This window comes from Bartonella sp. AA2SXKL (genome assembly GCF_042197205.1).
In the GTDB taxonomy this organism is placed as follows: Bacteria; Pseudomonadota; Alphaproteobacteria; order Rhizobiales; family Rhizobiaceae; genus Bartonella.
This window is the reverse complement of record NZ_JBHIRN010000001.1, coordinates 281,238-332,221: the sequence shown is the minus strand read 5'-3', so window position 1 is coordinate 332,221 and position 50,984 is coordinate 281,238. Positions and strand designations below refer to the sequence as shown.

Genomic DNA, 50,984 nt, shown 5'->3' with positions numbered 1-50,984 from the left:
AACAATCCCTGCCGAAATTAAGCGAGGAGACAGATGAAAAAGCGATTTATTATAACAGGAATGATTACCCTTTTGGGGATGATAAATTTAACTCTAACGTCTAACTTTAGTTGGGGTTCTGGGACTCAAGGTTCAACTGTTAAAAGTCCTTTTTCAAAAGCAGAATATCTGGAAATTATTAAGTTGTTAGAACAACAAATTAAAACAAACGAAAACCAGATCGAAAACGCGAAAAAAATTCATCAGTCTATAACAGGAAATAGGATACAAAAACCAACAATAGGAGAAAACAAGAATTCTTTCATACAAGATTTGCCTTCTATCTACCCAAAAACACAGACAAACTACCAAGCCATAGCTACTGGGGAATTTAAAAAAAGATTTAATGAGATTATTCTCGAAGAGAAAAGGTACGGCTTCCAGAAGTTGCCGTATTATAAAATGCGCGAAATAATTAATACGCGTCTTAAATATAGTGGAATTGTCGAAAAAGCTGTAAGTTTTCAAACTTTTCAAGACGCAGAGAACCGCTTTAAACAAATGGACGATTTCTTAGATAAGATAAATAAAACAAAAGATCTCAAAGAAGTTTTCGAACTGCAAACACGCATCAAGACCATGTCAGCCATGATCCAAAATGAATATACAAAGCTACAAATGGTCAGAAATTTAAGCGATGACGAAGAGACTCTTATCGAAATACAAAAACGTAAATTGTACAGAAAAATTGTAGCCTCTAACTACAAAAATATGCCTATAATAAGGTCTAACCAATAAAGCTTTTTACAACATTTGCTTTTTTCATGAAAACAAAAACCAATGTAGAAGGTTCAGTACTCTCTGAACAATTAAGAGAAGCACAAAGATTTTATCAAAGCCAAGATATCATGCTGAAAACACTTAGGTAATGTATAAATGAAAATGAGGCGTTTAGCATGTATCTATGTTCCAAAGTGATAAAAAATTGAAAATTCGTTAAAGAGGAATTCCATGAACTTTACAGTTTTCACGCAACTTTTCAATAAAATTGATCAGATAACAAAAACATATGTCACGGATGTTTCCTCAAAAGCAATTGTTACAATTACACCCTTCGTTTCAATTGGAATCACTATCGCTTTCATCATCTACGGATGGCTTATCATCCGTGGCGCTATCGATATGCCACTTTCCGGATTCGTAAACCGTTTCCTGCGGATAAGTATTATTACTTCAATAGCTCTTACCACAGGACTTTATCAACCAGAAATCACAAATTTAATAACACAAATGCCCTATGAGTTATCAAAAGCGCTCATCGCAAACCCACTCGATGATAAACAATTAATGAATTTACTTGACAAAACAGCAGGCGGAGGATTCCAATATGCAGGCCGTCTTTTCCAAGAAACCGTCTTCTTCGAAGCCAATGGACTGCTTTACAGTCTCTTAGGAATCCTCATCTTGCTAGCAACAAGCCTCGTCGTAGCAATCGGTGGGGGTCTCGTCCTTCTGACAAAAATCGCACTTGCACTTCTCGTAGGATGGGGGCCAATCTTCATTATTGCTCTACTCTGGCAACCAACTTATCGCTTTTTTGAGCAATGGATTGTACAAGTCGCCAATTATATAATCCTCTTTCTACTCTTAGCAACTGTATTTAATCTGATGATGAATATCTTTGCAAACTATTTGAGCGATATGAAACTCGACTACGACCAGAATGTAAGCTTCATGTTTGGAGGAGCTCTCATCTTGTCCATTATATCCATCATGCTGTTACTCAAACTATCAAGCATGGCCAATTCTCTCGCAAAAGGCATTACATTCGGACATCTATGGAGACATAAAAACTAGCTGAGATAAAAAGCAATGGTTCCCGTAACAGATGCCCTTAATATCCATATGACAAAATAACAAGAATATCCAATCCTAAAGTAAAAAATATTCGCACTGAAATTGAGCTATTTTCATAAATTAAAAAATGAAATTAAGAAAAGATAAATTATCGTAAACTATACACTTTACTTTGGTGTCGAAATTATAATAATGACAACAAATATCAGAATGTGTATAACAGTAAAAAAGAGTCATATTAAAATGAAGTCGATCATTCTTATAATTTTGATTGCAAACCTTTTATCGGCTTGTGCATTAGCACCAAAGCTAAAACAGCCCAATGACAGGAACCGCGTGCCTATTAATAAAACAATCCCTGCCGAAATCAAGCGAGGAGACAGATGAAAACAAAACAAGCAAAACCAGTGAAAGCCGAACAACTTAGAAGTTATTATGAAGAAAGCCGTGGCTTAGAACGTGATCTTATCAATGAATTTATAAGGTCGCGCAGAACGGCATGGCGTGTTGCGAGTACTGTGGGTCTTTTTGGCTTATTCGGTATGATATGTGGAGTTGTTGGATTTTCTCAACCAGCTCCAACTCCCTTAGTATTGCGCGTTGATAATACGACGGGTGCAGTTGATGTTATCTCAATCATGCGTGAACACGAAGAAAGCTATGGTGAAGTTGTAGATAGATATTGGCTAAACCAATATGTACTTAACCGCGAAACTTACGACTACGATACTATTCAACTGAACTATGACACAACAGCACTTTTAAGTGCGGCATCTGTTCAACAAGAATATTATAAAATCTATGATGGAGAAAATGCACGGGACAAAGTGCTTTCCAACAAAGCACGTATTACAGTTAAAGTACGATCAATCCAGCCTAATGGACTAGGTCAAGCAACTGTACGTTTTACGACTCAGCAACTTGACAGCAACGGTGCTGCTACTGGACCAAAACAGCACCAAATTGCAACAATTGGTTACACCTATGTTGGTGCACCCATGAAATCATCTGATCGATTGCTTAACCCCCTTGGTTTTCAAGTAACAAGTTACCGTTCTGACCCAGAAATACTGTTGAATGATTAAGGAATTGATTGTTATGAAAAAACTTGCGTTCGTTGTTCTATTGTCTTCGTTTTCTTCTCTTTATACGGTACCTGTGCAGGCGCTCAAAAGTCCATCAAATTCACAATATGATCACCGCATTCGCTATATAACATATAACGAAGCGGATGTGGTTCAAATTGAAACAGTTCTTGGTGTGGCAACACATATTATTCTTGAAGAAGGTGAACAGTACATAACTCATGCCTTTGGTGATTCTGAAGCCTATGCCTTTGCTCATAAAGGGCGGCATATTTTTATTAAACCAAAAGCAGAACTTGCCAATACCAATCTCATCGTTGTAACCGACAAACGGAGTTATAAATTCCGACTACAATTTCGGAATGACCGTGCGGGATCAACATATGAATTGGCTTTCCATTATCCCGATTCAAACGATGAAAAGTCAGAAGAAAACAATCGACGCCTTGCGATTGAACGTGGTTTTCACCAAAGCGTCAACGGCTATAATCTCAGTTATACCATGAGTGGTCACCAAGATATTGCTCCGATAAATGCTTGGGACAATGGGCGTATTACTTACTTTAAATTTCCCGCTAACATGGATATGCCATCGATTTATGTCGTAGATGCTGAAGGTAATGAAAGCTTAATACCACGCACCGTTATCGGCAGTTCTAATGATATTATCGCCGTTCATAAGGTCAATCCTAAATGGCTTATACGGCTTGGTAAACGCGCTCTAGCTGTTTTTAATGAAGCCTATGACCCCAATGGCGTACCAAACACAACAGGGACAGTATCTTCGGTGGTTTATCGTATCAATAAAGGAGGAAAATGATGTTTGACAATAAGGAAGGAGAGGGAAAAGGTACAAAACTGGACAACGTCGAACAAAAACATATTGAAGGTACCTATGGAGGGTCCGAACTAGGTTCTGAACGTCGTCCAACAATTCCAGGTACCCGTGCATTGTTAATGGTAGGACTTATTGTCATAGTAGCGATACCGATTGCCTTGACTTGGAAAGCTTTTAAAATGCGTAATACCGTGGAGGTTGAGGAAGAAAAACCACAACAAATAGTACAGCAAATTATACCAAACTATGTCCCTCGGATTATAGAAGAGCCAAAGATTGTAGAAGAAGCAGAAAAATCAACACAAACAGAAGATTCAAACTTGGATATTCCACCGGCATTGAGTAAACTTCTTCAAACAGCCATTCCTCCACATATGCTCCAAGATTCTGAAGAATTAGCACGCAAACGTATGCTCAGTTCTAGCCTTAACAACGGTGGTAGCGAAGGATCTACAGATACAAATAATAAAGCATCGAATAATGATAGAGGTAATGGCGTATTATTTGATAACCTTCAGCCCGTGCGTTTAGGTCAATCACATGCGATGCAACTTCGTAACCGTGACTTTTTGATTACACAAGGAACGCAAATAGATTGTACGTTAGAAACAAAAATCATTACATCACAACCCGGAATGACGACGTGTCATTTAACACGCGATATTTATTCCACGAGTGGACGTGTTGTTTTGCTTGACCGTGGTTCTAAAGTTGTTGGTTTTTACCAAAGTGGCATACAACAAGGACAAACGCGCGTGTTTGTGCAATGGTTACGCATTGAAACGCCTTCTGGTGTTGTTGTCAATCTTGACTCACCAGGCACAGGTCCTCTGGGTGAAGCGGGTATTGGTGGCTGGGTTGACAGACATTTTTGGGAACGATTTGGTAGTGCAATTATGGTAAGCATTATCGGTGATTTAGGAGAATGGGTAAGAGGAAAAGTTGGTAAAAGCAGCAAAGAAAATAAAGATAACTCACAAAATAAAGGAGCTCAGAATGCTGAATCTATAGCAATCGATGTTCTTCAAAATTCCATCAATATCACACCAACACTTTACAAAAACCAAGGCGAACGAGTAAATATTTTTGTTGCTCGTGATCTGGATTTCAGCGATGTCTACAGTCTCGTCACACGTTAACCCGATACAAAAAGATCAAGCAGTTTTTCAGCTTCTGCAACCGCTTGATTGTTTTTTAGAAGATCCCACGATCACTGAATTATCGATTTGCCGCCCCTGTGAAGTATGGACGAAAAGCTTTAAGGGTTGGCAACTACACAGCGTACCAGAGTTAACAACCACTTTTTTGCAAACGCTTATTACAGCTATTATCGTTTATAACGGTATGGCTCCCAGAAGTATTAATTATGTGCTCTTGCCTGGTGGACAACGTGGTACAATTATACAAACACCAGCTGTTGTTGATGGTGCTCTTTCCTTTGTAATTCGTAAACATTCTCTCATAGTTAAAACGTTAGAAGAACTCAAAGAAGAAGGGGCATTTGACGATTTTTCTGATGTAAGTTTTAATAAGCCTTCAGCAAAAGAAGCCAATAACTTGTTATCGAGGCAGGACTTCACACGGTTGGAACCATTTGAAGTTCAACTCTTACAAAGTAAACGTGAGGGAAAAATTCTTGAATTTTTGGAAGAATGCGTCCTTCACAAACGCAACATTATTATTGCAGGCAAAACAGGATCTGGTAAAACAACATTTGCTCGCTCTTTAATTGAAAAGGTCCCTGTAGAGGAGCGTATTATCACAATTGAAGATGTTCATGAGCTTTTTCTACCCAATCATCCCAATCATGTACATATGATTTATGGTAACAATGTAGGCCGTGTTTCAGCTGAAGAATGCCTAGATGCGTGTATGCGTCAGTCGCCTGACAGAATTTTTCTCGCTGAATTGCGAGGCAATGAAGCATGGGAATATCTCAATTCGCTCAACACTGGTCATCCCGGATCGATTACAACAACGCATGCTAACAGCGCTTTGCAGACATTTGAGCGATGTGCCACCTTGATTAAAAGATCAGAAATTGGCCGGCAACTCGAGTTAGAAATGATAAAAATCGTTCTCTATACAACAGTTGACGTAGTGTTGTTCTTTAAAGATAGAAAACTCTCTGAAGTCTTTTACGACCCGATTTTTGCTAAATCAAAAATCGCTTAAGGGGAGCTTCCTCTCTCGGTAATATGAAGCAAACAAAAATAGCCGTAACTAATTGTTACGGCTATTTATTTAACTTTTCCTATTCTCTTTGCTTCTCCAATGGATTTTCTACACTCTTCATGAAGAAAAAAAGAAAAAAGTTAATAGACAACAACTCTACGAGAAAACCAAATTATACATAAGGCTCTCTTTATTCTCTTGCCTTTGATCATTCTTTCCATTTACCTTTTGAAAAAGTATCTTTGATGCAAAAAAGAAAAAATAGCTGCAAAATAAATATTTAAACAAAAGAAAAGAATAAATTTTGATTCGCCTATCAATGAAAGCTTCGTAAAATAGGTACTTTCGATCATCACAAATAATTATCGTCATCAAGACCAAAACTTATCGTTTAAAAATTCTAAGCGCTATTTTCAAGTGATTAATAAATATGTTTTTTAACCAAACAATCTCCAAATACGGAAAACCTCATACGAAATAAATTATCATTTCGATTTAGCATCCATAAACCACGTTCTATTTGGTAATAAAAAGTATAGTGGTATATAGACGTCTTCTTCGGACGAAGAAAGATTCTTAACCTCCAGTTGTTCGTAAACAACCAAATTTCTCTTAGGCAAGCTTTGCTAACCATATCACGTGGCTTATGTCCCTCTCCTAAAGACGATATCCATAGATTCCATAAGGTAAGCTCTACTCTGAATATTCCTGCTCTCTTCTCTGCACCACAAAAAGCAAAAATTCCTAAAAGAACAGATCTACAATCACTCTTCTTAAGATGCATCACATTGTCTTATAAAGAGTGTTCATTATTTTGCGTGTTGGATAAAAGATCTTAGTACCGTAGGATTCTCTCATTTCAAAGCTGTTTATTAACCAAAACCATGTCTCTTGCACATTATAAGTAAATAAAGCCGTATAGAATGAAACTGTACAAAAAAGCACTAAAAATGCCTTTTATAAACCATCCAAAATGCCAAAAATTGTCACAACATTGGGAGTTTGCAAAGTGTCTAATGGCGCCCAACTTGTTCTTTTATGAAGTGTAAAAATGGAGATGCTCTATAAATTTTATATTATTCATCGGGGCTTTACCATTATACCATCCACGAACTCTGTAGTGAAATAAGCTTAGGCACCTTAAAGAAAGGTTTCTTAAAAACAAGCGTGCAAATTGACAAGCAAAGTGTATTTGGTTCGGGGCGTTCTGTTTTACATAAGGGTTTTGATCTTATTAAAGAACGAGAGAAACAAAAGCGTGAAGCAATGCGTAATCTCTATTATTTAAAAGACATTACTCTAGATGCTTTTGAAAGTCGTAAAGCAGAATTAAAAAATGATGCTAAAAATGGAAACTGGTTTGCACCTTTACAGCTTCATATTCCCCTCAAATTAGGCGGCTGTATAGCAACTTTCAAAGATTACGTCAACAGAGATACATAATACTCTTAACTCCCATTTGATAAGTAAAAGCTGCAACAGCAAAAGCTCTTTTAGAAAAACAACGCCATAAAGTCATTAATAAACCGGCAATGAATTGGAGAAATGTTCCAGATTTTTATCAAACACTCTGCAAAGCAACAATAATGATACAACTGGCTTTGCATCTGCTTATTCTTACAGGTGTTCGTACCCATCTCTTGCATCAATTCGTGAAGATCAGATTGAAGAGGATATATGAACAATTCTTGGCTCGAGAATACGAACGGTCTGCGTGATACTACAGGAGATTTCACATGCCATTATGATCACAAATATTAAAAATTTTAAAATAAGCACGCTTGTTTTTTCGCAATGATTTCTGTTTTCTGTAACCGGTCGTAGTCCTTATTAATGTGAATTTCCTATCACAATATATAAGAGAGATTAGACTAAAAACCTGTCCACGTAGATTTCGCTCTAGTTTACGTAATTGGCTAACAGACTCCACCTATCACACCTCAAAGGACGAAGCCTCTTAACACGCCACTGATCTGCAAACAATCCGCCCCCTCACCTAGCAGATTTCACCTTCTAACCACTCTAATTACCACATCCTAAATAAGATAGTGTTTTACAGCACAACAGAATAAATACCAAAACAATGGCTGATTATACCGTTAATACTTGGACACCTCTCTTTCATGTTAAGAAATATCTTTTATGCTAAAAAATAAAATAAAAAACACTTTTACTGCTTAAATAACTTTCTTCAGCATATATACAAGAAAAAATGAAATCCCCTAACATAATAAATAAGACCTAAATCTAGAAATCTCTATTTTTTATAGATAAAAACATATAAAATAAAAACCCACGAAACTCATAAAAATACAACATGTTTTCTTTGATGATTGAATTCATTCAACTCAAACGAACCTATAAACATCCCTTGTACCACATTCGCAACACGTGTTCTTAGAATTCTCACTAGCCTTTTCTAAATTTTTAGAAAAAACTATAAATTTGATATTTTTTAAAAACGTCTTATTTGCTCTTTAGTGAATTTAAATCTATGATGTTACAATATTTTTAAATTACTACCCCCTTAACTATATAATCTATCTCTACAATAGAGAAGGATTTTACGTTCTCCATTTTTTGAGAACTATAAATTTTGTTTTTTAATGCGATTAACAATCCAATCTTTAAAATAAAAAATATGACCTTTAAATATATAGTGATATTATCAAAAATTCCTAATCCTTGAATATTAGCAATGTTTTCGATATTACAATAAATGTGTCGTAAAATGACGAATTGTCATAATGATCACTCCTTTGTATTTCATTTAGATAATTTACATGCGTTTAATATTTGTATCAGCATTTATTTTTTGTTCTATATTTATACAGAGTAATCATTTTTTATAAAAAATGATTACTTGAATCTGCATCAAAGTATAAATTATGATGCGAATTTAATAAAAATAAAAACACATGGCATATTGATTTTATTGTTTTTACATAGAACGCTATTTAAAGTATAGTTTACTCGAAAGACTAATGCCTTTTTAAAGGCAATAATAACTATACTAACCACCTCATAGAAGCCAATAAATTTTTAGAGATTAAGCCTCAAAGAGGCACAAAAACACGCACAATTTTCTATTTTTCTTTTTACTGTTCGTTAATCGGTCAAATTTCAAAGATAATATTCAACTATGAGTTTTCTGCTCAGTCATTGCAAGTATTGCTTCTACAAGGATTGCTTAATTTTTAGGGATTACTTCACTTTTAGAATGATTATAGCTACTGCGCTCCCATAAGCAGCCGATCTTCTTTTAGAGATTTAATTGCTAAAAGGAGATACAATTTTCCACCTTGCGCTTTATTTTGATCAATCAGTAAATTTTCAGAGGCGGCGTTCAACCATGAGTTTTTTAATTTCAGCAATTGCTTTCGCTGGATTTAATCCCTTTGGACAAGTTTGCGCACAATTCATAATCGTATGGCAACGATAAAGGCGGAAAGGATCTTCTAAATTATCAAGACGTTCACCACACATCTCATCACGTGAATCCGCAATCCAGCGATAAGCTTGAAGCAAAACAGCGGGCCCCAAATAACGATCACCGTTCCACCAATAACTTGGACATGAAGTCTGACAACACGCACACAAAATACATTCATAAAGGCCATCGATTTTTTGGCGATCGGAGTGACTTTGTAACCATTCTTTTGCAGGTTCAGGAGAAACTGTTTGCAACCAAGGCTCAATGACTCGGTGTTGTGCATAAAAACGCTTTAAATCAGGAACCAAATCTTTAACAACCGGCATGGAAGGCAACGGATAGACCTTAATGGGATGTTTTACATCATCCATCCCTTTGGTACAAGCTAATGTATTGGTTCCATCAATATTCATCGCACATGAACCACAGATGCCTTCACGGCATGATCGACGAAGTGTCAAAGTTGGATCAATATGGTTTTTAATAAACAAAAGCCCATCAAGAATCATAGGACCACAAGCAGAACGATCCACATAATAAGTATCTAAATGAGGATTTTCCTCATCATCAGGCGACCAACGATACACGTGAAATTCCGTCAGCTTTGTAGCACCTTCAGGTTTAGGCCAAACCTTTCCCGGTTTTACTTGAGAATTTTTGGGAAGCTTAATTTGTACCATATTTCATTCTCCCCTTAATAAACCCGTTTTTTAGGTGCAATGCGCTTTAAATCGATCCCACCATCAGCTTCAGATGTTAACGGGTCCACATGGACAGGTCGATATGATAATGTCACCTTACCCTCTTTTGACAAATGTGAAATCGTATGTTTACGCCAGTTTTTATCATCACGCTCTGGATAATCTTCACGAGCGTGAGCGCCACGGCTTTCTGAACGTGCTTCGGCAGAATGAACAGTCATGATTGCATTCGCCATAAGATTTTCAAGCTCTAATGTTTCAACCAAATCAGAATTCCATATCAGAGAACGATCTGTGACTTTGAGATCCGACAATTCCCCCCAGATTTTATTCATCCGTTGACATCCCTGTTTCAAAGAATCTTCTGTACGGAAGACTGCTGCGTCTTCTTGCATCGTGCGTTGCATTTTTTCACGCAATACAGCTGTTGGTATTGCCCCTTGTGCAAAACGTAAACGATCAAAACGCGCTATAATTTCGTCAACAGCTTCTTCATTGATGGGTGGAATTTCTGCATTCCGATCAATAACTTCACCCGCGCGAATGGCAGCAGCACGACCAAACACCACAAGATCAATTAATGAATTTGACCCCAAGCGGTTAGCACCATGAACAGAAGCACATCCTGCTTCTCCTACCGCCATCAGCCCTGGTTGAATACGATCAGGCGAATCAGCCGTTGGATTGAGAACTTCCCCGTAGTAATTGGTAGGAATCCCACCCATATTATAATGAACCGTTGGCAAGATGGGGATAGGCTCTTTTGTTACATCCACCCCTGCAAATATCCGTGCTGATTCTGAAATCCCTGGTAACCGCTCATGCAAGATTGCAGGATCAATATGATTGAGAACCAAATGAATATGATCCTTCTTAGGTCCAACGCCACGCCCTTCACGAATTTCAAGTGTGATACAACGCGAAACCAAGTCACGTGAAGCCAAATCCTTAAAGGAAGGTGCATAACGCTCCATAAAGCGTTCACCTTCAGAATTGATTAAATAGCCTCCTTCACCACGAGCTCCTTCTGTAATTAAGCAGCCAGAACCGTAAATCCCTGTCGGATGGAATTGCACAAACTCCATATCCTGAAGTGGCAATCCAGCACGTGCGATCATTCCACCACCATCACCCGTACAGGTATGCGCCGATGTCGCAGAAAAATAAGCGCGTCCATAACCACCGGTTGCAAGAACAACCATTTTGGCAGAAAAACGATGTATTGTACCATCATCGAGATTCCATGCCACAACCCCCGTACAAACCCCATCCGTCATGATGAGATCGAGTGCAAAATATTCAATAAAAAATTGCGCATTATGCTTTAAGCTTTGTCCATAAAGCGTATGCAAAATGGCATGGCCTGTACGGTCAGCTGCTGCGCAAGTACGCTGAACAGGCGGACCTTCACCAAATTGTGTCGTATGTCCACCAAAAGGACGCTGATAAATTTTGCCTTCTTGCGTTCGCGAAAAAGGAACGCCATAATGTTCTAATTCATACACAGCAGCAGGAGCATTACGCACCAAATATTCCATTGCATCGGTATCGCCCAACCAATCAGAACCTTTCACGGTATCATATAAATGCCACTGCCAATTGTCAGGTCCCATATTTGAAAGCGATGCAGCAATTCCCCCTTGTGCTGCAACCGTATGTGAGCGCGTTGGAAAAACCTTCGTAATACAAGCTGTCTTTAATCCTTGTTCTGCCATACCCAGTGTCGCACGTAATCCTGCACCACCTGCCCCAACAACAACAACATCAAATTTATGATCTACAGTGCGATAAGGGGCGTTACCTGCTTTAGCACCCAGAGATGATCCTGTACCCGCCATACTTGTTTAACCCCCTAATGCAATTTTCAAAAGAGAAAAAATAATGATACCACCTATGAGAAAACAAAATAAAATATTTAACGTCAAAAAGAATATCCGAAAACCTTCACGTGGAATATAATCTTCAATCACTACCTGCATACCAAGTTTCATATGATAAAGGACCGAAAAAGTCATCAATCCCATCAAAATAGCAACAATAGGATGTGCAAGTCTTGCACGCACAATACTATAATCCTTTCCCACAAGCGAAAGAATAAGAACAATAAAAAATATCAAAAGTGGTAGATTGATAAACCCCGTCAAACGTTCTAGCCAAAAATGCTCTGTTCCTTCATGAGCACTGCCACGCCCCCGTACTTTTCCAAGTTCCGTTCGAAAATCTTTTTTCATGTCTCTTTTCACCCCCAGCTAAACAACGGTATATCCAATAATCCAAATCGCAAAAGTAACAATAAGAGAAATAAACACTGTCGCCCAAGCAGTGACTGTTGCCTTTTCTTTTGCCAAAAGGCAAGGCTTCAGATCCCAAACAATGTGGCGAACACCACCAACCATGTGATGAACCCCTGCCAAAGTATAAAGAAACAAAATACACAATCCAAACCAAGAACTATAAATTTCGTAAACTGTTCTAAATGTCTCCTCGCCACACGCAATAGCAATTAACCAAACAGCAAGAAAAACCGTTCCAACATAAAGTGCCATACCCGTAATGCGGTGTGCAATGGACATGGCCATAGTAATTGTCCAACGATAAATACTTATATGAGGGGAACGAGGGCGCTCTTTTATCCTAGTTGTCTCTATCATAAAATATCCTGACCTGGTTTATCATAAAATATCCTGACCTGGTTTTTGCAACCGCAATGAACGAGAAAGTTCGCGCAAAACGACTAAACATACTCTCTCGTTTTTACTTGTTTGGCATCTCAAGATACCGATATTACAGGTCGGTTGTCTCAAATAACGGATTAAAGGTCACGCATAAAAAAACCGATTACTCCCTGGATATGATCCGCAAAACTCGCCTTAATCTAATACACTTTTATCTTCACGTCAAAGGTCTAAAATCTTTTCCAAATATAAACAGACATTTTTTCAGATTAAACTTATCCTTTTGAGTATTCACGATATACGCAATAGTCTCTTAAACTGCACCCATAATTAAGAATAAAAAGAGGAAAAATTGATAGATTGAACATTTTTATGTCCACTCCAAGCCTTTTAAAAGGCAAAACGAATCAAGAAAGACACAAATAAGCGGCATAAAAGCCGCTTTTGCATAAAGTTTAACCGATATAATCTTTACTCAGAAACTTGCTTTTCAACATCTGTGCTGACAGATGCTGCTTCTACTTTCTCAACAACCTTTTCAGCTTTTTTCCGATAATCTCTCTTTTCAGCTATACGTGCAGCTTTACCTCTCAAGCCACGTAGATAATAGAGTTTTGCACGGCGCACTTTACCACGGCGCACCAGCTGAACACCTTCAATCAAAGGAGAATAAACAGGAAATACCCTCTCCACCCCTTCACCATAAGAAATCTTGCGTACTGTAAAGGTCTCATTCAACCCACCGCCTGAACGCGCAATACAGACACCTTCATAAGCCTGAACACGCGTCCGTGTACCTTCTGTCACACGCACCATAACACGGACTGTATCTCCTGGCTGAAATGCTGGAAATTGGCGCTTTTCTTCAATTTTTGCACATTGTTCAGCTTCAAGCTGTGCGATAATATTCATTTCTTTTATCCTTCATGTTCTTTATCGAACAGTCAGAGCGCTCAACTCTTACCAAAAAAGCCTTTATTAAGAATAAGGAGCTCTTTAGGCTATGTCTTACACAGGAGCGAATACACCATTCCTTCATTTTAATTTTGGAACTACAGAAAACCTTTTATAAAAAACTCTCTAAAAAGAGAGCCATGCAATACACCACCTTATCATATGAATCAAGTTTTCTGATGATTTTTATTATAACGCGCATAAAGATCAGGGCGACGTTGACGTGTTAACAATTCGGCTTGGCTTTGACGCCAATCTGCGATCGCTTTGTGATGACCTGAGAGCAATACAGGCGGAATACCCCGCCCTTCGAAAAGAGAAGGGCGGGTATATTGCGGATGTTCCAGCAAGTCATTTTCAAAACTTTCACACCTTGCAGAAGCTGCATTCCCCATCACTCCAGGCAGAAGACGTATAATAGCATCTAAGATAACCAATGCAGCTGTTTCACCCCCTGAAAGAATATAATCACCAATAGAGACTTCTTCTAGTTCTCGTGCCTCTATGACTCGCTCATCAACCCCTTCAAAACGTCCACAAACTAACGTTACACCCGTATCACGAGCCAAGCTATGCGCGTAAGCTTGGTCAAAAGGACGCCCACGTGGACTCATCAACAATCTTGGCGAATCCTGTGGACAGCAGTCAAGAGCAGCCGCCAATACATCCGCCCGCATTACCATACCAGCTCCCCCACCAGCAGGTTTATCATCAACGCTATGGTGTTTGTCTAAAGCAAAATCCCTAATCTGTACCGTCTCCAGTGACCAAATTCCACGCTCTAAAGCTTGCCCTGCTAAAGAATACCCTAAAAAACCAGGAAACATTTCAGGATAAAGGGTTAAAACGCGCGCCTGAAATTTCATTTTATTTCTTATCCTTATTTTCTTAAACAGACTCTTAATAGCAAAAATAGCACAAACAAGACTTTTAACGCTATAGCGTTAATCTGAGTCTTCTTGATCTGCGCCATATTCAATACGATCCTTCTAAATACTTGCACTAAAAAAGACTCTAAAAATTCAGGACTATTTCGAGATAAAGTGCTTACAATATCTGCTCAAAAGAGCATTTTTAATATTTTCACACATTCCACTTTTTATTGACGAAATTCATCTGTTGTTTTTTACCTTCATCTTTATTTTTAGATTCAAGCTATTTCCTTTTTATCATTGTCTCCCCCATCAATTAAACCAGCGGCCATGGGATCAACAACAAGAAAACCAGAATCCATACAAATTTCTGGTACCGCCGCCTTACTAAAGGGAATAAGAACTCTTTTACCTGTATTCAAACGTATTTCAAGCAAATCACCAGCCCCGAAATTAAAAAAACCACACACTTCACCTAAGATTTTCCCCCCACAATCTTGGACACACAAGCCTATTAAATCGACTTGATAAAACTCATCCTCCATCAAATCATCAATTAATTGATCACGCGTCACATAAAGGCGAATCCCTTTTAAAGACTCAGCCGCATTACGATTTTCTACCCCTTTAAAACGTACAATCGCCTTATTTTTTTGTATGCGAAGAGTTACAATTTCATAAGAACGCCCCATATCATCATAAAGAGTGCTGTAAAACTTGAAACGCTGTGGCTCAGCACTTAGAATTTTAACAAAAACATCTCCTTTTATACCATGAGGCATACCAATAATGGCAAGATAGACTTTATTTTTAAGCTTTTCTTTATTATACTTCATGCAAAAATATTATCTCTCAAAAATGAACCCTTCAATCTTATAGTTTTCTATTCAATCTTGTTGCCATATGAGACAATCTTCTAAAAGACCTTTCTTGGTAACAAAAAACAAATTAATAAAGGAGAAAGTCTTATGGCAAATATTATGCTATTTTACAAAGATATCACACCAATCAACAAAATTTCCCATAAAAATCTAAAATTTGCTCCTCCAACTGATATGTCTTTTGCCAAGGATACTCATTGGGTTCCTTTAGCAAGTACTGAATATTTTCAAGCAGCGCTAGACTATCCTATTTTATTTATGTGCGCCGAAGATGAACAAAAAAAACGGCACTACACATCCGCAGCTCTTGTCGGTCTTTCTAATGATGAAAATGACTATATCGCTTCTGATAAAAGTTGGAAAAACAATACTTATGTTCCAGCTTTTGTCCGTCGCTATCCTTTTGTTTTGGCACAAATTAGCAATGAAAAAGAACTTTCTGTCTGCTTTGATCAACAGTCCGGTATGTTTAATGAAGTTGCAGGAACAGAACTTTTTAATTCCGATGGCTCTATTTCTCCTTTTATGGAAGAACGTATTCGCTTTCTTGAAAGTTTTAAAATCGCTATGGAGAAAACCTCTGAGTTTATTGATGCTCTTGTAGAAATGGATCTTCTAAGCCAAAAATCCATCAATGTGAAAAACGATAAAGGTCTCTCAGCGCAATTGGAACATTTTTGGGTTGTTGATGAAGAAAAATTGAATAAATTATCAGCAAGCCAACTTGCCAAACTTCATAAAAATGGCTTTTTAGGATTAATTTTTGCGCATTTGATGTCAACACACAATCTTGTGAAAATACTCTCTCTCAAAGGTGAAAAGCAACTTATCAATCGTGAAGAGCAACCCCAAAACAAGAATGGTCATTCTAACGATGAAAAATCTAAAAAGAAAGAAACTCTCAACTAGATAATGCCCATCAAAAACGACAAGAGAAAAGATGAAAATATTCCTCTCATTCCAGCAGACCATGCAATTTTAAACGCAAGGAAAAATTGGTTAGAGTGTCTTACCCAAACACGTCGTATGTCAGCACAAACAGTGCAAGCCTATGAACGTGATACGCGGCAATTTTTGTCTTTTCTCTGTCAACACTTAAGCCATACACCAACCCTTACAGATCTTGCTCATTTACGCATCAGTGACTTGCGTGCTTATCTTGCTTATCGGCGTACAAACAATATAAGTGCGCGCTCTTTAAGCCGAGGGGTGGCAGGCATCCGTTCTTTTTTCAAATACTTATCACGTGAAGGAATCGTCAATGTTCCCGCGGCTCAACTTATCCGAAGCCCCAAACACCCCAAATTGCTCCCAAAACCTTTAGCGATAAAATCAGCACTTCACATAGTCAAACAAGAAAATCAACTGGAAAATGAACCTTGGATTAGCGCTCGTAATGCTGCTGTCCTCATGCTTCTTTATGGCTGTGGAATGCGAATATCAGAAGCCTTAAGCCTCACACCAGAACAATTTTCTGATCCTAAAAAAACAAGTTTATTTATAACAGGAAAAGGCGGCAAAACACGCCTTGTTCCTCTCATCAAAATTGTTTACGAAGCTGTACAAAATTATCTCAAATGTTGCCCATATCCTTTATTGGATAACCAACCCATATTTCGTGGGGCGCGAGGCGGTCCCCTACAGCCTGCCATTATTCAAAAAGCTGTCCGTAATTTACGTGCAAGCCTTGGTTTACCAGAAACTGCAACGCCTCATACACTGCGCCATTCTTTTGCCACCCATCTTTTATCACGGGGGGGAGATTTGCGCACGATTCAAGAACTTCTTGGGCACGCTAGTCTTTCCACCACACAAATCTATACCCACGTCGATACAGACCATTTGTTAAAAATCTATCAAAAGGCCCATCCCCGTTCCTAAAAACGTCTCATCAAAAAATTAGAGTGTTTCAACCTCAAGTGCCAAAGCATGAACACAAGTAGCTAACTCTTCTTGTAAAACTTTATAAATCGCTCGATGTATTTCTACGCGTGTCATATTAGAAAAAGAAGAAGATAAAATTTTCACTCGAAAATGTGTTTCTCCTTTACCATCAAAAGCATGTTCATTATGAGGATGCCCCTCATGAAGATGACTTTCGTTAATCACTTCAAGCTTTTGCGGATGAAAAGCATCCTGAAGCTTTCTCTGAATTATTGTTTCTATAAACATTTTTCATTCCTCAAACAAAATGAACGTGCAAAAATACACCTTTTTCATAATAGAATAAGTGTGAAAACAAATTTTTCAAAAGTCAATTCTTGTAAAATTAATCAATTTTGCATAAACCAATAATATGACAATAACATCTAAATTATTCGATTCAATTCGCATAAGCTCAAATAAAAAACAAAAAGCTGAGCCAGAAGCACAACAGTGTCAGTGGGAAGGTTGTGAAAAAACAGGGTCCCATAAAGCACCAGCAGGTCGAAATCACGAAGGACAATATTTATATTTTTGTATTGAACACGTACGCGCCTATAATAAAAATTTTAATTACTTCTCTGGTCTTAGCAATAAAGATATCGCAAAATTTCAAAAGGATGCTCTCACAGGACATCGTCCGACATGGCCTACAGATCTGAGCAATGGTACATCGAAAAAAACAGCCGCGAATTATGCAAAGATTCGCTCTGGAACAGCTGCCTATCAAAATCGCATGCGCGATCCCTTCACGCTTTTTACTGGGCAGCATTCAAACAATAAGTTCTCACGAAAATTAAAGCCCTTAGAAGCAAAAGCTTTTGATACACTGGGACTACAGGCAAACGCTTCAGCAGAAGACATCAAAATGAAATATAAAGAGTTGGTAAAAAAGCACCATCCTGATTCCAATGGTGGTAATCGTGCTTCAGAAGAGCGCTTTCGTGATGTTTTACATGCTTACAATTTGCTAAAAAAGTCTGGTTTGTGCTGAAAACATGCGCTTATATGAGTCTATTTTCATTTAGACCATCATTATTTGCGCAAAATGTTACTTTTTTTGCAAAACATTATAGAATACGTAAAAAAATCTTTCTTCAATATCTAAGGCTCTCATTATAGAGCATTGCATAAATACTTTAACTCTTGTATCGTTTCTAATGAATAAATAGCGTCCTCTCCCTTCCAGAAACATAATGACAAATCTTACCGTTGAAAATTTGCCCGATATTACACTTTGTGCTCGCGATCTATTTCATATTGAAACAGATCTGAAAGTCCCTGCTTTTAGCACAAAAAGTCCCCATGTTCCTGATATCGATCCTGATTATCTTTTTGATCAGCAAACAACTTTAGCGATTCTCGCAGGTTTTACCTTTAACCGCCGTGTAATGGTTTCTGGCTATCACGGTACAGGGAAATCAACGCATATTGAACAAGTTGCTGCACGTCTTAACTGGCCTTGTCTTCGCATTAATCTCGATAGTCATGTAAGTCGTATCGATCTTGTAGGAAAAGATGCTATCGTTTTAAAAGATGGCTTACAAATCACTGAATTTAAAGAGGGCATTTTGCCATGGGCTTATCAAAATAATATTGCTCTTGTTTTCGACGAATATGATGCGGGGCGTCCCGATGTTATGTTTGTTATCCAACGCGTTCTTGAAACCTCTGGAAAACTAAGCTTACTTGATCAAAGCCGTGTCATCTCTCCCCATCCAGCATTTCGTCTTTTTGCAACGGCAAACACCATTGGTCTTGGTGATACAACCGGTCTCTATCATGGTACCCAACAGATCAATCAAGCTCAAATGGACCGCTGGTCTATTGTTACGATACTCAATTATTTACCCCATGATAAAGAGGTTAATATCATTTGTTCAAAGGTCAAATCTTTTCAAACGGCTGAGGGAAAAAAGACAATTTCACAAATGGTTCATGTTGCTGATATGGTACGCCAATCTTTTATCAATGGAGATCTTTCAACTGTCATGAGTCCACGTACCGTCATTACTTGGGCAGAAAATACAACAATTTTTCAAGATGTCGGCTTTGCCTTCCGATTAACCTTTCTCAATAAATGTGATGAACTCGAACGTGCCACTGTTGCAGAATTTTATCAACGCGCCTTTGGACAAGAGCTTCCCGAATCACTCATTCATGGTGTTTCGCCTTAAGGAATCTGTCACTCATGGCTACCGATATTGGCGACAACAAAAATCCGGCAAAAGATTCTTCCAACAACACTCTTAATGCTGAAGCTTTTAAAAAAGCACTTTCCACCTGTATGCGTGCGATTGCAGGCACAAACAACCTTGAAGTTTCCTTTAGTCATAACCGACCATCTTTAAGCGAAAGTTGCGCGCGTTTACCAGAATTACCTCAATACGCAACGAATAAAGACATCACTATTACCCGCGGACTAGGTGATTCCATGGCTCTGCGCAAAGCATGGCATGACAACCGCATTCACATGCAATTTTCTCCACTAGAATCAGAAGCACGTGCTGTCTTTGATGCCCTCGAACAAACACGTGTTGAAGCAATTGGTACTTTAGCCATGGAGGGACTTGCAAAAAATCTTGATGTCATGCTCGCCGATAAATACAAAAGAGCCCATTATCATAAAATTAGCAACCAAAGTGAAGCCCCCATCCAAGAAGCGATTGCACTTTTATTGCGTGAAAAAATAACAAAGCGCGCAGCTCCAAGAGAAGCGGGTTCTGTCTTAGAATTGTGGCGTAAAGAACTCGAACAAAAAGCAGCATCACAACTCAATGAACTCCCACATCATATTTACAACCAACAAGCTTTTGCACAGATTGTTCGCCAAATGCTTGTTACACTCAAAATGACAGTGCAACAAGCTGAAGCTTCTAACAGTGAAAACAATAAAAAATTAAAAAATGCGTGTGAACCTCAAGACCAAAGAGAAGAAGAGAGTAAAAACAAAAAACACGCTCAAAGTGAAGAACAAACCAGCACTGAACAAGAAAGTGATGTGCAAGATGATGGAAAAACACAAGCGACACAATCAAACAACAATGATCAAGCTGACGGCGAGCAAAAAAATGGACCTTGGCAAGAAAAGCCGAGCAAACCCAAACACCTTTTTTCTGATTCGGAACAAATGCAAAGACTTGGCAATTATAAAATCTTCACCCGTCAATTTGATGAAATTTTGGAAGCAACAGATTTTTGTTCTGAAAACGAGTTAGATCACTTACGCCGTTATCTTGATAAGCAAATCAATCATCTGCAAAACATCGTTGGACGTTTAGCAAACCGTCTCCAGCGCCGCTTGATGGCGCAACAAAATCGCAACTGGAACTTTGACCTTGAAGAAGGATATCTTGATACAACACGGCTTCCACGTCTAATTATTGACCCCATGCAACCCCTTTCTTTTAAAATGGAAAGCAACACCCAATTTCGGGACACAGTTGTTTCACTCCTCATTGATAATTCTGGCTCAATGCGCGGACGCCCCATTAGCGTTGCTGCAAGTTGTGCTGATATTTTGGCACAAACTCTTGAACGTTGTGGTGTCAAAGTTGAAATTTTAGGTTTTACCACCAAAACTTGGAAAGGGGGAAAATCGCGCGAACAATGGCTTACCCAAAACAAACTCCATAATCCTGGACGCCTCAATGATTTATGCCATATCATCTATAAAAGTGCTGATACTCCATGGCGTCGCGCACGACGCAATTTAGGTTTAATGATGCAAGAAGGATTATTAAAAGAAAATATCGACGGAGAAGCTTTGATTTGGGCTCATCAACGCCTTTTATCACGGCGTGAACAACGTCGCATCCTCATGGTCATTTCTGATGGTGCTCCTGTTGACGATTCGACACTATCGGTCAACTCCAGCAATTATTTAGAAAAACACTTACGCGCAGTGATTCAAGAAATCCAAACACACTCCCCTATCGAACTCATTGCCATTGGAATTGGTCATGACGTCACACGTTATTATCAACGTGCTGTAACAATTATGAATGCTGAAGAACTCGCCGACGCCATAACAAAACAATTAGAAATACTTTTTAGTGATAAAAGAACTCATATTCATAAGAAATGAACCTGCCTTGAATTAGCAACGATTACATTTTAAAAAATTATCTCTATCATTAAACCATCGGAATTTGATGGCTAACAACCTGAGAAGATAATCCCACAAATTGAATATCGAATTTTAAAGAAGCTTCTACTTTACTGGATGCATTATGAGCTCTAAAAGAAATGCTCCAACCATCTTCAAAAATTGTAATGAGTTTGTTTTTACTTTCTGGTTATATTGCGACTGATAAAGTTTTGCTTAGAACTTTCCATTTACGACCATATCCCAGAGTACCATTCAAATTCAAAGACTGAATAATCACCCATTTTTGTCTCGATCTTGTGTTATTTCATTATATTGAAATACACGTATATAGAAAAATATCTCCACTAGACATAGCTCTAAAATGCTGCTCTCACAGAAAATATAATACCTAAACTTTCACCTTCAGTAATACAAAAAGATAAAAGTTGTATTTATTATACGAAAAAAAAGAGGATATTTTAAACACTAAGAATTTCTTTATAAAAGAATCGGCATAAATGGATTCATAGCAATTTTTCGGCAAAAATTGCTAAAGCAAGCGAAAGCCAACCTGTCCCCTAACCTTCCCAAAACAGTACTCACCACGGGTGATCTATCAACATAAGCTCCCATCTCATGGATAAAAGAAAAAATCTTTACTCACATAAAATATAAGAAAAACACGAAAAAAAATATTACTTCATTCACGAAAAAGAACACACCATTATATATCTTATCCGCACTCCTACATTCTTCCTTGCTTCCAAGCTTATTTCACAACAGCGCCCATATATGGCATAATGCAAAATCCAGAATCATCCTTTACTTTACAAGCTACAAGCCAAAAGCAGAATCCTACTTTCAAGTTTCCAATGTTTTTAAGATAAATCAATATACTTTCAGCGCCTAATATTGCACTTTTATTGCATTAAAGCTCTTCATAAGAAGTATTTCTTTCTCAAATGACGTTGTCCGCACGCCAATTCCTCTTATAACATAGGCAAGCAAATGATTTTTATTAACTCAATATAAGAGTATTTAAAACGCGTAAAATTTTATGATATTGGGCTCTTTCACTCAAATGAAAAATATAAGTTATCATTTTAAATCAATCTATTAATAAACATCAGTTGCAATTTCTGTCACATTGAATCATTTGTAAAAGCATATTTAGCCCCTTCTCAAACAAATGACTTTATCTTTTCCTCACAAGAGAATTTTGAAATAAAAAAGCGTTTTGTGTTGGAGTTCTTACTTAAGTTGGTAAATGATAAAGTATCCATTATAACTAACGTGTCACACCAAGCATAGCGTACAATTTTCTTGGCTTCAGGAAAACAAAAAGACAAAAATCCTTATTTGTGACAAACAAAAGAGGAATCATCTTTTGAATGACATTGATAAAGAGGAAGCTTTACGATGTTAAGAATTGTCCCATAAGGAATCAACATCAACAGACTCATAATAATTTTTACCGAAAAATCACCAAAAGCAAGCGATAGCCAAACTGGCATGCCTATCCCTCCCAAAACAGTACTCTCCACCAGTGAACTATCTGCATACCCTGTTATCTTATCAAAAACAGCAAACGAGCTAGAAAAAGCAAGAGCAAAAAACAGCACTGTATCCAAAGCTGAACCAACCAACGCTGCTGCTAAAGGTGCTTTCCACCATGTTTTACGTCGCAAAGGAGTAAAAACCACAATATCAAGGAGTTGCCCAAATAAAAATGCAAAACTAGAAGCAAGTGCAAGCCGTGGTGTCGCCAATATCCAAGAAACAAAGACACCCGTAAAAAAACCAGCATAAACCACACGCCGCGCAGCAGATGGACCATAAAAACGATTGGTCAAATCATTGATTAGAAAAGCAAATGGATAGGTAAAAGCCCCGTAAGTCAACAGCTCATTCAAATCAAACCAATAGACAGGATATTGAACTAAAATATTAGAAGCCGTGACAGCAAGGCACATTGCAAAAATAGAAAAAACAACATACCTTTTCTTTTGCTGTTCTAATAAAAGACCGCTTGAAGACACTTTTTTAACCTGGGATATGGAACCAATAAAATGAAACGATCAACCTGCAAAAAACTTAACTTCTAGAACAGAAAACCGAAATCAAAGCATTAATAAACCAAAAAGAATGGCGCTAACAATTATGCTGCCTGTTCAGCCTTTTGCTCACCTTCTTGCTCAGCTTTTTTCTTAATGATTTGGCGTTTTAGCAAACGCGCACGTTGCGACAACTCTTTATCGTCTGCTTTAATCAAAAAACCATCAAGACCACCGCGGTGCTCAACAGAACGCAATGCATTTGCTGAAATACGCAAGCGATAACTTTGCTGTAACACCTCTGAAATCAATGTCACATTGCAAAGATTTGGTAAAAAACGACGCCGAGTCTTATTATTCGCATGGCTAACATTATTACCATACAGAACCGTCTTCCCTGTCAATTCACATGCACGAGACATAAACTTCACCCTTAAACTCTAAGAAACTTTCAAATCCCCATACCCAAAGGACACAATGAACGCAAAACACGCGCAATGCAACCTTGAACGGGCATCATTGGGAAGTTTCTTTCTAATAGGGGGTCGACAACAAAAGGTCAAGTCTTTTATAAAACCTTTTTCATCTCTTGTTGGCTCATTTTTCATCTTTTTCCTCAATAAGGCGTGCAAATTCTGCCAAAAAGCGTACAAAATGTTTCTTTTAATATATACCATGTTAGAATAAAAGCCTATTGTCCCGAAAGGAAGCACAAATCATGAGCAAAAAAGACCCCCCCATGACAAAGCTTCAGGGAAATTCTTGCCGTTTTTCTTCTTTTTTATTTGGAACTTTATGTATTTGTTTTTTTCTTCTCTTCAGTGCATTAGGTATATGGCAAGTACAACGGTTAAACTGGAAAACAAATCTTATCACCAGTACCAATCAGCGCATTCATTTACCCCCCATAAAAGCCCCTCCAAAAAATCAATGGTCAGATGTTACTTTTGAAAAATATGAATATCAACCTGTTATTATCACAGGAAAATTTTTAACAGATAAAAATATTTTAGTCACTGCTGCCGCTCAAAATACTACAGGCTATTGGGTTTTGACTCCCTTACAAACTGCTGATAATATACTGATCTTTATCAACCGTGGCTTTATCCCTATGGATGAACGTAACAATTTTCAAAACACAGAGCAATCGCATACAAATGCCTTATCTCAGCAAAATTCTACCACGGACACAGAACAAACAACGATTATAGGTTTATTACGCATGAGTGAAAAAAATGGATTTTTCCCGCGTAAAAATAATCCTGACAAAAATTTATGGTATACGCGCGATCTCCCCGCTATGGCACAAAAACTTGGTTTGTCCACTGTTGCCCCTTATTTCATTGATGCCAGAAAAACATCTCCACAAGCAAAACTTCCCGTCGTTGGTCTTACGATTATCCATTTTCGAAATAATCATCTCGTTTATGCAATCACGTGGTTTATTTTAGCTGCTGGTGTGTTAGGAGGTTTTCTTTTTCTGCTACGGCAAAAAAACTAAAAAAATACCTCTTCCATCTCAAGTAACAAAAATTTTTAGAATCTTGAAAACTGATAAAGAGAATAAAATCTACCAACTTGCGCCTTTGTTAAATTAAAGATCACAGGCATACAATGAACTTTATACCATCCACAAAAGATTTACGCGACACTCTTTAAAAAATCATCATAAAACGAGGGTTTATTCATTAAAAATGTAATGCCCAAAAATGTGAAGCAATGCATTATCTCCACTCTATAAAAAATTCACTCTTAAAAAACATTGTCATAAACGCTTTTGAAAAATATAAAGTTAAATTTAAAAATGATAGGAAAGATGAGCACTCATTTTTGCCTTTATAATTTTATATTCTTGCTTCATTAGATTATTTCCCATTTCAGAGATTACTCCAATTTATATACGCAATACTTTCGCCTTCATCTAGTATAAAGGCTAATATAGCAGAGAACATACGGATGCATTTTTTGTTTCAAAACTGCTATGAAGATGAGATATTGAGTTATAAGCAACAAAAAAATATTTAATGTCTCAATGAGACTTTTATACCTATCACCACACCTCAAATGAGAGGTTTTTACAGGATAATAGAAAAAGGTGAATCATCCTATATTCTAAAAAGACAGTTTATCCTTTCAGTGTATTTTGCTAAAGGCTTATGCTATAAACGTATAAGCGTGTTTTACTAGAATTTTAACTCTTTCATTTTTAAGGCTTCTGTTATGGGTGTTGTTGCCAAAAATTTTCCCATACCTGATCTTCATCGGGTTCGTCGTGTTCTCTTTTCTGTGTCTGATAAAACGGGTGTGGTTGCTTTTGCACAAGCCCTTCATGCTACTTACAATGTTGAATTGATTTCAACAGGAGGAACAGCAAAAACCCTCATAGCAGCTGGTTTACCCGTAAAAGATGTTGCTGAAGTTACCGGATTTCCTGAAATAATGGATGGGCGTGTAAAAACACTCCATCCTTTGATTCATGGTGCTTTGTTAGGGGTAAGAGAAGATCCTAACCATAGGGAAGCTATGGAAAAGAACAGCATTCATGGAATTGATCTTTTAGTGGTGAATCTTTACCCTTTTGAAGAGACGATCCTTTCGGGAGCTGATGGGCAAACGACTCTTGAAAATATTGATATCGGTGGACCGGCGATGATTCGCGCCGCGGCAAAAAATTATGCTTATACCGGTGTTGTAACAGCGATAAAAGATTATGATTCGATTCTAGCTGAATTAAAGCAGCATAATGGATGTTTAAGCTTATCTATGCGTCATCAGCTAGCAATGCGCGCTTATGCACACACCGCTGCCTATGATACGGCAATAGCATCGTGGTTTGCACGGGATTTAAAAATTGAAACTCCATCATGGCAGAGTTTTTCCGGTCATCTTGAAAGTGTTATGCGCTATGGGGAAAATCCACATCAACAGGCAGCATTTTATCGCAATAATGAAAAACGTTTTGGTATTGCAACAGCAAAACTTTTACAAGGCAAAGCGCTTTCTTATAACAATCTGAATGATACAGATGCAGCCTTTGAACTTGTGGCAGAATTTGATCCGCAAAAAACCGCTGCTGTCGCTCTTATTAAACATGCCAATCCTTGTGGTGTTGCGGAAGGAGAAAATTTGAAAGACGCTTATTTGAAAGCTCTTATGTGTGATAATGTATCGGCATTTGGTGGAATTGTTGCTTTAAATCAAACCCTTGATGAGGAATGTGCTGAAGAAATTGTTAAAATTTTCACAGAAGTGATTATTGCTCCGGATGCCACAATGGCGGCACGTGAAATTATTGCCAAGAAAAAAAATCTTCGTTTGCTCATTACAGGTGGAGTTCCTGATCCACGCTGTGGAGGACTTCTTGCGAAAACACTTGCAGGAGGCATTTTAGTACAATCACGTGATAACGTGGTAGTCGATGATCTTAAATTGCAAGTAGTGACAAAGCGGGCACCAACTCAAGATGAAATGCGTGATCTTCAATTTGCTTTTCGTGTAGCAAAGCACGTTAAATCAAATGCTATTGTGTACGCGAAAAATAGTGCAACAGTTGGAATTGGAGCCGGACAAATGAGCCGCATCGATTCAGCAAAAATTGCTGCAAGTAAAGCAGCAGAAAGTGCGCAAAGAGCAGGCTTAACAGAAACTCTCACAAAAGGATCTGTTGTTGCATCAGATGCATTTTTTCCTTTTGCTGATGGTTTATTAGCAGCAGCTGAAGCAGGAGCAACAGCAGTTATTCAACCAGGAGGCTCCATGCGTGATGAAGAAGTTATCGCCGCTGCTGATGCACAGGGGTTAGCGATGGTTTTTACAGGAACACGTCACTTCCGCCATTAATAATTTTGCTGCTTTTCTTTTCGTATGAGACAAATGTTTCAAGGAATTTTTCATAATTATCGTATGACTATTGATAACTGTTGAAATGGAAGCAGTTATTCAATCCAAAGAAGCTACACGTGAAGAAGTTTATCACCGCAGAAATGCACATAATTTAGCCAATGCACATAATTTAGCCATTGGTTAGGGATAAGATGTTCTTGTTGATATTTTTAATGGTTACCCTTTCGCATGAGAAAAATGTTAAAGGGACATTATCTTGTATGTAGATGCATACCTGCTATGATATTATAACACAACTCTTTTTAGTAATATACTCTATTCTTAAACTAAAGAGTGTAATGAAAAGTTTGAGTAGAGGATATGAATATTCTACGTTTTTATAGTAATTGGCGCCGTTATCGTCGAACCGTTAATGCGTTAAGTCGTCTTTCAACATATGAACTCAACGATCTTGGAATTTGTCGAGGTGATATTGATTCAATTGCACGACGTTATTCGCGTAGATCTTTATGAAAGTTGTTTGAGATATTTGAGAGAATGCTTTGCTATGAAAAAGCGCGCATTTTGTGGTTTGTTATTATAACTTCATTTTTAGTATAATAACAAAGAGCAGAAGAGTTATTTTTCTCGGCCATTGTTATGTATTGTTTCTCGAATTTTCAATGCTTCTGTGATGTACAACATTTGATTTGTAATAATAATTTAGCGTTATTCATATTAAATTAGAACCCCGAATACCGTAAGATTCTCTCATTTCAAATCTGTGTATGTTGAATCAACAAAAACCATTCGCCTGCACGTTACAAGCGGGGAGAGCTGTATGGATAAAAGCTATTAAGAAAAGGCTAAAAATGCCTCTTATGAACCATCTCTAGTGCCAAGAACTGTTACAAACATTGGGCACTGATAAATAGTGTGATAGTGCCGAACTGCTCCTTCATAAGCATAAAGATGGGGGGTGCTTAATGGATTTACCGTTATACCCATCACGGGCATCGTCGCAAAATAGGCTTGGAAGCATTAAGGGATTTTTCTTTAAAATAAGTCCGTGAATATACAATACAATAGCGCTCTGTTTTTCGTGAAGAGCGTAATCCTATTAATGCAACTCTCTCAGAGAGAAATATTGATCCCAACAGCACACTTAAAAACTTATAGAAGATAAGCAACGGCTTAATTTTCTCTCCATATCTTTAAAGGATCAAAATCCTTAACTAGTACTCATCTGTCAACAATGGTCTTTCAAAAAACCTTTTTTCTGGAGCCAATCCCTTTTAGCATCACCTCATGAGATTCTATGAGCAAACCTTGCCTAAAAACATCCACCCCATACTCTAACAAAACTCTTCATGTATAAAATTGATATGATCTTCAAATTTTGAGAATATTACCACAATAAACAATAATGTTTTGCGACACGCAAAATAAAACGCAATATACTATGGGTTGGAACAATGTTCTAATTTTTTATCAAACGCTTTACGGATAAAACGCCAACGAACTTTTTCCTGAAATGCAGGACGAAAATATAAAACAATCTGTTGTGTCCGTTGTGGACCTGTTAATTCTGCAAAATCAATCGAATCTTCAAGACAAATATCTGCGTCAGGCGATATAAAATACCATATTTGTTCACTCTTCACGTTCTCGTTCTTTACGGCTAAACACACACGTTTGCCATCATAGTTAACTTCAACTTGTGGATGAAGATGAAACCGAACAGCAACATAATTTTGTTCATTTTGCACACTCTTGTGTCTCTTTCTCCCTTTATTTGGCATAAAAAAGCGATCAAAACCTTCGATCGTATCTCCATTTGTCGCCAAAATAAGACCACGCTCATGAATAAGATTAAAGGGTCGCACATAACCATTATGACTCGCAATAAAACCTGTCTTCTCTGAATCCTCTATACGGCACACTTGAACATCTGTTGGTCCATCAAACAAAAATGGCGCGCCATTTTTCTTTTTATGATAAAAAGCACCCACTGAACAATCATTAAGCGTAGCTGTTGAATGTGCTGCAGTAACACGCCCTAAATGTCGATACTCTTCCCGCCCATCAGGATTAACACCGGCATTGATAATAAAACGGTGCCCTTGTGAAGACATTTCAAAAGACAAACACCCCGAACAAGCCTGCTGTGCTACAGAGCGAGGTGGAAACTTTCCTGTATCTGCAAGCACTGTTGTTTGATTGGCTTTTAAGCGCTGAAATCCTGAATAACGGGCATAACTAAAAGGATGACCTCCTGTTTCATCAAGCTCCAAAAGTGATGATAACCGTTCCGATACAAGGGGACCAACCCCATTAAAATGGGCCAACGTTTGATCCTCATGGATAAAGAATCGTAAAGCTGGCAACATACGCTCAACAGAATCAATCAAAATACGGGGTGCTGTTTCATTGCTACGCATAAAAAGATGCCGTAACGACAATAAATCCGATAACAAATTCAGCAAAATAACAGGACTACGGGAAATATGCCCACCATCAACTAGGATTTGACGGGAAAGCTCCTCTATAAGTGTGGTTTGTACCTTTTTTTTCACTGCCGCTGAAACAGGCAAAGCAAGAGATGCGAATGTCAAAGCCACTGCTGCTTGTAAACGTTGATCATTGTGCTCCATACTACAAACTGTTACGCGCAAATAACGAAATTGCAAACCAAGTGCACGTAAAAAGCGTTTTTCAAACCGTTCACTTGCCCCTTCTAACAACATTTTCGAATGACAAATCCATGAAATCAAGCGCCGCGCCACAACAGGATCACTCCAAGCAAGCCCTTTTACCTTCTTACCAGCATGGTCAAACCAGTCTTCTAAAAGAGAGCGTGCATGTGCAGAAGCTAAATCACTTCCTGCTGCCTCCATATGGCGCAACCAATGAAAATCATGTAGAGCCGCTTCCCATTCTAGCGTTGGTGGAACCAATGAAAACGGCGAAACAGCACCAGAATGAACAATGTGACCAGCAAAAGCAAAACGACCATGATAAAATTCATGCGCCATCATCGGATCAGCTACATGCAAATCCATGGGATGCGCTAAAATTTTATGAGGACGAAACCCTGAAAATCGCCAACGAAACAATGGTCCAACCCATAAACGCCGCATAACATTCTGTATCGTATCGATACAGGCTGCCACTTTTACCTGAGGAGCTTTTACCGCAACCGCCAAAATTTCATCTCCATTTATGCTGAATCAAATACAATTTCGACCATTTTTGTAAATGAAGCGTTAATTAAGCAATTTTTCGTAAGCGCGCAGCGAAAAAACCATCCATTCCTAAAAATACGGTTTTCTCAGCATCAAAATTTTTATGACAAAAATCCGCAGGCGTTGTCCGTAACATCCCCCCACAAAGCAAATGTTCCAGTGCTCCCATTTCCTCTGGATAAATAGGGTCTAAAACAATGTCATTGCGTGTCGATAAAATTTTCTCAATAAGATGTTCACCTTCTTCTCTTGCCAATGAACAATTGGAAAAAACAATCCGCCCCCCCTCCTTCACCAAAGAAATTGCTGCGACAAGCAAATCATATTGCAACGCCGCTAACTTGACGATATTTTCCCTCGATTTCGTCCATAAAATATCCGGATGACGACGGATTGTTCCTGTAGAAGAACAAGGAGCATCAAGAAGAACCACATCAAAAAGCTGTGTGGGATAGAAATTTCTCACATCGCCCTGCCAAATGTGAACTGAAAAATGAAGCCGTTCCATATTTTCTTTTAAACGCTTTATGCGGTTAGCAGAAAGCTCAATTGCAGTCACCTCAGCCCCTTGCAAAGCCAATTGTGCTGTTTTTCCTCCAGGGCTCGCACAAAGATCAGCAACGCGTTTACCCTCAATATTCCCAAGTAAACAAGCAGGCAAAGCTGCTGCAAAATCTTGGACCCACCAAGACCCTTCACGATAGCCTGGTAAATCAGAAACAGAACACTCCAGACGCTTCAATCGAACAGAACCATTGGGCAATACCACACCGCCAAGCCTTTCAGCCCATCCACCACTATCAGATTTCACTGTCAAATCGAAAGGAGGTTCCACACTTTGAATTGCGATAATCTTATGCGCCTTTTCTGTTCCATAAGCTGACACTAAAAGCTGTCCAAACCACGCTGGAACACCTTCAATGGTAGAAACTTGTTGACGTAAAGGCTCTGCCTCACGTGCAACATTGCGCAAAAGAGCATTCACCACCCCTGAAAAACGGCGCATTCGAGGATCAAGTTTCGCCACACGCACAGCTAAATCAATAGCCGCATGATCGGGAATATCAAGATAAAGAATTTGTGCAACACTGATATGCAAAAGATGCTGAAGTGAAAGTGCTTGTGAAGGCAAAGGACGCGCCAAAAAGCGTGAGAGAGCCACCATAATCTGCCCTCGATGACGCAATGAAGCTGTTAAAATAGCCCGACATAACAAACGATCTCGTTGTGAAAGCTTCAAATATTGTGGATGTCCGTGTTCATTATCCGTCAAACCAGACAGAGGCGTGTACTTATCAATTACCGCCCCCAAAAGACGTACACACACCTGCCGAACAGCTAATCCTGGAACATTTTTTTCAGACACATGCCCCGCTTTTTTGTGTTTCAAAACACCACCTTTATATCACAGTTTTCTCAAAATCTCCCTCAATAACTCTATGAACGAGATCTTTTTGAATTTTCATAACGAAGCCAAGAAGGACGTTTTGTAACACGCTGAAAAGAACTGTTTTCTTGTTCACCTAATACATGAGCCTGACCACTATGAAAATCTGCATAATTCATCCCGCTGCTTTTTTCATGTATAGCGTCTTCTTTATTCCATCCCACACTTTTGGTAAGAGCCCCTTTCATCTCTTCTGCTTGCCGATAAAGAGCAGCAATACGATTTGCAGTTGCTGGATGTGTCGAAAAAAGACTATCCGCTCCCTCACCGCTCAAAGGATTAATAATAAACAGATGCGCGGTTGCTGGATTATGCTCTGCTTCTTCATTATATACCCCATGCGCCCCATCAGCAATTTTACGCAATGCCGAAGCCAACCATAAAGGATTACCACATATTTCAGCCCCTCTCCGATCCGCAGCATATTCCCGTGTACGGCTAATCGCCATTTGCACCAGCATCGCTGCAAAAGGCGCCACGAGCAATGCAATAAATCCTCCAATTGCCCCAGCGCCATGAGAATCTTCTGAAGAGTTACGCTGTCCTCCCATAAAGAAAGCAAAATTACCAAGCATTGAAATTGCCCCTGCAATCGTTGCGGTTAGAGTCATTGTTAACGTATCACGATGCTCAATATGTGCGAGCTCATGCGCCATAACGCCGGCAATTTCCTCAGCGCTTAACCGCTCTAACAACCCAGTACTTGCAGCAACAGCTGCATTTTGCGGATTACGTCCCGTTGCAAAAGCATTTGGCTGTGCATTCTCAATAACATAAATTTTTGGTTGAGGAAGAGAAGCTTTTTTAGCTAAATCGCTTACAATCTTATAATAAACTGGTGCTGAATGCTGATCAACTTCACGCGCCCCGTACATGCGTAAAACGATTTTATCTGAATTCCAATAAGAAAAAAAGTTTAAACCACTTGCCATTAAAAGAGCAATGACCATGCCACCACCCCCTCCAACAAGATAACCAACTCCCATAAAGAGAGCAGTTAAAAAAGCCAAAAGCATAGCTGTACGCATTATATTCATTACTCAAAAAACTCCATGATAAAAGTCAATCAATACTATATGATGGTGTTTTCTTTCTGCTTCTTCAATGGAATAGGTGTAAAATGAATAAAAAAGATGAGAAAACAAGCAAAAAAAATGCAACTGACGTTAAACAGCAATCTCTTTCTCCCGCAGCACAACGCGCTCTCCAAGAAGCTGAAGAAAGACGAAAACACGCAGCAAAAAAAGAACAACCTTTAGAAAATGGTGGACGCGGCGGCAAGGACCCTTCCCGCTATGGAGATTGGGAAATTAAAGGCCGCGCCATTGATTTTTAAAACCATTGATTTAAAAAAACCAACGCGATTTAAACAAGCAGCTTTTTAAAGAAGATCCGTTTTTGATAGACAAAAACGGATAATATTTATTTTTCTAAAGCTTTTAAAAACACGTTGATTAAACAACCATGCTTCTTATGCTGTAGCAGATTCTGCTTCAGCCGCTGCAGCTGCTTCTTCTGCCGCTTGCTTTGCTGCTGCTATACGTTCTTGTGCTTTTTTACCCGGTTCACCTTTATGTGGATTATTACGAGTTGGACGCTTTTTCAAGCCAGCTGCATCTAAAAACCGTAAAACGCGATCTGTTGGTTGAGCCCCTTGCCCAAGCCAATATTGGATACGTTCTTCATTAAGTTTCACCCTCGGTCCATCTTTAGGCAACATTGGATCCCATGCACCAACACGTTCAAGAAACCGCCCATCGCGCGGACTACGAACATCTGCAACGACGATATGATAGTAAGGACGTTTTTTTGAACCTCCACGGGACAAACGAATTTTCAATGCCATATTTTATCTCCTATTGTCAGCTCTGGCTTTCGTTTAAATTGACTTTTTTGTTTTTTGCTCTTCAGCAATAACTTCATGATGACTCACAACTTCTTTAATAATAAATTTTAAAAATCTTTCAGCAAAATCAGGATCAAGATGACTCTCTATAGCCAATTGCCGCAAACGCGCTACCTGACATTGCTCACGCAGAGGATCTACTTTAGGCAAATCATAACGGGCTTTTAAGCGCCCAACAGCTTTCGTACAACGAAACCGCTCTGCTAAGATATGAATCAAGGTTGCATCAAAATTATCAATGGATGCTCGTAAATGTGCCAATTCGTTTAATACTGTTTCCTGCATTATATTCCTTTCCCTCTTTACATCTTATTTTTTCTTAGGATGCTGAAGAAAATTTCCCCCATCGACAATGCCATTGGAAAGACCAGGAAATGTAGGTCCACGCTTAGGAAGTCCGGGCAAGAGCTTCCCTCCATTACCATTTTCAATTTGCTTTTGAAGCATTGAGAATTGCTTTGGATCCAATCCCGACAAATCCGGTATAGCTGGAGAATCCCCTCCCAAGTTTCCCATACCACCAAAACCCATTTTGGAACCAAGGCCTCCCAACATTTTTCCCATAAAACCACTTTTTCCTTTACCACCCATGGCTTTCATCATATCAGCCATTTGGCGATACATCTTCAAAAGTTTATTAATATCAGCCGCTGTCGTACCAGACCCCTTAGCAATTCGTTGTTTGCGGCTATGTTTTAAAAGCTCTGGATTCGCCCGCTCTTTGGGTGTCATAGATGAAATAATGGCCAATTGACGATCAAACAAACGATCATCAAACCCCGCAGCCGCAATCTGCTCTTTGACCTTCCCCATTCCTGGCAACATGCCCATAATACCGCCCATTCCACCCAGTTTTTTCATTTTCTGCAACTGTTCTGCAAGATCATTCAGATCAAATTTTCCGGCTTGCATTTTTTTTGCAAAAGCAGCAGCTTTCTCGTGATCCATTGTTTCAGCAGCTTTTTCAACCAAAGAAACAATATCCCCCATTCCGAGAATACGATCAGCAATACGACTGGGATGAAATTCTTCTAAAGCATCTATTTTTTCACCAGTTCCAATTGCTTTAATTGGTTTACCTGTAACAGCACGCATAGAAAGAGCAGCGCCACCACGCCCATCACTATCCATCCGTGTTAAAATAATCCCCGTAATCCCGACACGCTCATCAAAAGAACGAGCAAGATGAACGGCATCTTGCCCCGTCAAACTATCAGCCACCAACATAATCTCATGAGGAAGGGAACATGCTTTAATTTCAGCCAATTCGAGCATCAAAGCTTCATCAATATGATTACGTCCTGCTGTGTCAAGAAGAAGCACGTCATAACCACCCAATTTAGCAGCCTGTACGGCACGTGATGCAATATCAACGGGCAGCTGACCCGCAATAATAGGCAAGCTTGCAAGTTTTGCCTGTTCTCCCAATTGGCGCAATTGCTCCTGTGCAGCGGGACGGCGTGTATCTAATGACGCCATGAGAACTTTTTTATTGTGCTTATCAGTAAAACGTTTTGCAAGCTTTGCTGTTGTGGTTGTTTTTCCCGAACCTTGCAAACCAGTCATCATGATAACAACTGGAGCTGGTGCATTTAAATCACTCAGAACGCTTTCACTTCCAAGAATATGAACCAATTCATCATGAACAATTTTAACCACCATTTGGCCTGGTTTAATTGATTTAACGATTTCGGCCCCAACAGCTTTTTCCCGAACTCTATCGGTAAAAGAGCGCACAACATCAAGAGCAACATCAGCTTCCAATAAAGCGCGACGAATTTCACGCAGCGCCTCTACAACATCCTGATCCGATAAAGCGCCACGTCCCGTCAAATGAGACAGGATAGAACCAAGTCGCTCTTGCAAGGATTCAAACATCATTTACCTCATTGTTGCATAACAAACAAACCAAAATAGCATCCGAGAACGCATCGCGCCGTCGGATGTTGACCTCTGAGATCTCTTTATACCCTTAAACTGGGGTCTCAGTCGGTGGCTCCAAGTTAATTTTGTCACTGAAAGCTTGCTCCTTCAAACAATAAAACCCCAGCTTTGTCAAGTTTTATCATAAAATATCTTTTTATACGAAGAAATAAAAACAACAAATACTATACTTCAAAACTTTCAACTTCAACACGCATAAAACAACCTGTTTCCTGTTCCATGCTCCATAATTTTCCGCTAGAGATATCAAACCAAACACCATGCAATGTCAAAAAACCTTGATCTTTGCGAAGCTTTATCCACGGAAACGTCTCTAAATTTCTCAACGAATGGCGAATAGAAAGCTGCTCTAATGCCGTCTGTTTTTCTGGCCAAGACAGCGACTTATTATTCAAAACGATTTCTGCTGCTGGTGCTAAGAGACTTATCCATTGACCGATAAAATCATTTGATAATAAAGATTTATATGTCTCATTAAGAGCAGTACGAATGCCTCCACAATGGGCATGACCAAAAACGACAATATGTCTCACCTCAAGCAATTGCACAGCATATTCAAGAGCTGCTGATGTTGCGTGATATTGGTCATCAGGAGAAAAAGGAGGAACCACATTCGCCACGTTGCGCAGGGTGAAAATTTCCCCTGGCTTAGCATCAAAAATCATTTCTGGTACTGCACGCGAATCACAACAAGCAATGACCAAAACTTCAGGTTTCTGCCCCTCAATCGCCAATTGCTGATAATCTGCTATTTTATATAAAAAATGATTGTTTATAAAGTTTTGGTAACCACTTAAAAGTCTTTCTGGTAAATGCGCCATTCTCTCTTTACTTTTGCTTCTTTTTTTACTTTCATTTTGTATATTTTAAAAAACAAACTATTAACATACAAAAATACTAAAAGTGCCCTTTCCTTGAAGCAAAATATTTCTTTAAAGTACAAAATATTACTAAAAAATAGCAAAAACAAACTCATTCTTTCCAAATAAAGAGCTATTTTCTTTAGAAAGAAGGTGTTACAGTATATAAAAAATATAATGGTCTGCTTTTAATAAAGACCCCTTAAGAGCAAAAAGGGAGAGTGAATGTGTTGCAACAAAAAAAAACAGAGACAAAAAACACCCAAGATAAAATAGAACAAATCCTTTTTGCCCAAACCGATAAAGAAGATATTGCTTATTATGAAAATGAAGAACTTCAAAAAGCCACAGCCATCGCGGTAAAAGCTTTTAATCTCCATCAGACGGGAAAAAATACCATCTGCTTTGAGCAAAATTTAACCCGCAGTAACAGACCTATAACCGTTATCACGCTTGTCAATGATAACAAACCCTTCCTTCTGGATTCTATTTTAAATGTTTTTAATCAACACAAAAACCATATCTATTTGATTGCACACCCCATTATTGATTGTGCTTCTGGAAAACGCATCAGTCTGATGCAAATTCACATCGAGTCATTAAACAAACAGCAAATACAAAAACTTGAAAATGAACTCACCTTAGTTCTTGAACAGGTTAATGCTGCTGTACAAGACTGGAAACCTATGCTTGAAGAAGTTGAAAAGCAGATTCATGCCTACCAAATAAATCTTCCCCCGCACTACAAACAAGAAGGCGAAAAGGCCATTGAGTTTCTTCACTGGCTAATGGACGATAATTTCATTTTCCTTGGTATGCGCACTTACAACTTCATTAAAGACCAAAAACCCCTAAAATCCTTTACGGCAAGTAATATTGAACTTGGTATACTCACGGATGCTTCTATTCATATTGTTGACGATAAAAGTATGAAAGAACCTCCTCAAGAAGTTTTATCCTTCATGGAAAGCGATAATCTGTTTATCGTGACAAAAGCGAACAGCCGCTCCAAAATTCACCGTTCTGTTTGGCTCGATTATATTGGTCTTAAAATCTTTGATAAAGAAAACCAACTCTGTGGAGAATTACGCATTGTAGGGCTTTTTACCTCCTCAGCTTATACACGTTCTATTTTGCAAATTCCTTTCTTAAAAGAAAAAGCCCGAACTATTATTCAACGTCTTGGACACAATCACGCCGATTATTCAGGTAAAGCACTCATCAGTGCTTTAGAAACCTATCCAAGAGATGAAATGTTTCGCTCTGATGTTGATACATTGACAGAAAACATTAAGCTTATTCTACAATTAGATGAGCGCCCACGTTTACGGGTTCTTGCCCACACTGATTCTTTTGGACGCTTTGTTTCTATCCTTGTCTACGTACCGCGTGACCAATATAGCAGCAGCCTGCGTGAAAAAGTTGGCGAACATTTTGTAGAGCTTTATAAAGGTGACTTTTTTGAATCTTATCCGCTATTTTTGGAAAGCACCCTTATACGTGTCTATTATATCATCCATCGCAAAGGAAACGAAACTGTTCCCCTTCATGAGCGCTCCACACTTGAACAACATGTACGTTCGATTGCACGAAGTTGGGAAGACAGGGTTCAAGCCATCGCTCTTAACAAGAAAATAACAGAGCAACAAACACGTCTAGCCAGTGAATTCCCCAACAGCTATCGTGATTTATTTTCAGCTGAAGACGCTATTAACGATGCCGGACATATTCTAAGTCTTCATGATGAAAAGCCCCTTTTCGTGATCTTTTATCACGCACAAAATAAAGAAAAACAGTGCATTTCTCTTCGGCTTTTTCACCGCCATGAAGCACTTGCCCTTTCCAAACGTGTACCACTCCTTGAAAACATGGGGTTTCGCGTTATTGCTGAACAAACCCTTGAATTACCAGATGGCAATGGGCGCTCTGTGTATCTTCATGATATGCAGCTAGAAAGTACTTTCCAACGCTGTATCGATTTTGAAAAAGACGGTCAAAAACACGCCGAAACCTTTGAAGCCATTTGGGCACAAAATGCTGATAATGACGGCTTTAATGCTCTCACCCAAACAGCTGAGCTTGATTGGCATGAAATTGTTATTTTGCGCCATTATGGGCGCTATCTCCAACAAGCTGGAATTCCTTATTCGCAAGATCGCGTTGCCCAAACTTTAAATGCTTATCCTGACATTACCCAAGATCTTTATGCTTTATTTCATTTAAAATTTCATCAAAGCCATACAGAAAAAGAACGAGAAAAAAACCAACAAGTCATTCAAAAGCGCATTGAAGAAAAATTACGGAAAGTCTCTGGTTTAGATGATGATCTCATTTTACGCCGTTATTGTAACCTTATCGAGGCGAGTTTACGAACGAATGCCTTTACGCCTCTTCCTGATGGAAGTCCACGGCGTATTTTAGCCACCAAATTAAATCCACGCCAGATTGAAGGTTTGCCTGAACCGCGCCCTTACCGAGAAATTTTTGTTTATGGACCAGAAGTTGAAGGGGTCCATTTGCGTTTTGGACCTATCGCTCGTGGCGGCATTCGTTGGTCTGACCGTGCATTAGATTACCGCACCGAAGTGCTTAGCTTAGTCAAAGCCCAACAAGTTAAAAATGCGGTTATCGTTCCTGCAGGTGCAAAAGGTGGATTCTATCCCCATCGGCTTCCCCAAACAAATGACCGTGCTGTCATCATAGAAGCAGCACGACAAGCTTATACAGACTTTATAACAGCTTTGCTCTCCATTACAGACAATCTGATTAACGGCAAAATAAGTTCTCCCCACAATGTCATCTGTCATGATGACCCTGACCCCTATTTTGTTGTTGCGGCGGACAAAGGAACAGCAACTTTTTCTGATACAGCCAACGCCATCAGCCAAGCAAACCACTTTTGGCTTGATGATGCTTTTGCCTCTGGAGGCTCAGCAGGTTATGACCACAAAGACATTGGTATTACAGCTAAAGGTGCATGGGAAGCCGTCAAAAGACATTTTAGAGAGTCATTTAATCACGATATTCAAACAACGCCCTTCACCTGTGTCGGTGTTGGCGATATGTCTGGTGATGTCTTTGGCAATGGAATGCTGCTTTCCAAACAAACAAAATTGATTGCCGCTTTTGATCACCGCGATATCTTTATTGATCCAGATCCGAACATAGACGAAAGCTATGTAGAGCGTACGCGTCTCTTCAGACTGCCTCGCTCAAGCTGGCAGGATTACGACCAAAGCAAATTATCAAAGGGCGGTGGTATCTTCTCACGAAAAGAAAAAACCATTACTCTCTCACCTGAAGCAGCACAAGCCATTGGTTTCGAAAAACAAACAGGAACACCCTTTGAAATTATCTCTGCTCTTCTCAAAGCCCCTGTTGATCTTTTATGGTTCGGTGGCATTGGTACTTATATCCGCGCAACAACCGAAAACGATGCCCAAGTAGGTGATCGTGCAAATGATGCAATACGCATTACCGGAGAACAAGTGCGTGCAAAAATTATTGGTGAAGGAGCTAATCTTGGTGTTACACAACGTGGACGGATTGAATATGTCTTAAATGGTGGTCGATGCAACACGGATGCCATTGACAATTCTGCTGGTGTGAATTGTTCTGATATTGAGGTCAATCTCAAAATTGTTCTTGCATCAGCACTACGTGCCAAAACGTTAACCCGCGAAGAACGCAATAAGCTCTTGAAAAAAATGACGCCTCAAGTCGAGCAACTTGTCTTGCGCAACAATTATCTACAACCTCTTGCGCTTTCTTTGTCGGAAAACCAAAGCACTACTGATTTGCCCTATCAAATACGCTTTATGCACGACTTGGAACAAAAAAATCTTCTAGATCGCAGAGTTGAAATACTCCCTGATGAACAAGTTTTACAGCAAAGAACAACCCAAGGCAAAGGTCTTCTCCGCCCAGAACTCGCCGTTATTTTTGCCTATGCTAAATTGACCTTAAAAGAAGAAATTGCTAATAGCCCCATTGTTGATGATCACTATTTCAATACAGCCCTGCTGAACTATTTTCCAACCCAAATTCAAGAAAATTTTAAGAAGGAAGTTATTAACCATCAATTGCGTCGTAATATTATCGCAACGCTGATTGCCAACGATATTGTAAATCGTGGAGGCCCCACTTTTGTTAATCGATTACACGATGCAACAGAACAAAAAGCTGAAAATATTATTCGCGTTTTCATTGCCATCCGCGATGGTTTTGAAATTCCTCAATTGTCTGAGCAAATTGATAAGCTTGATAATAAAATACCCGGTCTTGTCCAAAATAAATTCTACGCAACAATGACCCCAATGCTCTTTGAAACAACCAATTGGGGTTTGCACAACATAGATCTCTCACGTCCATTAGAAGAAATTGTAAAAACAATAAAACAAGCCCGTAGCGTTATTGAAAAAGAGCTTATGCATTCTCACGGCAACGATATTAAGCAAAAGATTGAAGAAAAAGCATTACACTACAGCGAAGAGGGAGCACCAAAAGCATTAGCGAAACAATTAGCTCTCTTGGAAGCTGCTTCAACAATCTGTGATATTTCTTTGATTGCAAAACAAAGCAACAGTGATCTTATTAAAACCGCAGAGATCTACTTTTCACTTGCGCAAATCATTCGTATAAACCGCATTAACGAAGCAAGTCGTATAATTCCTGTAGTAGATTATTATGATAGTATGGCTTTAAGCCAAGCCAAAGAAAATGTTTCTGAAAACTTTCGGCAAATCGTTATGAAAATCCTCAAAAATTATGGAAAGAAAAAAGATCCTTTTGACACTTGGAAAAAAACAGAAGAAGATCATATTCACAACATTACAAACCGCATTAGCGCCCTTATTGAAAATGATCTCAATATTTCTCGTTTTACTTTTGCAGCAGGATTGATTTCTCAACTTCAAAATATTGGCTTTCAAACCTAAAGAAAATACAAAACGACCCTCTCAATCTCCCGTTCTATCCCACCACCACAACAAACCAACTAAGACAGAGCAGAAGTTTGCATTTTAGACATAACACCAAAAATAAAAATCTCGCTATCTATCATAATAGAATTGTTTGCAACAATTTCAAAAAAACAACAGGATTGATTTTTCACCCTAAAACATAAACTTTCAGACTTAAAAGCAGTACAAAACAGCTAAGCTTTTGCTCTGTTCTATCCATCCATGACTAATCAGCAAGGGAAGAACGGAAACCCTATCCCGCATTTTTAGACAGAACACTCAAAATAAAAAATAAATTCAAATTTTACTGTCAAATATCCTTCATCATAAAAATATAATATATTGATTTACAATCATAATTTTATCATTTTTATGATAACTGATATTCTAAATTTGTCTCATTTAAAATCTATTTATATTCAATTAATTAACCCCATTTCCCCTTGCATATTGCAAATGGGAAAGCCGAATAGATAAAAACAGTAAAGAAAGGACTAAAAATGCCCCTCATAAACCGCCTCAAGTGCCAAAAGCTGCAGTAACATTGGGAGTTAGCAAATATAATATGATGATGTTTTCCCCTAGCTTGTTACTCCGTAACCGAAAAGATGATGGTGCTTAATGGCTTTATCCTTATACCATTCACAGGCGACATCGTGAAATAGGAAGCACTGAGAAATATTTTTTTAACAAATGCGTAAATATGCAATACAAATATATTCTGTTTTACGTGGAAGGCATATAGCTTCATTAAAAAATATCAGAAATAAAAGGATAAGCTTAATCCATTATTTAAAAGATATAACTGTAACTGCTTTTGAAATGCGTAAAATCGAATAAAAAATGACAGTAAAGATGGATGTTGATTTTCCCCTTTACAACTTCATATCTTCCTCCAACTAGGCTATTTACTTGTTTTAAGAGGTTACACCCAAACAGATATATGCAATATGCTCATTCCATATATAAAGAAAAAGGTTCCTAACAAGTACCACACCACCTGTATAAAAAGGCAATTCAGCATACTTTAAAATGCCACTTTTTCCATAGAAACACTGTTGCTATATGTAGTTTGACATAAGATTTTGTACTAAGTGAAAAGAGGTTGGACGGGTTAGGAGTAGGTGGTAATTTTTTATTTTTATAGCTATTTTTTTACCATTAAATACGCATTTTGTTAAAATAAATTTTTAACACTCTAAAATTGCAAAAAAGTGTGAAAATCAGAAAAAGTCGAAATTTGGTAGTAAAGATGAAAAAAGGCTTCGGTACAATACCTAAAGTGGAGCAAGACGACCAAGTTTTAAAAAGCCTAATTTTACCCACCCATTGTTAATGAGCAAGGAAAGAACGGGAGCGCCATCCGCATTTTTAGGCAAAGCACCCAAAATAAAAAATAACGCTTGAAGATTATTGGCTTGCCCAGGAAATAAGCGCTGCAGAGTGTCAAGAAGCTTCATGGACTGAATAAGGACAAGTTCAAATTTTGCTGTCAAATATCCTTCATCATCAAAAGAAAAAGGTCCACTAATACGCACTGCACCACCTGTATGAAAAGTCAATTCACCTTGCTTTAAAAGTCCACTTTTTCCATACAGTCGCTGTTTCCAATTTTTTTCTTCATCTTCAGACAAAAAAGAAATGTCATTTAAAATCCATTTCAAATTGCCATCAATTTTAGGAATATCAACAAAAGAAGATTTTAAAAAAGAAGAAGCATCAAAACCGTCAAAAGTTATATGTCCCGATAAATCATTCTTTTCATGTTTTAGATCAAAACGCAAAAATTCTGCCGTTATTTTTGGGGAAGCTTCTTTTGGCTCTAACGGCTGAATAATCACGTTATGCGTATTTTGCAAAGATGCCGGATCTTCAATATTTTCTTGTGTCGTTTTTTTATCTATCGTTTGTGCTCTTAATGCTTCTTGAAGCTTTTGATCTTCAGGGGAAGAGGAAAAAGATGAAATCTCAAGCCCTTCAGCTATAAACTTCAATGTTTTACCCGTTTTCCAATAAGGCTCTGTTTCAATCACCAAATTGCGCCAATGCGATACTATGGGAGTTTTTCCGGAAAAAACAATTAATGCAGGAGAATGAACATTAAACTCGACCAAATGAGGTGCGTAAATTGGTGCACCAGCTGTCAAACGCCCCGTCGATAAAGAAAACCCATGTAAAGGCCAAGAAAATTGAAACTTGTCACAAACAACACCGACACGTAAAGGATAACCATCCTTGTGCACATTCTCACATACCGCCGCCATATTATGGGAAGATACTTTTGTGAATATATCAGAAACATAGTCTTCTATTTTACGTGAAAAAAAAACCAGAGTGCGCTATAAATAAATATCAGAGCAAGACAAAAGAGCCCACAAATTAAATAACTCAAAGAAAAACTTTTTTGTGATGATGGTATTTGAAAGGATTTAGACAATATTCAAACTTTCTTTATCTCTTAACTTCCTCCCCACCCTAAAAAGGATAAAGATTCCCAACCACGTTCAGTTTATACACAATCCAACTTCTTAATCGACCGGATTTTATCTACTGATCACTTCAAGAAGTCCCTATACATCGTTCTAAAGTACAGTATCTCATAAGCTCAATAAACAAGATTTTCTTAAAAAAAAACCCATTACACCCTTTAACAAAAAACACCTCATGTGTAAAGTTTTACATAGATTTTCTACCTCTAGCTTAAACCATACTGTTTTACAGCACAACAAAAATGATAATGAATAGTGTTTCTTAACGATAAAGCCATTGAGCCCCCCATCTTTACGCTTATGGAGACCCCAAAGCCAGCACCATCATTATATTTGGCTAGCCCCCAAATGTTGCGACAGCCCTTGGCACTTAAGACAGTTCATAAGAAGCATTTTTAGTCTTTTCTTATACAGTTTTGCCCACACGCCAGCCCTCCTTGTGACATGCAAACAAGAGGTTTTTATTGAGTCAACATACACAGGTTTGGAATGAGAAAACCTTACTATATTCAGGATTCTCATTCAATATACAAAACCGTGAATTACCTATATAAATCAATTTGTTGTCAACAATCACACAAGTACGGGCGGTGTACAAAAAATCTGGTGTAATGCGCTTTCAAACCATTGGCTCAAAGCTCGATCATAGATTAAACGACCTTTCAAATGTGCACAAGCAGGTTGAGCACCTTTTTCAGTCAATTTATGTGCCGAACGCACGACCAAACGCCGCATCATAGCGCGTGTAAATTCAGCATGGAACTGCAAGCCCCATGCATTGTTTCCATAACGAAAAGCTTGTGTAGGATATGTATTCCCTGTTGCCAAAAGCATTGCCTCTTTCGGTAAATCATAAATACCTTCATCATGGAAATGGTAGACCATCTCTGGCCAATTCATCAATTCCTTCCCTTGTGGGGTTGCTTCTAGTGGATACCAGCCGACTTCAACAGTCCCATCACTTCTTGTACCAACGCGCCCCCCTAGATTTCGCGCTAACATTTGTGCTCCAAGACAAATACCCAAAAAAGGCTTATTTTCCTTTAGTGATAACGAAATCCAATCAATTTCCTCACCAATATAGGCTTCGCTGTCATTCACACTCATCGGTCCCCCTAAAATAACAACGCCGGCATAATGCTCTAATGTATCAGGGAGTTTTTGTCCAAAAATAGGACGATAAATATCAAGAACAAAACCATTTTGTTGTAAAAATTTTCCCAAACGACCAGTATAGGTAGAGCGCCGATGAATAACGACAGCAATCCTTGGTTTGTTATTTTTTTGTTTTTTATCAAGACATCTCTGATTTAAAAACATTTTTTAACCAATCACCTCTGCTACCAAGCAAAACTTTATTTTTAAAGCATAAGAGAATAATTTTATTGGAAAAGACTAACGATATTTTTTCTTCTAGGTCAATTGTTTCTTCTGAGAAAACATTCGTATTATCACATTGGTGCAATTTAAAATAAACGAAACTTTTTCCTCGATAAAGATGTTTCTTCTTCTATTTTAACCCCTGGATCATCAACATTTAAATGAATTTGACTGAACATTTTTACATCTTGTTCTTTTATATCTTGTTTCTCCACCTGCGCATTATGCAAAAGAGAATCATCTATAGGTGTTAATTTTTCAAGCTTCTTATCTTCAACATCATCACTTTTTCCCATAACATACTCTTTGTCTTGCTTTTTCGGCACAATATTGTCCGCCTCTAATGTGAGAGAAGGCATACAAGGAGGCGCCTTCCATTCAAAACAGCCCAAACGTCCACTGATTGGAGAAACCACTGACCAAGAAGAAAAAATGGCCCCATCACACATCCACACTGGATCACGTTCAGCACGAAGTGCTAAAGAAAGCCATTGACGCACAGCACCTTGATTGTTTCCCTGTGCCTCTTCAATATCTGCCAACAATAAATAAACACTTTCCCGTGGATGACATTGTAATGCTTTTTGTGCCTTCTCTCTTGCTAATGCTGTTTCACCAGCATCCAAAGCTGCTTTAGCAATAAGGAAAGCCGACTCAAATGCATCTTTATTATAAGAAGCAAGTGTCTTAGCCCTTTTCAATCGCCCAATGGCTCCTTCTTCTCTTTCAAGATAAAGCGCTCCCAAGTCAGGATGAGGCTCCTTTTGCCAAGCCGCTATAATCATTTTATCCGCTTTACGCGTTTCGTTTAATTTATAAAGAATATCAGCAGCAATAACTATTATTGGAACAAAATCAGGCGCCAATTTATGGGCTTTCAAAATAGCTTCACGTGCTTGTACAGGATGTGTATCAAACAAAGAAAGTGCCTGCCCACTTAGTAGTAAAACCTGTATATGCTGCCGCTCTGGAATCGCGCGAATAGAACGCGGGAGAGCTTTTTGCGTTCTTTCAAAAATAGTAAGTGCCTTATCCCATTTACCCTCAGTACTTAACCGATCAAGCACCGCCTGATGCGCCCATAAAAGTGCTGGCGATAAAGTCAGTGCCTCTTCAGCATATTGTTGCGCTGCCTCATAAGCTTTACTCTTCATTGCTTCACGAAACAAACCATAAAGTCCAACCAGTTTTGTCGGATCTTCCTTTCTCATCTCTTCATAAAGACCGATGGCGCGAACAGAGTCATTTTGTAAAGACAAGGTTTGCGCTTGTAAGAGTTTTACCAATGGCTCTTGTTTCCCTGCAAGATATTTAGCAACACGTGCTTCCATTTTTTGCGCAACCATACTATCACCAGCAAAAGTTGCAAGAATCCCCTTTGAAAGAGCTTCGTAACCACGCTTTTGATGGCGTTTATAAAAATAATTGGAAAGAGCATTCGGTATGGAAAAAAAGAAAGACAATAACCACCATAAAAGCACCAGCGTTACAAAAAATAAAATAAGCACACTTAACACTGTAAGAAATGAAGCAGAAAATCTGAAATGCAAAAATGTGAGAACAAAAATACCATTGTGATTAGCAACCCACGTGAAAGCTAAACCGAGGATACAAACAACAAAAATATAAATAAAAACACGTATCATCTTGGGCCTATTTACATCTTTGTTGCTTTAAAAGATCCTTGTTGCACAGACAATAACAATTGCTGCAACAACTGTTGAATAGCAATATGTCTTTCAAGCTGCTTAACAAAATCCATTGAAACATCTTTTGCACTTTGGGGCAATGATTGCCATTCGCTCAAAGCCTTTTCGTAATCACCAGCTTGAATGGCAACTTCCATGCGTGCCGCAATAGCCCCCAGCGTTGTCCCTTCAACATTTCCAATCGGTCGCGAAACAATGAGCCCTTTTATCCACGCTAAAATTCGGTCAAAAAAACCAGCATCTGACGCAACAAGATTTTGCGTACCAACAATTGCATCAGCAACATGAGCAAAATCAACTGAAAGTTGTGCTGAACTTGGAAGACCCACAGTAGCTGTTTTTTGCAACACATCAAGTCCATTAATCGAAGGCGATAATTGTTGTAACAGCTTTAATTCATTATTATAAGATCCACCACGCTCTACAGCATTTTTTAATGAACTAATTGCAGTAAAGAGCGCGGTATCTATTTCTTTTTTCTCACTATTTTTAACAGCAGTTTCTTCCTGTAGTGCTTCTAACTGTTGTTTTAACGCAGCAAGATCATTTGCATTGCTCTGCCCAACAGACAAAGCCGTCTCTATCTCTTTCGACTTTCTAACAAAAGTTTGTACAGTTTCTTCAAGAGCTTTTACTTTTTCCTCTAAAATCGCAAAAGCTTTTTTGCTTTCTTCTTTCGATAGTTCATCATTTTTCGTTGTTTTAAACTGTTGTGATGAAAAAGAAGAAAACTCTGTTTTTAACGTATCAATTTCTTGAAAGACCCGCCTCAATTGTTCCTTTGTGTCTTCACCTTGACTTTTTGCGGCTTCAGCAATCTGCAAAGCTTTTTCTCCTCTAGCAGAATTTTCCACAAAAGGAGAAGGAAAAAAACCAGCCCATTGAAGCCCCATAAAAATTCCCAAAGCAATGAATCCCCCCAAAATCCCAGAAAGGGATAAGAAAAGCCAAGTTGTACTAGAGATACTTTTATCCTGACCTTGCATATTCTGTTCTTCTCGCGCTTGAGATTCTACAGAATTATGGATTTTTTCCTCTGAATCATGGGGAACAGCTTCATGTTCAATAACTGGTTTCTTACGGCGCGTACCAGCATAATGTGGTTTAACTTTTGGTTTTGAAGAATCGACCATCTCTGTCACTTTTCGTGCACACTTTTTTTAATGATAAAATAATAAAATGAAAAAAGTTTTAAAAACGCAGCTTTTCTCAATAATATTTACAAGTATCGCCTTTAATAGACAAGTTTTTAAAAAACATTTGCATTTTATACTCGAAAATACAGCTTTATTTTTTAATCAACGATATCATAAAATTCAAAGAAAATGCCAAAACACATATTTTTCATAGAAAAAACAATTCTAAGAGAAATACTTTGCATCTTTTTCTGTTCATGGTACGCACGCAGGAAAGAAGCTTCAATATAAGGTTTTGTTTAAAATGCGTCTGCTGGGAATAGAAACAAGTTGTGATGAAACGGCAGCGGCTGTCATTGAATATAACAACGAATCAAACAGCCAAATTCTTTCCAATGTTGTTTGGAGTCAAATTGATCACCATGCACCTTACGGCGGTGTTGTTCCTGAAATTGCTGCTCGTGCCCATGTTGAAGTTCTTGATCATTTAATTCTGCAAGCACTAACAGAAGCAAACACAAAATTAAAAGGTATTGATGGCATTGCAGCCACCAGTGGGCCTGGTTTGATAGGAGGATTGTTGGTAGGCGTTATGAGCGCAAAAGCACTCTCTCTTGCCACTGGCAAACCATTTATTGCGGTAAATCACTTAGAGGGACATGCTTTAACAGCCGTGTTAACGCACAACGTCAGCTTTCCTTATTTATTACTTTTAGTTTCAGGAGGTCATACACAAACAATCATTGTTCATGGAGTAGGCAACTACCAACGTTTAGGAACCACTATTGATGATGCATTAGGAGAAGCCTTTGATAAAACAGCAAAACTTTTAGGTCTTCCTTATCCTGGTGGACCAGCACTTGAAAAAGCAGCTTTATTTGGTGATAAAAATCGCATCCCTCTTCCACGTCCTTTAAAAGGTGAAAAACGATTAGATTTTTCTTTTTCAGGACTCAAAACTGCTGTTCGACAAGCCGCAACAGCCATAGCTCCTCTTACAGAAAATGATATTGCTGACATTGCCGCAAGTTTTCAAGCCGCCGTAACCGATACAGTACGTGATCGCGTTCACCTCGCTCTACAACACTTTGCCCACCAATATCCTCTCTCTCATGATCAAGAAAAGCGTTCTCCTGCTTTGGTTGTCGCAGGCGGTGTTGCCGCAAACCAAGCCATTCGCTCTACATTACAAGAACTTGCCCATCAACATGGCTTTGAATTTATAGCCCCTCCTCTTTCCTTGTGTACCGATAATGCTGCAATGATTGCTTTTGCCGGTGCACAAAAGCTTGCACGAGGAGAAACAAGCCCTCTTGATATTGCCCCTCGCTCACGCTGGCCATTAGATGAAAAAGCCCCCCCCTTGATTGGGATGGGTCGCCGTGGAACAAAAGCATAATAAAATTGACGTCCTACACACATCTTAAAGAACGAAGATTTCTACTCAATCCGGTCTATAGATAGTCCGAATTCTCTATCGAGCAGATTCCACCTGCTTCCCACTCACACAATTCACTTAACCCAAAGATCGATACGTAAACCTAAATATTCACCACACATTCTTAAAAACTTCATGTTTCAAAAAACTGCCTTATATCATTACACTTCAAATGACGGTATTTTACAGCATAATAAGACGCACTCTATCCCACAAAGCATAGATATGAATGCCATTCGTTGACCTCATCATCTTTGACCATTTATTCGTTTCATTGTCATTGTAATTTTAAAGCTTTTTAGAACCAATTTTCTTGCTAAATTCTCTCCAACGCAATGCTCCAATGATCCTATAGTAACTACATTTCAAACAGCAGCTGAAAAGATGATTAAGCTTCCACATGGCTGAGCAATTTTAAGTCTATTACTTCGATACACTGATATATTTTTCTGCTACAAGATAAGCAAAATACCTTTATACAACATAAAATATCAATGGAGCGCATTTTTCTATATACAAGTTATTTTGAAATAAGAAATTCTTTACCCCATTTTTAAAATTATCGTTAAGGATATTACGAAAATACTTATAAAAATCCGTATGATAAATACATAACAGTCTATGAAAAAGGAGAACTCATGGCTTATTGGCTTTTTAAATCTGAACCCCATAAATGGTCATGGGAGATGCAAAAGAAAAAAGGAGCTGATGGCGAACAATGGGATGGTGTACGCAATTATCAAGCTCGTAATAATATGCGCACTATGAAATATGGTGATAAAGGTTTTTTTTATCATTCAAATAAAGGTTTAGAAATTGTAGGAATTGTAGAAATATGTGCTGAAGCACACCCTGATTCTACAAGCTCTGATCCACGCTGGGAATGTGTGGACATCCGTGCACTTTGTGACATGCCAACACCTGTTTCATTAAAACAAATTAAAGCTAATCCCAAACTAGCAAATATGGTGCTGGTCAAAGCCAGCCGCTTATCAGTGCAACCCGTGACAGAAGATGAATGGAAAGAAGTCTGTTTGATGGGCAACCTTAAGAGGGAAATGCTTTTATCTTAAAACAATAATTTTTATTCATTAACTCATATAAAAAGATGCTTCATAGCGCAGAAGAAT

General features: G+C 38.5%; 40 protein-coding genes and 2 pseudogenes. 20 read left to right on the top strand and 22 right to left on the bottom strand.

Annotated features, from left to right (window positions below; all coding sequences use genetic code 11):
- Positions 1-33: 33 nt before the first annotated feature.
- The 8 genes from ACFINS_RS01265 to ACFINS_RS01230 all read left to right on the top strand — a co-directional run bounded on the left by ACFINS_RS01265 (position 34) and on the right by ACFINS_RS01230 (position 7,377).
- Positions 34-777, top strand: coding sequence for a type IV secretion system protein (locus ACFINS_RS01265; protein WP_375612679.1), 744 nt, complete (start codon positions 34-36; stop codon positions 775-777).
- A gap of 213 nt (positions 778-990) precedes the next feature.
- Entirely contained in the window at positions 991-1,836 is an 846-nt protein-coding gene (locus tag ACFINS_RS01260) for a type IV secretion system protein (RefSeq protein ID WP_375705774.1), read from the top strand.
- Between the two features lie 243 nt (positions 1,837-2,079).
- Complete coding sequence (locus tag ACFINS_RS01255; protein ID WP_273790050.1) at positions 2,080-2,223, top strand: TrwH protein; 144 nt, start codon at positions 2,080-2,082, stop codon at positions 2,221-2,223.
- Positions 2,220-2,921 carry a virB8 family protein gene (locus ACFINS_RS01250; protein ID WP_375606007.1) on the top strand — a complete coding sequence of 234 codons (702 nt, stop codon included), beginning with the start codon at positions 2,220-2,222 and terminating at the stop codon, positions 2,919-2,921. Before ACFINS_RS01255 ends, ACFINS_RS01250 begins: the two co-directional genes overlap by 4 nt.
- 13 nt (positions 2,922-2,934) lie before the next feature.
- Positions 2,935-3,741 carry a P-type conjugative transfer protein VirB9 gene (gene virB9, locus ACFINS_RS01245; RefSeq protein WP_375606008.1) on the top strand — a complete coding sequence of 269 codons (807 nt, stop codon included), beginning with the start codon at positions 2,935-2,937 and terminating at the stop codon, positions 3,739-3,741.
- Complete coding sequence (virB10, locus tag ACFINS_RS01240) at positions 3,741-4,898, top strand: type IV secretion system protein VirB10 (protein ID WP_375606219.1); 1,158 nt, start codon at positions 3,741-3,743, stop codon at positions 4,896-4,898. Before virB9 ends, virB10 begins: the two co-directional genes overlap by 1 nt.
- On the top strand, positions 4,873-5,934 hold the full coding sequence (virB11, locus tag ACFINS_RS01235; RefSeq protein WP_375612249.1) for a P-type DNA transfer ATPase VirB11: 1,062 nt from the start codon (positions 4,873-4,875) through the stop codon (positions 5,932-5,934). Before virB10 ends, virB11 begins: the two co-directional genes overlap by 26 nt.
- Positions 5,935-7,101: 1,167 nt before the next feature.
- On the top strand, positions 7,102-7,377 hold the full coding sequence (locus ACFINS_RS01230; protein WP_375705773.1) for a hypothetical protein: 276 nt from the start codon (positions 7,102-7,104) through the stop codon (positions 7,375-7,377).
- 1,890 nt (positions 7,378-9,267) lie between these two features.
- Here the strand turns inward: ACFINS_RS01230 and ACFINS_RS01225 are convergent.
- The 7 genes from ACFINS_RS01225 to rimM all read right to left on the bottom strand — a co-directional run bounded on the left by ACFINS_RS01225 (position 9,268) and on the right by rimM (position 15,405).
- Positions 9,268-10,047, bottom strand: a complete 780-nt coding sequence (locus tag ACFINS_RS01225) for a succinate dehydrogenase iron-sulfur subunit (RefSeq protein WP_005774220.1) — start codon at positions 10,045-10,047, stop codon at positions 9,268-9,270.
- A gap of 14 nt (positions 10,048-10,061) precedes the next feature.
- The gene (gene sdhA / locus ACFINS_RS01220; RefSeq protein WP_375620955.1) at positions 10,062-11,906 is read right to left on the bottom strand and encodes a succinate dehydrogenase flavoprotein subunit; all 1,845 of its coding nucleotides are present in this window, start codon (positions 11,904-11,906) and stop codon (positions 10,062-10,064) included.
- A 6-nt stretch (positions 11,907-11,912) separates the two neighbouring features.
- The gene (gene sdhD, locus ACFINS_RS01215) at positions 11,913-12,299 is read right to left on the bottom strand and encodes a succinate dehydrogenase, hydrophobic membrane anchor protein (protein ID WP_375612246.1); all 387 of its coding nucleotides are present in this window, start codon (positions 12,297-12,299) and stop codon (positions 11,913-11,915) included.
- Positions 12,300-12,317: 18 nt separating this feature from the next.
- Positions 12,318-12,719 carry a succinate dehydrogenase, cytochrome b556 subunit gene (sdhC, locus tag ACFINS_RS01210; protein ID WP_375606014.1) on the bottom strand — a complete coding sequence of 134 codons (402 nt, stop codon included), beginning with the start codon at positions 12,717-12,719 and terminating at the stop codon, positions 12,318-12,320.
- 495 nt (positions 12,720-13,214) lie between these two features.
- Positions 13,215-13,655, bottom strand: coding sequence for a 50S ribosomal protein L19 (gene rplS / locus ACFINS_RS01205; RefSeq protein WP_375633582.1), 441 nt, complete (start codon positions 13,653-13,655; stop codon positions 13,215-13,217).
- Positions 13,656-13,864: 209 nt separating this feature from the next.
- Positions 13,865-14,563 (bottom strand): tRNA (guanosine(37)-N1)-methyltransferase TrmD, encoded by a 699-nt coding sequence (gene trmD, locus ACFINS_RS01200; protein WP_375612244.1) that lies wholly within the window; start codon positions 14,561-14,563, stop codon positions 13,865-13,867.
- A 284-nt stretch (positions 14,564-14,847) separates the two neighbouring features.
- Positions 14,848-15,405, bottom strand: a complete 558-nt coding sequence (gene rimM / locus ACFINS_RS01195) for a ribosome maturation factor RimM (RefSeq protein WP_375618306.1) — start codon at positions 15,403-15,405, stop codon at positions 14,848-14,850.
- 132 nt (positions 15,406-15,537) lie between these two features.
- Between rimM and ACFINS_RS01190 the strand changes: the two genes are divergently transcribed.
- Entirely contained in the window at positions 15,538-16,359 is an 822-nt protein-coding gene (locus ACFINS_RS01190) for a SapC family protein (protein ID WP_375612242.1), read from the top strand.
- A gap of 3 nt (positions 16,360-16,362) precedes the next feature.
- On the top strand, positions 16,363-17,331 hold the full coding sequence (locus tag ACFINS_RS01185) for a tyrosine recombinase XerC (RefSeq protein WP_375681881.1): 969 nt from the start codon (positions 16,363-16,365) through the stop codon (positions 17,329-17,331).
- A gap of 18 nt (positions 17,332-17,349) precedes the next feature.
- Here the strand turns inward: ACFINS_RS01185 and ACFINS_RS01180 are convergent, their stop codons facing one another.
- Positions 17,350-17,622, bottom strand: coding sequence for a BolA family protein (locus ACFINS_RS01180; protein ID WP_375612716.1), 273 nt, complete (start codon positions 17,620-17,622; stop codon positions 17,350-17,352).
- Between the two features lie 124 nt (positions 17,623-17,746).
- Between ACFINS_RS01180 and ACFINS_RS01175 the strand changes: the two genes are divergently transcribed.
- The 3 genes from ACFINS_RS01175 to cobT all read left to right on the top strand — a co-directional run bounded on the left by ACFINS_RS01175 (position 17,747) and on the right by cobT (position 21,460).
- Positions 17,747-18,367 carry a J domain-containing protein gene (locus ACFINS_RS01175; RefSeq protein WP_375612239.1) on the top strand — a complete coding sequence of 207 codons (621 nt, stop codon included), beginning with the start codon at positions 17,747-17,749 and terminating at the stop codon, positions 18,365-18,367.
- Between the two features lie 202 nt (positions 18,368-18,569).
- A complete protein-coding gene (gene cobS / locus ACFINS_RS01170) occupies positions 18,570-19,550 on the top strand; it encodes a cobaltochelatase subunit CobS (protein WP_375612717.1) in 981 nt (326 codons plus the stop codon).
- Between the two features lie 14 nt (positions 19,551-19,564).
- Entirely contained in the window at positions 19,565-21,460 is a 1,896-nt protein-coding gene (gene cobT, locus ACFINS_RS01165; RefSeq protein WP_375628610.1) for a cobaltochelatase subunit CobT, read from the top strand.
- 49 nt (positions 21,461-21,509) lie between these two features.
- On the opposite strand, the pseudogene ACFINS_RS01160 reads toward cobT, so the two are convergent.
- The 3 genes and pseudogenes from ACFINS_RS01160 to rpmB form a co-directional block, all read right to left on the bottom strand.
- A pseudogene (locus tag ACFINS_RS01160) lies at positions 21,510-21,656 on the bottom strand (HaeIII family restriction endonuclease); the annotation flags it as partial.
- A 1,162-nt stretch (positions 21,657-22,818) separates the two neighbouring features.
- Positions 22,819-23,502 carry a VUT family protein gene (locus ACFINS_RS01155; protein ID WP_375612236.1) on the bottom strand — a complete coding sequence of 228 codons (684 nt, stop codon included), beginning with the start codon at positions 23,500-23,502 and terminating at the stop codon, positions 22,819-22,821.
- Between the two features lie 119 nt (positions 23,503-23,621).
- Positions 23,622-23,939 (bottom strand): 50S ribosomal protein L28, encoded by a 318-nt coding sequence (rpmB, locus tag ACFINS_RS01150; RefSeq protein WP_375612235.1) that lies wholly within the window; start codon positions 23,937-23,939, stop codon positions 23,622-23,624.
- Positions 23,940-24,235: 296 nt separating this feature from the next.
- Between rpmB and ACFINS_RS01145 the strand changes: the two genes are divergently transcribed.
- From ACFINS_RS01145 to ACFINS_RS01135, 3 genes are all read left to right on the top strand, one after another.
- The gene (locus ACFINS_RS01145; RefSeq protein ID WP_375612234.1) at positions 24,236-25,018 is read left to right on the top strand and encodes an SURF1 family protein; all 783 of its coding nucleotides are present in this window, start codon (positions 24,236-24,238) and stop codon (positions 25,016-25,018) included.
- Between the two features lie 719 nt (positions 25,019-25,737).
- Positions 25,738-27,357 carry a bifunctional phosphoribosylaminoimidazolecarboxamide formyltransferase/IMP cyclohydrolase gene (purH, locus tag ACFINS_RS01140; RefSeq protein ID WP_375638442.1) on the top strand — a complete coding sequence of 540 codons (1,620 nt, stop codon included), beginning with the start codon at positions 25,738-25,740 and terminating at the stop codon, positions 27,355-27,357.
- A gap of 363 nt (positions 27,358-27,720) precedes the next feature.
- Complete coding sequence (locus tag ACFINS_RS01135) at positions 27,721-27,873, top strand: DUF1127 domain-containing protein (RefSeq protein ID WP_375612232.1); 153 nt, start codon at positions 27,721-27,723, stop codon at positions 27,871-27,873.
- 926 nt (positions 27,874-28,799) lie between these two features.
- On the opposite strand, the gene ACFINS_RS01130 is transcribed toward ACFINS_RS01135, so the two are convergent.
- The 3 genes from ACFINS_RS01130 to htpX form a co-directional block, all read right to left on the bottom strand.
- The gene (locus tag ACFINS_RS01130; protein WP_375612721.1) at positions 28,800-30,545 is read right to left on the bottom strand and encodes a heparinase II/III family protein; all 1,746 of its coding nucleotides are present in this window, start codon (positions 30,543-30,545) and stop codon (positions 28,800-28,802) included.
- 64 nt (positions 30,546-30,609) lie between these two features.
- Positions 30,610-31,974 (bottom strand): RsmB/NOP family class I SAM-dependent RNA methyltransferase, encoded by a 1,365-nt coding sequence (locus ACFINS_RS01125; protein ID WP_375612230.1) that lies wholly within the window; start codon positions 31,972-31,974, stop codon positions 30,610-30,612.
- Positions 31,975-32,021: 47 nt separating this feature from the next.
- On the bottom strand, positions 32,022-33,068 hold the full coding sequence (gene htpX / locus ACFINS_RS01120) for a zinc metalloprotease HtpX (RefSeq protein ID WP_375612229.1): 1,047 nt from the start codon (positions 33,066-33,068) through the stop codon (positions 32,022-32,024).
- A gap of 83 nt (positions 33,069-33,151) precedes the next feature.
- Between htpX and ACFINS_RS01115 the strand changes: the two genes are divergently transcribed.
- Complete coding sequence (locus ACFINS_RS01115; RefSeq protein WP_375612228.1) at positions 33,152-33,367, top strand: DUF1674 domain-containing protein; 216 nt, start codon at positions 33,152-33,154, stop codon at positions 33,365-33,367.
- A gap of 135 nt (positions 33,368-33,502) precedes the next feature.
- Here the strand turns inward: ACFINS_RS01115 and rpsP are convergent, their stop codons facing one another.
- From rpsP to ACFINS_RS01095, 4 genes and pseudogenes are all read right to left on the bottom strand, one after another.
- Positions 33,503-33,877, bottom strand: a complete 375-nt coding sequence (gene rpsP / locus ACFINS_RS01110) for a 30S ribosomal protein S16 (protein WP_375612227.1) — start codon at positions 33,875-33,877, stop codon at positions 33,503-33,505.
- A 16-nt stretch (positions 33,878-33,893) separates the two neighbouring features.
- Positions 33,894-34,222, bottom strand: a pseudogene (locus tag ACFINS_RS01105) (chorismate mutase).
- Between the two features lie 24 nt (positions 34,223-34,246).
- Positions 34,247-35,815: a signal recognition particle protein gene (gene ffh / locus ACFINS_RS01100; protein WP_375705776.1), complete on the bottom strand. Its 1,569-nt coding sequence runs from the start codon at positions 35,813-35,815 to the stop codon at positions 34,247-34,249.
- Positions 35,816-36,045: 230 nt separating this feature from the next.
- A complete protein-coding gene (locus tag ACFINS_RS01095; protein WP_375612226.1) occupies positions 36,046-36,702 on the bottom strand; it encodes a carbonic anhydrase in 657 nt (218 codons plus the stop codon).
- A gap of 266 nt (positions 36,703-36,968) precedes the next feature.
- On the opposite strand from ACFINS_RS01095, the gene ACFINS_RS01090 reads away from it, so the two are divergent.
- Positions 36,969-41,678: an NAD-glutamate dehydrogenase gene (locus ACFINS_RS01090; RefSeq protein WP_375705772.1), complete on the top strand. Its 4,710-nt coding sequence runs from the start codon at positions 36,969-36,971 to the stop codon at positions 41,676-41,678.
- Positions 41,679-42,979: 1,301 nt separating this feature from the next.
- On the opposite strand, the gene ACFINS_RS01085 is transcribed toward ACFINS_RS01090, so the two are convergent.
- The 4 genes from ACFINS_RS01085 to ACFINS_RS01070 all read right to left on the bottom strand — a co-directional run bounded on the left by ACFINS_RS01085 (position 42,980) and on the right by ACFINS_RS01070 (position 48,413).
- Entirely contained in the window at positions 42,980-43,966 is a 987-nt protein-coding gene (locus tag ACFINS_RS01085) for a DUF2125 domain-containing protein (RefSeq protein WP_375705771.1), read from the bottom strand.
- A gap of 798 nt (positions 43,967-44,764) precedes the next feature.
- Complete coding sequence (locus tag ACFINS_RS01080; protein ID WP_375606037.1) at positions 44,765-45,511, bottom strand: glutamine amidotransferase; 747 nt, start codon at positions 45,509-45,511, stop codon at positions 44,765-44,767.
- A 146-nt stretch (positions 45,512-45,657) separates the two neighbouring features.
- A complete protein-coding gene (locus ACFINS_RS01075; RefSeq protein WP_375705770.1) occupies positions 45,658-47,217 on the bottom strand; it encodes a heme biosynthesis protein HemY in 1,560 nt (519 codons plus the stop codon).
- Positions 47,218-47,228: 11 nt separating this feature from the next.
- Entirely contained in the window at positions 47,229-48,413 is a 1,185-nt protein-coding gene (locus ACFINS_RS01070; protein ID WP_375612223.1) for a hypothetical protein, read from the bottom strand.
- Positions 48,414-48,720: 307 nt separating this feature from the next.
- Between ACFINS_RS01070 and tsaD the strand changes: the two genes are divergently transcribed.
- Both tsaD and ACFINS_RS01060 read left to right on the top strand, forming a co-directional pair.
- A complete protein-coding gene (gene tsaD / locus ACFINS_RS01065) occupies positions 48,721-49,815 on the top strand; it encodes a tRNA (adenosine(37)-N6)-threonylcarbamoyltransferase complex transferase subunit TsaD (protein WP_375705769.1) in 1,095 nt (364 codons plus the stop codon).
- A gap of 677 nt (positions 49,816-50,492) precedes the next feature.
- Positions 50,493-50,927: an EVE domain-containing protein gene (locus tag ACFINS_RS01060; protein ID WP_375612221.1), complete on the top strand. Its 435-nt coding sequence runs from the start codon at positions 50,493-50,495 to the stop codon at positions 50,925-50,927.
- The last annotated feature ends 57 nt before the right edge of the window (positions 50,928-50,984 follow it).

Coding starts and splice junctions, on each gene's coding strand:
- rimM (WP_375618306.1), bottom strand. CDS start 15,405: ATGAAGTATAATAAAGAAAAGCTTAAAAATAAAGTCTATCTTGCCATT.
- rplS (WP_375633582.1), bottom strand. CDS start 13,655: ATGAATATTATCGCACAGCTTGAAGCTGAACAATGTGCAAAAATTGAA.
- ACFINS_RS01095 (WP_375612226.1), bottom strand. CDS start 36,702: ATGGCGCATTTACCAGAAAGACTTTTAAGTGGTTACCAAAACTTTATA.
- rpsP (WP_375612227.1), bottom strand. CDS start 33,877: ATGGCATTGAAAATTCGTTTGTCCCGTGGAGGTTCAAAAAAACGTCCT.
- sdhC (WP_375606014.1), bottom strand. CDS start 12,719: ATGATAGAGACAACTAGGATAAAAGAGCGCCCTCGTTCCCCTCATATA.
- ACFINS_RS01265 (WP_375612679.1), top strand. CDS start 34: ATGAAAAAGCGATTTATTATAACAGGAATGATTACCCTTTTGGGGATG.
- cobT (WP_375628610.1), top strand. CDS start 19,565: ATGGCTACCGATATTGGCGACAACAAAAATCCGGCAAAAGATTCTTCC.
- ACFINS_RS01080 (WP_375606037.1), bottom strand. CDS start 45,511: ATGTTTTTAAATCAGAGATGTCTTGATAAAAAACAAAAAAATAACAAA.
- ACFINS_RS01115 (WP_375612228.1), top strand. CDS start 33,152: ATGAATAAAAAAGATGAGAAAACAAGCAAAAAAAATGCAACTGACGTT.
- ACFINS_RS01070 (WP_375612223.1), bottom strand. CDS start 48,413: ATGGTCGATTCTTCAAAACCAAAAGTTAAACCACATTATGCTGGTACG.
- ACFINS_RS01225 (WP_005774220.1), bottom strand. CDS start 10,047: ATGGTACAAATTAAGCTTCCCAAAAATTCTCAAGTAAAACCGGGAAAG.
- ACFINS_RS01185 (WP_375681881.1), top strand. CDS start 16,363: ATGCCCATCAAAAACGACAAGAGAAAAGATGAAAATATTCCTCTCATT.
- ACFINS_RS01145 (WP_375612234.1), top strand. CDS start 24,236: ATGAGCAAAAAAGACCCCCCCATGACAAAGCTTCAGGGAAATTCTTGC.
- virB9 (WP_375606008.1), top strand. CDS start 2,935: ATGAAAAAACTTGCGTTCGTTGTTCTATTGTCTTCGTTTTCTTCTCTT.
- ACFINS_RS01135 (WP_375612232.1), top strand. CDS start 27,721: ATGAATATTCTACGTTTTTATAGTAATTGGCGCCGTTATCGTCGAACC.
- ffh (WP_375705776.1), bottom strand. CDS start 35,815: ATGTTTGAATCCTTGCAAGAGCGACTTGGTTCTATCCTGTCTCATTTG.
- ACFINS_RS01250 (WP_375606007.1), top strand. CDS start 2,220: ATGAAAACAAAACAAGCAAAACCAGTGAAAGCCGAACAACTTAGAAGT.
- purH (WP_375638442.1), top strand. CDS start 25,738: ATGGGTGTTGTTGCCAAAAATTTTCCCATACCTGATCTTCATCGGGTT.
- tsaD (WP_375705769.1), top strand. CDS start 48,721: ATGCGTCTGCTGGGAATAGAAACAAGTTGTGATGAAACGGCAGCGGCT.
- ACFINS_RS01060 (WP_375612221.1), top strand. CDS start 50,493: ATGGCTTATTGGCTTTTTAAATCTGAACCCCATAAATGGTCATGGGAG.
- ACFINS_RS01190 (WP_375612242.1), top strand. CDS start 15,538: ATGGCAAATATTATGCTATTTTACAAAGATATCACACCAATCAACAAA.
- ACFINS_RS01175 (WP_375612239.1), top strand. CDS start 17,747: ATGACAATAACATCTAAATTATTCGATTCAATTCGCATAAGCTCAAAT.
- ACFINS_RS01075 (WP_375705770.1), bottom strand. CDS start 47,217: ATGATACGTGTTTTTATTTATATTTTTGTTGTTTGTATCCTCGGTTTA.
- virB11 (WP_375612249.1), top strand. CDS start 4,873: ATGTCTACAGTCTCGTCACACGTTAACCCGATACAAAAAGATCAAGCA.
- ACFINS_RS01085 (WP_375705771.1), bottom strand. CDS start 43,966: ATGGCGGCGGTATGTGAGAATGTGCACAAGGATGGTTATCCTTTACGT.
- ACFINS_RS01260 (WP_375705774.1), top strand. CDS start 991: ATGAACTTTACAGTTTTCACGCAACTTTTCAATAAAATTGATCAGATA.
- htpX (WP_375612229.1), bottom strand. CDS start 33,068: ATGAATATAATGCGTACAGCTATGCTTTTGGCTTTTTTAACTGCTCTC.
- sdhD (WP_375612246.1), bottom strand. CDS start 12,299: ATGAAAAAAGATTTTCGAACGGAACTTGGAAAAGTACGGGGGCGTGGC.
- trmD (WP_375612244.1), bottom strand. CDS start 14,563: ATGAAATTTCAGGCGCGCGTTTTAACCCTTTATCCTGAAATGTTTCCT.
- ACFINS_RS01180 (WP_375612716.1), bottom strand. CDS start 17,622: ATGTTTATAGAAACAATAATTCAGAGAAAGCTTCAGGATGCTTTTCAT.
- virB10 (WP_375606219.1), top strand. CDS start 3,741: ATGTTTGACAATAAGGAAGGAGAGGGAAAAGGTACAAAACTGGACAAC.
- ACFINS_RS01255 (WP_273790050.1), top strand. CDS start 2,080: ATGAAGTCGATCATTCTTATAATTTTGATTGCAAACCTTTTATCGGCT.
- cobS (WP_375612717.1), top strand. CDS start 18,570: ATGACAAATCTTACCGTTGAAAATTTGCCCGATATTACACTTTGTGCT.
- sdhA (WP_375620955.1), bottom strand. CDS start 11,906: ATGGCGGGTACAGGATCATCTCTGGGTGCTAAAGCAGGTAACGCCCCT.
- rpmB (WP_375612235.1), bottom strand. CDS start 23,939: ATGTCTCGTGCATGTGAATTGACAGGGAAGACGGTTCTGTATGGTAAT.